This window comes from Limnothrix sp. CMB-01 (genome assembly GCF_055193175.1).
Genome location: NZ_CM143720.1, coordinates 2317569 through 2375239, shown reverse-complemented (window position 1 = coordinate 2375239; position 57671 = coordinate 2317569). Strand labels below are relative to the sequence as shown.

Below are 57671 nucleotides of genomic sequence, written 5' to 3'. Positions count from 1 at the left end.
CTTGGGTCGGGATTGGGGCCCGAAGCTGGCAGAACCTTCTTGAAGGTTTTTCAAAAATTCTTCAAGAAGACGCTTTCTGAAAAGCGGCGCAAAATCCTGCCGTACAAAATTCTGCGGGGCAAATCTGCTGGGCAAAATTCTGTGGAATGCTGTGCCGAATTTTCTAGGCTCAACACATTCACCAAACTCATGGATTGCATCAAGGAGTAACCATCTGGGAAAAAACTTGCTTCAAGATCAGTCGGTGGATCCGTTCGATCGATCCAATTCACCACCGCCAATCAATCTAAATTCAACACAATGGTTGCTCTCAAAATTAGGATTCCAAATGGGGATTCCAAATGAGGATGATTTAGAGCGTTCAAAAGATTGTTCAAAAAATCGAACCCCTCAACCGGCCTAAGAGCAATCAAATGCGAGGACTCCCATTTTTATTAAACAAGCCACTGTTGGATATTCCGGATTCATGATTAGCTTGCAGCTCCCTGCTCGCGATGAGCCGTTGAAAATTTTGCGGATTTCACAGGTTGTCGAAAAAGCGATGATTGAGTCATGCTGAGCGATCGGGCGTTTTTTAACATGGTTAACGGCAATGGGCTTGTTTAATGGGTTAATTGGGTTTTTCAATTGGTTTTGAGCGAGATTTTAGTGGAGCCGCTTAGGGGATTTTTTTAATGGGACTGTTTCATGAACCGGCTGAACTGACTTGCTTAAGCAAACGGCTGATTCAAAATTTTTAGTCAGAACTTTTAGTTAATCCGGAATCTAGTTCTTTAATTGTAAGCTGCCTTCAAGTGTTGCAGGGCTGGGCAGTGCCAATTTGCTCTCAGTCTAATCCAAGTTCTGGAATTTGGATGACTTAATTTGGATGATTTAATCCTATGCCACTCGATCGGGATGATGGTGAGTGAATGACTGGAGCGATCGGGCAGTTTATTTTGTCCAAGAGTCCGTGACTCAACTATCAGCAATCTGAAACTAACTCAAAAATTCATCCAAAATTCATCAAAGCAACCAATTTGCAATTTTTCGGATTGGTGTTGCTGATTTTGAGCCAAGTTGAAAGTCGTTGATCAACACTCTACTCAGTACTTTCTACCTGGTATTTTGCTCAATCTTTGACCCAATAGCTTGTGCCGTCATCGCCCTAGGGTTGTCCTTCGCCTGTTGGCTTGGGGCGATCGGGAAAGGGTCGATCGCGCATTGGGTTCATCGCCCGCTAATTGTCCATCAGTGACCCAATAATCACCGATCGATCGCCCGTTGGTTGTCAGCGACTGTTGCTAGTTCACTGTGGCAGCAGGTCTAACTCCGCCATTGCCTGTTTCAAGGCTTGGCGAACGGGATCCGGGCAAGGGATCAACGGCAGTCGCGGTTCCCCCACTTCCCAGCCTAACAGTTCTAGCGCTGCTTTGACGGGAATTGGATTCGTGGTCAAGAACAAGGCTTTAAACAAGGGTAACAAAGCCAAATGTTCTGTCAATGCGTCGTTGACCTGACCCGCTTCAAAGGCGCGAATCATGCTTTGAATTCGATCGCCCACGAGATGGCTGGCCACGCTGACCACCCCCGAGGCCCCCACCGCCAACATCGGCAAGGTCAGGGAATCGTCTCCAGAATAGATCTTGAAGGTGGGCGGAGTCAGACGGCGGACGGCGCTCACTTGGTCAAGGTTACCGCTGGCTTCTTTGATCGCCACAATATTTGGCAATTCCGCCAGTTGGGCCACCGTTTCCGGCAGCAGGTTTTGGCCCGTGCGTCCCGGAATGTTGTACAGCATGAGGGGGAACTCGGGCACGGCGGCGGCGATCGCCCGGAAATGGGCGGCGAGTCCCTCTTGGGGCGGTTTGTTGTAGTAGGGAACCACTTGCAACGAACCATCCAGACCGAGCTTAGCGGCCTTTTCGGTGGCGGCGATCGCCTCGCGGGTTGAGTTGGATCCCGTGCCGGCCACCACCTTGGCACGGCCCGCCGCTTGCTTAACGACGCGAAACAGTTCGTATTCTTCGTCCCAGGTTAAGGTTGGCGATTCACCGGTCGTGCCGCACACCACCAGCGTGTCGGTTCCGTGCGCCACGAGATTGCGCGTCAGTTGCTCGACGATCGTGTAGTTAACGCTGCCATCTTGGGCAAACGGCACGATCATCGCGGTCATGACTCGTCCGAAGTCAATCACCCAGTATTGTCCTTAAGTTAGAGCGACGTTACGTTTAGTTGATGCCATCTTAGCCGATTTGGGCGATCGCGCACGGCCCAATGGGCGATCGGGCGCTTGCGGGGTTGCCAGCGAGTTTTCTGAAGGGTTAATCAACCGGTTTTCGCCATTTTTCGGGGATCCCTCCCTGGGTCGATCGCATCAGAAAAACTTCGACCCTCGCGATCGGGCAGTGGCCTAATCCAAGCGCTGGAGGGGAGCCAGGTTGGGATCAAAGATTTTTTGACCCAAGCCGGGAAACCGCACCGAAATGGTGACTTTGCGCCCGGTTTCAAACACATGCATCACCTTCCCTTCGCCAAAGGTGTCGTGAATCACCCGATCGCCCACTTCCCAAGCTTGGGGCGGCGTGGTTTTGGTCGGGCGCGGATTGGGTTTGGGGGTGGGGCGGGCCGCGGCCGATCGCCGATTGGCCGATCCCGTTGCTGATCCCAAGGCCGCCGGCCCCGATCGGCGGTTGCTCCGCCCCTCAGTAATCAGGTGCTCCGGCGGCAGCTCGCCCAAAAACACCGACGGAACTGAAGGCTCGCGCATTCCTCCCCACAGCCGTCGCTCCTGGGCATGGGTTAAGAACAATTGCTCCTGGGCGCGGGTAATGCCCACATAACAAAGGCGGCGTTCTTCTTCGAGCGATCGGGGATCGTCCATGGAACGGAAGTTGGGAAACAGCCCCTGTTCCAGCCCCACCAAAAACACCACCGGAAATTCCAGCCCCTTGGCCGCATGGAGCGTCATCAGAGAAACAGCGTTTTTGCCCTCCTTCAAGTCATCCAAATCCGAAGCTAGCGCCGCATTTTCCAGAAAGTTCGTCAAGGAGCCGTCGCTGGTGTCTTCCGCATATTGGGTCATGGCGTTGGCCAATTCCGCCAAATTCGCCAGGCGATCGCTCGCTTCGTCCGTGCCCTCCGCTTGCAATTCCCGCACATAGCCCGATCCCTGAAGAATGCCATCCAAAATTGTGGCGGCGGGTTGTTGATCCACCTGGGCTTGCCAGGTCTGAATCATTTGCACAAACTCCAACAAGGGCTTCGCCGTGCGTCCGGCCAGGGTTTTCACCGAAGTTTCATCGCTCAAAATTTCCCAGAGCGGCACGCCCAACTGATCGGCCGCATTCTCTAGGCGATCGAGCGTTGTCTTGCCCACCCCACGCTTGGGCACATTAATCACCCGCTTCAGGCTAATACTATCGTTGGGATTGGTGAGCAGGCGCAAATAGGCCAACGTGTCCTTAATTTCCTTGCGGTCATAGAACCGTAATCCTCCCACCATGGTGTAAGGAATTCCCAACCGCAGCAGCACATCTTCAAAGGGACGAGATTGGGCATTGGTGCGATACAAAATGGCAAAGCTGCCCCAATTTAATTCGGGATTTTGTTGCTCCAGCTTGCGGATTTTCTGAACCACATACTCCGCTTCATCCATTTCGTGGTCGGATTCATAGACCGCGATCGGGTCGCCGGCCCCGCGCGTGGGCCGCAATACTTTATCAATGCGTTCTGTGTTGCGTTCAATGAGTTCGTTGGCCACCTGCAAGATGTTTTCGCGCGATCGATAGTTTTCCTCCAGCTTCACCATCGTCCGCGTGTCGTCATCGGGCAGTCGATCGCCAAAATCATCCTGAAAATCTAGCAGAATCGTGAAGTCCGCCGCCCGAAACGAATAAATGGACTGATCCGCATCGCCCACCACAAAGATCGATCGATGGTTCCACTGGTCAAAGCTTTCGGAAGATTCCCCATTGGTCACCAACAGCCGAATCAAGTCGTATTGGGTGCGGTTGGTATCCTGATATTCATCCACAAGAATGTGGCGGAATCGGCTGTGCCAGTAACCCAAAACCGATTCATTTTGCTGAAAAAGCTGCACCGGCAACCCAATTAAATCATCAAAATCTAAGGCATTGTTCGCCGCCAAAGCCGCTTGGTAGCGATCATAAACCGTGGCGATTGTGCGCCCGCGAAAAGTGGGATCATTGCGCTCCACCTCTTCCGGCGACAGGCCCTGATTTTTGGCATTGCTAATGGCAAAACGCACCTGTCTCGGCTGGAATTTTTTATCGTCGAGATTCAGGTCTTTCGTCACAATTTGCTTAATCAGGCTTTGGACATCGGATTCATCAAAAATCGTGAAATTTTTTGTCCAACGATAGCCTTTGGGATGCTGAAATTTTTCCAGATCAAACCGCAGAATTCGAGCACAGAGGGCGTGAAAAGTCCCGATCCACAGGTGCTTGATGGTGTCTTTATAGACCTGGGATTTCAGGCGCGTTTGTTCCTCGGGCCGCAGCAGGTCAAAGGGTTTGCCAAAGCGCGATCGTGCCTCCTGTTGGGCAAAGAGGGTTTCAATCCGCTCTTTCATTTCCCGCGCGGCCTTGTTGGTGAAGGTCACGGCCAAAATCTGATCCGGATCCACGCGGTGGTGTTGAATCAGGTGGGCAATGCGGAAGGTGAGGGCGCGGGTTTTGCCCGACCCAGCCCCTGCCACCACCAATAGGGGCCCCTGGTAATGTTCAACGGCGCGGCGCTGGGCGGGGTTCAGTTGGGCAAGAAACGCAGACATGCGGGCAAAAACGAGGATAGGCGATGGAAAACTAAAAACGGGCAACACTCAAAACCGGCAACCCCCAACACAGGCACAACGCAAAAGGGGCAATCGGGCTGGACAGTTTCAGGGCGATCGGGCACAAATCAAGCGGCAGTTTTGGCCTTCACCACCAACACCGAGCAGGGCGCTTGTTCCAGCACGTCGCTGCTGACGGAACCTTGCAGAATGCGATCAATGCCGCTGAGGCCCCGGCTGCCAATGATGATTAAATCGGTGCGATGGATATTGGCCAAGCGAACAATTTCCGCAGCGGGTTCGCCACTGATGATTTCAATGGTGCTGGGGCAGGGTAGGCGCTTTTGGTAGGCCGCCAGTTGGGTTTCAATCTCGCGATACAAATCCGGTGCAGTGCCTTGGGGGCGATCGAGCGGCTGATCTAGATCGGTGCTGGTGGGCGGAATCACATGCACCAAAATTACTTTGCACTGATCGTTCAAATTGAGCGATCGCAGCATGGCAATTTCTGACTCGGATAATGCCGATCGATCCAGGGCCACCAAAACTGATTTCAACACTGCACCAAGTTAGCTAACGATTTTGCGGATAAAGGCAGCATACACCGCCCATTCTGGAATCTGGCTCCAGCCCCCACCAGACTTAACATTGTAAGCACTTGCGGTTGGGCGGTGGCCTGGAAACGCCGCCCTCCGAGGGATGCCAGTTCCGGGGCAATTCAGAACAGGGCAGTTGAAACTGATCCAGCACCACGCATCCCCCACCCTTGGTTGGGCAGGGTCTTCCGCAAAACGACCAAGCATTTCGAGCGATCGCCCTTCAGTCCGCCCAGATCCTTAGCCCGCCAGCGATCGCTGTGGTTGTCCCCAAATCACCCGCTCATGCTTGTAAATCACTAGCCCCGGTTTAGCGCCTTTGGGTTTGTACAGATGCCGAGATTCCGTGTAAATCACGGGAACCTGTTCTGCTTGCCGGGCCCGGCTGTAGCGAGCGGCCAGGTCGGCGGTGAATTGCAAATCGGCGCGATCGGGCTGGGATCCCGCTGGCATCCGCAACAGCACATGGCTGCCGGGAATTTCCTGGGCATGGAACCACAAGTCATAGGCCGTGGCCAACCGAAAGGAGAGTCGATCGTTCTGGGCATTGTTGCGGCCAATCCAGACTTCATAGCCGCTGGGGGTGGTGAATTTGCGGAACCCTTCACCGGGGTCAGGCAAGGCCCGGCGATAGCCCGGATCCTCCAAATAACCTTCCTGCACCAGTTCATCACGAATTTCTTCGAGGGCGCTCAGATCTTCAGGGCCGCCGTAGTCCTCAAATTCACTGAGGCTTTCTTCCACCTCTTCCAGGTAGGCCAATTCGCTGCGGGCGGCGAGCAGTAGCGGTTCGATCGCGCTGCGGGAGCGATCGAGCTTTTGATATTTTTTGTAGAGCTGTTGGGCGTTCTGGACACCGGTTTTCGCCGGATCCAGGGCGATGGTCACGGGTGCGCCAGTCTCGAAATCTGGGAGGCTGATTCGATCCAGCCCCGGTTCCCAATGGTGCAAATGGGCCATCAACAGGTCAGCCCGCGATCGAAACTGGTCGGCTTCGGCGGATTGGGCCAGGCGATCGGTAAATTCTTCAACTTTTTTGCGCAGCTTGCTGGCGAGGTTGCTCACCTTTTGCCGCAATTGTTGCCAAAGCCGTTGGAAGGCTTCCCGATCGAGCCGATCGCCATAGTAGCGATCGAGCAGGTCTTGCACCGATGGGGCCGATCGCTGTTCCTGCCACCCGAGCACGTCGTAGCCCGCTTCCGTCCAACCGGGCGCAAAGTCTCCCATTTCCAGCCGTTTCAGCCAGCCTTGCCAAACCTCAAACAGCCGCCGCTGACCTGCCGGTTCCAGGGTTTCCACCGGCTGCTGGGGGTCAATTTCGGCCGCGGTCAGCAGGCTTTTGACCAAGGGCGAGCTGAGGCCACGATAGGTTTTCAGCAGTTGGCGACTGATGGGGCCAGGAATCAGGGAAACCCGTTCCCACCAGCGGTCAAAGGATTCGGTTGGTTGCGGTGTGGCCTCCGTCAGTTTGGGCGGCGCACTGTAGCGATCGCCCGTTTGGATCGGCCGCACCCGCGACTGCTGGGCGCTCACTTGGTGGGCTGCGGTGACGATCGTGCCGTCCGCCGTGGTCAAAATGGCATTGCTGTACTTGCCCATAATTTCCACGTACAGATGCCACAGGGGCGGATCGCCCGGCCGTCGGGCAAATTGCAAATCCACCACCCGCTCCCAAGGGGCCACCTCCGCAAAAGACACCAGGGCCAAGCCTTTCAGTTGATGCAACAACTGTTGGCTAAAGGTAAAGGTGTCCGGTTCCTTGGGCGGCGCGGCCCCAACGCAGAGCCGCGCCGCCTGAGGATGCCAGGAAATGCCCAACCAACCGCGCCGATCGATCGTTCGCAGGCAAAGGTAGACCGTGAAGCGATCGCGCTGAAAAACCTGTTCCAAGCGGGCCGGTAACCAGTCGCGCCGCAGTTCCCACAAACTCGCTATCAGGGTGGTGTAATCAACGGGTTGCATGGGACACTCTCGGGCGGGCAACGGATCAGGCGGCGGGTCAGGGCGATCGGGGCGATCGGGGTGATCGGGCCAATCTGCAAACCACTAGGGTTTGGGACGGCGGTAGAAGGGACGATTGACCACCTCAGCGGTGATGAATTTATTCCGAATTTGCACCTCCAAGGCTTGCCCCACTTCCGCCAGGGCCGTGGGCACGTAGGCCAAGGCGATCGGGCGGTTGAGGGTGGGTGAAAATGTCCCGCTGGTGACAATGCCCACCGGCTCTCCCTGGTGCAACACCGGGTAATCATGGCGGGCGATGTGGCGATCGGGCAAGCTCAACCCCACCAGCCGGCGGGGAATGCCGGCCGCCTGTTGAGCCTCCAAGGCCGCCCGCCCCAGGAAGTCTCCCTTGCGATCGAGATGCACCAGCCAATCTAAGCTGCCTTCAAAGGGCGTGGTTTCCTCGGTGATGTCCTGACCATAGAGGGCCATGGCCGCCTCCAAGCGCAGGGTATCGCGGGATCCCAGCCCACAAGGAGCCACGCCCGCTGCAATTAACCGCTGCCAAAGCCGTTGCCCCGCCTCCAGATCCAGCATGATTTCAAAGCCATCTTCGCCCGTGTAGCCGGTGCGGGCCATGAAAACGGCATCCGTTCCCAGGTGCGTGCGAATCGATCGATAGAACTTGAGTTGTCCCAAATCCGCCGTGATCCAGGGTTGCAAGGTGGCGGCGGCGGTTGGCCCCTGCACCGCAATCAAGATTTGCTCGGGCGATCGATCCATGACCGTCACCGCCGGATCCAAGTGAGCCGCCAGCCAAACCAGATCCTTAGCGGTGGTGGCGGCATTAATAATCACCGTGGCGCGATCGGCCCCTTCGCTATAGACAATCAAGTCGTCCACAATGCCGCCCTGCTCGTTCAGCAGCACCGTATATTTCCCTTGCCCCGGCTGGAGCGGGCTGAGATCGCTGGGCACTAACTGCCCCAAGGCCGTTTGCCAGGGGCCTTGCAGTTCCAGCTTGCCCATGTGAGAAATGTCAAAACAGCCCACGCCCGATCGCACGGTTCGGTGCTCTTCCATCAGGCCAGCAAACTGCACTGGCATTTCCCAACCGCCAAAGCCGGTCATTTTTGCGCCCAGCTCAACACAGGCGGCAAACAAGGGGGTACGGCGTAGCTCGATCGCGCTCAAGGGATTGTCCTCAAGGGTAGAAATTGGGGCCTTTCTCATTATGCCGGGTTGGTCACGCCGCCATCAAAAAGGAGCGATCCCATGATCTCAATGATCTGGATCGCTCCTCGGAATAACGCTTAATCAGGATGCATCCAGTGGCTGCATCAAGTTGCTGAGGTTGGGCCCTGCCCCCATCACCCGCCACCCGATCGAGCCGGGCGATCGGGTCACAGGGTTGAGCACTTAGTCTTCATCGTCGAAATCTTCGCCGCCGTCGGTGTAGCTCTCTTCCTCTTCCTCATCGCCGCTGCTGGTGTAGCGGCTGCCGTAGCTGCCGCCGATGTCCTCATCATCGATGATCGCCGGATTGCGACTCAGTCCATAGGCCGCCTCAGCACCCAGGTCGATCGTCCCTTCCAGCTCATAGGCCCGCGCCGTGCGATCGTCCAGCACCACATCGGCCAGCTCTCCATCGTCGCCGTAGAGCGGATCGGTCAGGGTGTAGCCCGTGGTTTCGTAGGGGCTAATTTCATCCACCAGGCCTTCTTCGTAGGCATTGAAGCCCGTACCCGCCGGAATCAGACGACCGATGATCACGTTTTCCTTCAGGCCGCGCAGCCAGTCGGATTTGCCCTCGATCGCCGCTTCCGTCAGTACCCGCGTGGTTTCTTGGAAACTGGCCGCCGAAATGAAACTGTCCGTGTTCAACGAAGCCTTGGTGATCCCCAACAGCACGGGCGTGTAGAGGGCCGGAGCCGCGCCGGTAATCGACATGGCTTCATTTACCCGCTCCACCTGTTGCAGTTCCACCAACTCACCCGGCAGCATCGTCGTATCGCCACCGTCATCGATCCGCACCTTGGAGGTCATCTGCCGCACAATCACTTCAATGTGCTTGTCGGAGATTTCAATCCCCTGGGACTGGTACACGGACTGCACTTCATCCACCAGGAATTTTTGCACCCGTTGCAAGCTGTCGAGGGCCGCTTCGTAGGGCGACATCAACTCCGCATAGTAGTTGTAGAAGATTTCCAGGGTTTCGTGGGGGTTAGCCGGGCCGTCGGTCAGCGGTTCCGCCACGTTCGCCGTTTGGCCATCGACCACCTGCACGTTTTGACCGGCTCGAATTGGGTATTCCGCCAAGGTGCCATCGTTCTCGATGATCTTGACTTCCACCGTGTCATCTTCCCCATAGACCACTTGGGCCGTACCGGGACGACGGGCCAACACGCAAGCTTCCTTGGGCTTCCGGGCTTCCAGCAGTTCCTCAATCCGGGGCAAACCTTGGATGATGTCTCCGGTTTTGGTGCGCTCAAACACCAACAACACCAGATTGTCACCCCGCTGCACCAAGTCGCCATCGTCAATGTGCAACACGGCTTGGGAGGACACGCGGTAGGGGCGTGCCACCCGCAACACCAGGTGATCTTCCCCGATCGACAGCACTTGGCCCGATTCGGCGCTGACCTGGCCGGGCGCAATTTCGCTCTTGCCCGCCACCACCAAGTCATCCACTTTGACGGTCGGAGTTGCCTGGGTCGCCACGGTCACCTGATCGGTGGGGCGCATGATCAGCAAACGCCGCAGGCTTTCCCCGTCGCCGCGAATGCCGCGCACTTCCCCACCGTCTTTGGCTTGGATTTCGGTGCGGGCCACCACGGCTCCCGGATCCACCCGATCGCCATCCTTCACCAGCAGGCGCGTGTGGGTGCTGCCCTGGGTCGGATCCGCAGACACATCCCGCCGCACCACCAGGGATTCCAAAATCACCAGTTGCAGGCGCTTGATGTCTTCGTCCGTTGGATCATCCACCAGTTCAATATCGGCGGCCAACTGCGGCGTGCCCTTATCCATTTCCAGGATCAGTTGGGTGCGCAGCAGGTCAATCCCTTCCACGGACTTAACCCGCTCACCGTCCTTGAACGGAATCCGCTGAACGGCCCGCAGTTTGATCGATCGCCCGGCTTCTTCGGCGGAATCTTGGCTCGGCACGGCCGGCTCATCGGGCACAGTGAACTCAATCACCGGCCGCAGCAACAAGCCCGACCCTTCCGGCGTTTCCACATATTCCACGCAAACCAGCTCTTCGGCCGGCAGCCCCGGAATAATGTCTTGACCGGGGGTGATGATTTGCCCATCGACGGTGGCCACCAAGTCCGGATCATCGACCATCCGCAGATCACCGGGCTTGATCGAAATTTCCCGCAGAATGTCGTTCTTTTGGATCACTTCCACGATCCCGGCGCTCTGGCAGAAGATGTCTTTGACGATCTCGGTGCCCGCTTCCACATACTGGCCGTCTTCCACCATCAACAGGGAGATGTCCTTGTTGATTTCGTGGGTTTCTTCGGGAATCCAAAGCAGCGTGCCCCCTTGGAGCACTTCATAGCCCTGTTTGCCCTTGGCTTTTTTGGCCACTTCCACACCGGAGTAGCGCAGAATCCCGCCGGTGCTGGTGCGGTAGTGGTCGTCAATCAGCTCGGCCACCACTTGGTTGTGCAACACCTTGGTGCCGGGGGTGGCAATCAGGGAGAACAGTTGTCCCCGATCGGTCTCAATCAGGTAGTGATCGCGACCTTGGGCGCTTTCGGTGCGGATCCGAGCTTCGTTCAGCAACACCGAGGCGGTGATAATTTCAATTTCCCGGCTGCCGGCCTTACCGTCGGCTTCGGCCACCTCGATCGGGAGGCGCACCACCCCGCCATGCTCCGTCACCAATCGGGTTTCCGCCAGGATGCTGTTGGCCTCTACCACGCTGCCATTTTTGACCGTGGGTTCAGCCCCCGGCGGTAGGTTGTAGACTTCCCCAGACAGCACCCAAATCAGCCCACTCCGCTGAGCAATTCGGGTGGTGTTGCCTTGGCGGTCTTTTTTCTCTTCGGGATAGACTCCATCGAACAGCACCTCACCGGCCATGTCCGAAGGCACGTCCTTGGTGGCTTTTTCGGTGGATTTCCGGGTGGTGCGCCCTTGGGCCTGCACCTCCACCAGCATTTGACCCAGCTTCACTTCTTCACCGCTGCGGGCAATCAGGATCGAACCTTGGCTAGCTTCGAAGGTTTCCTTTTTGCCACCGGCTTCCACGGTGAGTTTGGTGGGCGCTTCCAGCAACAGGGCATCTTCCCCGTGGCGAGTGCGGAAGGAGCGGGCCCGCAGGTTCTTGGGATATTTGACCACCCCATCAAAGGGCGCACGAATCTGACCGGCCACTTCCCCGGTGAAGACACCCCCCGTGTGGAATGTCCGCATGGTGAGCTGTGTCCCGGGTTCCCCGATCGACTGGGCCGCGATAATCCCCACCGCTTCACCCATGTCCACCATGCTGCCGTGGGCCAAGCTCCAGCCATAGCACTTTTGGCAGACCGATCGGGCCGCTTCACAGGTCAGGGGCGATCGCACGATCACCTCTTCCACACCCGCCGCTTCGATTTCCTTGGCCAACTCATCGGAAATATCTTGGTTGCGGGCCGCCAGCACCTCACCGGTTTGCGGATGAACCACATCCACCGCCACCACCCGACCCAACAGTCGGGAGCTAATCGGAATCAGGATTTTTTCATCGTCGGTCATGGCCCGAACCGGAATCCCCCGTTCCGTGCCGCAATCGGTTTCCCGAATGATCGTGTCCTGGGACACGTCCACCAACCGGCGCGTTAGGTAACCGGAGTCCGCCGTGCGCAACGCCGTATCCACCAACCCCTTACGCGCCCCGTAGGAGGAAATGATGTATTCGGTGACGGTCAGCCCTTCGCGGAAGTTGGTTTTAATCGGCAAGTCGATGATTTCCCCTTGGGGGTTCGCCATCAAGCCGCGCATCCCCACCAACTGGCGCACCTGGGACAGGTTCCCCCGCGCTCCCGAGAAGGCCATCATGTAGACGGAGTTCAGGGGATCGTTGGATTCAAAGTTGCGCACCACCTCATCTTTCAGGTTTTCGCTGGTGCCGTTCCAGGTGTCGATTACCTTTTGGAAGCGCTCCACTTCCGTAATTTCCCCGCGCACATATTTGGTTTCCGTGCGGCGGATTTCCTCTTCAGCGGCTTCCAGCAGTTGGCGCTTAATCGGCGGAATTTGCAGGTCATCGACGCTAATCGAGACCCCGGCACGGGTGGCGAATTTAAAGCCCAGATCCTTCAGGGCATCGGCAAGCTGGGAGGTGCGGGCCGTTCCGTAGTGGGTAAAGGCCCAGGCGATCAGGTTCCGCAGTTGACCCTTACGGATCACGCGGTTGTAAAAGATGGGTTGGGTCGGTTGGTCAGCCATGATCGGTTCGATCTTGTTGCGGTGATGGGGCCAAGCAGGGAAAAGCGATCGCCCCGATCGGGGCCAGGGCCAACGGGGCGATCGCGCAGGCTGGATTAGCCGATGCTGAGGACAGCCTGTTGAATCGTTTGGTTCAGCAAAATGCGCCCCGGCGTGGTGCGGATATATTGGGCCAGCAGTTCACCATCGCACTCGCGCCGGAGGCTGAGGGGGCGGCGGGTCTTTTTGCCCAGGGTGATGGTGGTGGCGGTGCTGCCTGCGGGAATCGTCACCGACTCGGCCGGCTGGGCCACGCGAATCGTCACCTGCTCCGGCGTAATCCGAATCACTTGCCCCGTGGCGGGCGCACTCACACCGGCCGCCAAAGCCGTGCCTTCTACCACCACATGGCCGTTGTTAATCACGGGGGTTTCACCATTCAGGGACACATCGATGGTGTCTTCACCCACCATCACCCACTGCTCCCCAACGCCCTCGTCATGCTCCACGGGGCCGTTGTACTGCACCCAAACATAGGTATGGAGGCCCACCTTGCCCCGATCGTAGGCGATCGTCGCATCATCCAGGCTGGCAAAGTAGCGCAGCACATCGGCCTTCTGGTTCGGGTTTTCGGCCGTTAGGTAGTAACAGCCCAACACCATGTCTTGGCTAGGGGTAATAATCGGGCGACCCGTAGCCGGGGACAGCACATTATTAGAAGCCAGCATCAGCAGGCGCGCTTCCGCTTGCGCCTCCAAGGACAGGGGCACGTGTACTGCCATTTGGTCACCGTCAAAGTCCGCGTTAAAGGCCGGACAAACCAACGGGTGCAACTGAATGGCACGCCCATCCACCAAGATCGGTTCAAAGGCCTGAATCCCCAACCGGTGCAGGGTCGGAGCGCGGTTCAGCATCACCGGGTGGCCGTCAATCACCTCTTCCAGCACATCCCAAACGGCGGGGTCGTTGCGCTGGATCATCTTCTTGGCGGCCTTGATGTTGTTGACCAGGCCTTGCTTGATCAGCCGGTGAATCACAAAGGGCTGAAACAGCTCGATCGCCATTTCCCGGGGCAGACCGCATTGGTGAATCTTCAGATTCGGCCCGACCACGATTACGGAACGGCCGGAGTAGTCCACCCGTTTACCCAGCAGGTTTTGGCGGAAGCGGCCCTGTTTCCCTTCAATGATGTCCGACAGGGACTTCAGGGGGCGGTTGTTGGCTCCCACCACCGTCCGACCGCGCCGACCGTTATCAATCAGCGCATCAACGGCTTCTTGCAACATCCGCTTTTCGTTGCGGACAATGATTTCCGGAGCCAGGATCTCTTGCAAGCGAGCCAACCGGTTGTTGCGGTTAATCACCCGACGATAGAGATCGTTCAAGTCCGAGGTGGCAAACCGCCCCCCATCCAACTGCACCATCGGTCGCAGGTCGGGCGGGATCACCGGAATCACATCCAGCACCATCCACTCGGCCTTGGCCCCGGTGGCCACAAAGTTGTCAATCACCCGCAGGCGCTTGATCAACTTGGCCCGCTTTTGCCCCTTGGCCGTGGCAATTTCTTCCCGCAGGCGCTCGGCTTCCTGCTCCAGGGGAATATCCTGCAACAGGCGCTGAATCGCTTCGGCCCCGATGCCCACTTCCACGCCTTCGAGATCCGAGTCATCGGCGTAGAGGCGATCTTCAATTTCAATCCACTGCTCTTCGCTCAGCAGTTGCTTGTAGCTGAGATCCGCCGCATTGCCCGGATCGAGCACCACGTAGGAGTTGAAGTACACCACCTGCTCCACATCGCGCAGGGGCATATCCAACAGGATCGCCATGTAACTGGGGATCCCCTTCAGATACCAAACGTGGGTGACGGGGGCCGCCAGTTTGATGAAGCCCATCCGGTGACGACGCACCCGCGATTCGGTCACTTCCACGCCGCAACGTTCGCAGACAATACCGCGGTGGCGCACCCGCTTGTATTTGCCACAGTGGCATTCCCAATCCTTGGCGGGGCCAAAAATCCGCTCGCAGAATAGCCCGTCCATTTCGGGCTTCAGGGTGCGGTAGTTGATCGTTTCGGGCTTGGTCACTTCACCGACGATTTGACCGTTGGGCAAGGTACGCTCGCCCCATTGGCGAATCCGCTCGGGCGAGGCGATGCCGATCTTTACGTAGTCAAAGCGCTGCTTGAGTTTCGACATGGTTGTTCGGTGACGGTGGGCAATCAGCAGGCAAACGGGATTGGGTCGATCGCCCCAGACAGAGGATTCAGGGGGCGATCGATCCGCAGAACTCACACCTTACTCGTCGTCAAACCCTTCACGGGCAAACACTTCGTAAGTGGGACGGGTGGGCGCACGGCGAACGCCGGGGATATCGATCATCAGGTCTACCTCCACATCGCGGCTGGTGCCGTCGTCTTGGATTTCGCTCTTGTGGACGGCAATATCCAAGCAGAGGGATTGCAATTCGCGCATCAGCACCTTGAAGGATTCCGGCGTGCCAGGGCGCGGGATCGCTTTGCCCTTGACGATCGCGTTGAGGGCTTCGTTACGGCCCTGCATGTCGTCGGACTTGACCGTCAGCAGCTCTTGCAGGATGTAGGCGGCCCCAAAGGCTTCCAAGGCCCACACTTCCATTTCCCCGAACCGCTGACCGCCCTGTTGAGCCTTACCGCCGAGGGGCTGTTGGGTCACCAGCGAGTAGGGGCCGGTGCTGCGGGCGTGGATCTTGTCATCGACCAAGTGGACGAGCTTCAGCATGTAGCCCTTGCCGACTGTGACGGGGCGATCGAACGGTTCCCCTGTTCGGCCGTCATAGACCGTGATTTTGCCGGGATTCGTCGGCTCAAACAGCCAGTCCTTGCCGGTTTCGTCACGGGCTTCCTGCAACTTGCCATGCACCGCCAGACGGGAGGCTTCTGCCCCGTACATTTCGTCAAAGGGCGTGACCTTGAAGCGCATCCCCAACTGCTCACCGGCCCAACCCAGCAAGCACTCGAACACCTGACCCACGTTCATCCGGGAGGGCACCCCCAGCGGGTTCAGCACCACATCCACCGGGCTACCGTCGGGCAAGAAGGGCATATCTTCCACGGGCAGGATCTTGGAGATAATCCCCTTGTTGCCGTGGCGACCGGCCATCTTGTCGCCCACTTGGATTTTGCGCTTTTGGGCCACGTAGACGCGCACGACCATGTTCGCGCCGGGGGGCAGCTCATCGCCCTGTTCCCGGGTAAACACGCGCACATCGACGACACGACCCTTTTCGCCGTTGGGCACGCGCAGGGAGTTGTCGCGCACGTCCCGGGCCTTTTCACCGAAGATCGCCCGCAGCAGCTTCTCTTCCGGCGGTTGATCCGATTCACCCTTGGGCGTGACTTTCCCGACCAGGATGTCGCCCGATTCGACCCAAGCGCCGATCCGGATGATCCCGTGCTCATCCAGTTGGCGCAGGGCATCTTCGCCCACGTTGGGAATTTCGCGGGTGATTTCTTCGGGGCCGAGCTTGGTTTGGCGGGCTTCAATCTCGAATTTTTCGACGTGGATCGAGGTATAGACATCCTCGGCCACCAGGCGCTCACTGATTAGGATTGCGTCTTCGTAGTTGTAGCCTTCCCAGGGCATGTAGACGACGGTGACGTTTTGGCCCAGGGCCAGTTCGCCGCCTTCGGTGGAGGATCCATCAGCCAGCACTTGCCCAGCCACCACGCGCTCGCCGCTGTAGACGAGGGGGCGTTGGTTAAGGCAGGTGTCCTGGTTCGATCGCTGGTATTTTTGCAGCTCGTATTCCAGGATGTTGCCGTCTGGATCCTTGACGCGGATTTCCTTGGCGGACACGTAGACCACTTCCCCGGCGGTGCGGGAAACGATCACCATCCCTGAGTCACGGGCGGCCTGGGCTTCCAAGCCAGTACCCACCAAGGGGCGCTCGGGCCGCAACAGGGGCACGGCCTGCCGTTGCATGTTCGATCCCATCAGGGCCCGGTTTGCGTCGTCATGCTCCAGGAACGGAATCAGGGAGGTTGCCACCGAGATAATCTGCACCGGGGAAACGGCGATGTAGTCCACCTGGTCGGGACTGGTGGTGGTGAATTCCTGGCGGTAGCGCACGGGCACCGATTCCCCGAGGATGTAGCCGTTTTCGTCCATGGGCACATCCCCAGGAGCTACGCGCACATCGTCCTCTTCGTCGGCGGTCATATAGATCGGTGAGCGATCGAGCCGGACGCGGCCATTTTCCACCGGGAAGACCGGGGTGGTGATGAAGCCGTAGGGATTGACGCGGGCATGGGTGGCCAGGGAGCCGATCAGACCAGCGTTGGGGCCTTCCGGCGTTTCGATCGGGCAAATCCGGCCATGGTGGCTGGGGTGAATGTCGCGCACCGCGAAGCCCGCCCGCTCCCGGGTCAGACCGCCGGGGCCGAGGGCACTCAGACGGCGCTTGTGGGTCAGCTCTGCCAAGGGGTTGGTCTGATCCATGAACTGGGACAGTTGGCTGGAGCCGAAGAACTCCTTAATCGCCGCCACCAGGGGTTTCGGGTTGACCAAAGAAGCGGGCGTTAGGGAATCCGCATCAGATACGGTCATCCGCTCGCGAATGATCCGCTCCAGCCGGTTCAAGCCCACGCGCACTTGGTTTTGCAGCAGTTCACCCACGGAACGCACCCGGCGGTTGCCCAGGTGGTCGATATCGTCGGTGCTGCCCAGGTCAAATTCCAGATTGATTAGGTAATCGATCGCCGACAGAATATCCTGCGGGGTCAGCACGCGCACCGTGTCAGGAATATTCAGGTGCAGCTTGCGGTTGATCTTGTAGCGGCCCACCTTGCCCAGGTCGTAGCGCTTGGGATCAAAGAAGCGCGAATCCAACAGTTGCTGACCACCCGAAACCGTCGGCGGTTCGCCCGGTCGCAGCTTGCGGTACAGCTCCATCAGCGCTTCTTCTTCGGAGAAGTCGCCTTCTTTTTCGATCGTCCGTTGGAAATATTCCGGGTGGCGCAGCCCATCGAGAATTTCTGCCGTCGTCCAGCCCAAGGCCTTCAGCAGCACTTGGGCCGACAGTTTGCGGGTCTTGTCGATCCGCACCCAAACCATGTCGTTTTTGTCGGTCTCAAACTTCAGCCAAGCGCCCCGATTGGGAATCAAGCTGGCGGAGTAGGTGCGGCGACCGCTCTTGTCAATTTCAAACTTATAGTAAACACCGGGGCTACGGACGATCTGATTCACGATCACCCGTTCCGCGCCGTTGATGATGAAGGTTCCCCGTTCCGTCATCAGGGGCAGATCGCCAATGAAGACTTCTTGCTCCTTGATTTCGCCGGTTTCTTTGTTGATCAACCGGGTCGGCACATACATTTGCACCGAATAGGTGGCATCCCGCCGCTTGGCTTCATCAACGTCGTATTTGGGCCGCTTCAGCTTGTAGTTTTTGCCGATGAAGTGCAGCTCCAACTTGCCGGTATAGTCCGTGATCGGGGAGAAGCTATCAAGTTCTTCGATCAGGCCTTCTTCGAGAAACCAACGGAAGCTGGCCCGTTGAATTTCAATCAGGTCGGGCAGCAGAAACGAAGGGGTCGTGGTCGCGAGTTTGTCGGTCATGCGTCTCCTGGGGGCGGTGATGCCAAGTGCAAACCCGTTGGCAGATGGAACGCGGGCAGCAAAACAGCAGCAAAACAACGGTGACCGGGCTTGGCAAGGGGCAAATCGCAGGGGCGATCGCCCGGCCCGGCTGCGGGGCCCTAGGCGAGGGCCAGGGCGGGAACGGTGGGTTCGATCGACTGGGGCAGTCGGAACAACTGGCGAGCATTGGCGCTGGCCTGCTCACCCAGGGCGATCGGGTCAAGATTCCGCAGGGCGGCTACCTGGTTGAGCACCGAAACCACGTAGGCCGGTTCATTGCGACGACCGCGATGGGGCACGGGAGCCAAAAATGGGCAATCCGTTTCCACCAACAGGCGATCGAGCGGCACCACCTTGGCGGATTCCTGAATGTCTGGGGCATTCTTGAAGGTGACCGTGCCGCTGAAGCTGATGTGAAACCCAAGCTCCACAAACTGCAATGCCTGCTGAGGGGTACCTCCCCAGCAGTGCAAAACTCCCGCCGGACAACCCGGGCGATCGCGCAGAAACGCAAGCATTTCCTCAGCAGCGTCGCGGCAATGGATGATCACCGGCAGACCCAAATCGCTGGCCAAATCAAGCTGGGCCCCAAAGGCCGCCAACTGCACTTGATGGGCCGTTGATTTATAGAAGTCGAGACCGGTTTCACCAATGGCCACCACCTTCGGATCCGATTGAGCCAAGGTGCGAATTTGCTCGCCCAACGCCTCTTGCCACTGATGTTCCGCCTCCAGTGGGTGTAGCCCAACGGCGAAAAACACTTCAGGGCAAGCCTGAGCGATCGCCTGAATCGCCCCAAACTCGCCCGGATGCACACAAGCGTGAACCAACGCGTCAACGCCGGCCGCCAACCAACGCTGGCGAACGGCGCTGAAATCATCACTAAAGTTGGGAAAATTAACGTGAACGTGCGTGTCGATCGCTTTCACGGCGCGTTTACCCACCTCGACTACGGCTAAGGGTTAATGCTTGGGATCTCAGCCCAGCAGTCTCAGTCAGCGATGGACAACGCACCAAGGGTGGCGAGGCCCCATCGCCCAACCAACCCTTAAGCAGCGACAGCCTTCTTCAGGTAGCTGGCCAACTGCGACTTTTTGCGCGCGGCGTTGTTGCGGTGATAAACACCCCGCTTCACGGCCTTGTCAATTTTGCTGGCGGCGTTAGACAGATTGGCTTGGACAGCTTCCAGGGCTTCCGGCGAAGGGTTAGCCGCGTAAGCATCCACCGACGACAGATATTTCTTGGTCAGGGTTCGCACCGCCGACTTATAAGCTTTATTACGCAGTCGATTACGCTCTGCGATCTGAACGCGCTTGATTGCAGACTTAATATTAGCCACGGTCGATCTCTTAGGATTTCGATTGCAACGTTGACACTAGATTCCCATGCCGGGGCAAGGGGGACACCCAAACCAGAGGATTTGGGTTCTTGCTTGTTTCTCGTGGTCGAGTCTTCCGCGCCTTCGTTCTAGGATGAGACCAGGAAAAGTCTCAGGGTCGCTCCGCAGGCTGACACCGCTACAATGAGCGGTCAAGAAGCATCGGCACTGTTCCTTGGGCCTGGTGAGTCGTGACGCTGGTGAGCAAGAAAGAATTTCGGCTCTGGCGGTCACCCTTTGGCAAGGCTGGACAAGGAGAGATTGGACGGTTTTGGAACTGCCCGGCGATCCATAATAACACCCACTGCCGGAACTCGTGCAAAGAACTCCGGAATTTTGTTAAAAAATGTTTTAATACTCACCGCATTAGCCCGGCGATCGCGCCAGAATCCCGATCGCTTTTTAAGCCTTGCTCTCAGGAGCCAAGGTTTTCAGGCTGCCGAGTGTTTCTATAATGATGACTACGCCGATCTCGTCGGTAGCCACGGGGCGCTGCGAGGTCGCCGAATTGGACGACCAGGACGCGAAGACTCCATGTTGCGAATTATTACCGAATTGGCCGAGGCCCGGTCGGAGCTACGGCGGATTTGCGATCGCACCCACGATGAGCAGGTGACGCATAAGGAAGCCACCGTGCGTCAGATCCTCCAAACCGTGAAGCGCCAAGGCGATCGGGCCTTGCTAGCCTACACGGAAGAGTTTGACAAGCAGATTTTAACTGCCGAGCAACTTCGCGTCACGGGGTCGGAACTGGATGCGGCCTACCAACAGGTTTCTAAGGAACTCCTGTCGGCGATCCAACTGGCGAGCCGACAAATTGAGGAGTTTCACCGGCTGCGCGTTCCCAAAAGCTGGGTGCAATTTGGCGATCGAGATGTGGTCTTGGGCAAGCGCTACACGCCGGTCGATCGCGCCGGTCTCTACGTTCCCGGTGGGCGGGCTGCCTATCCCAGTACCGTGCTGATGAATGCGATTCCGGCCAAGGTGGCCGGGGTGGAGCGAATTGTGATGGTGACCCCGCCGGGGCCCGGGGGTGCTTTGAACCCGGCCGTGCTAGTGGCAGCCCAAGAGGCGGGCGTGACGGAAATTTACCGGGTGGGCGGGGCCCAGGCGATCGCCGCCCTCGCCTACGGTACGGAAACGATTCCGAAAGTGGACGTGATCACCGGCCCGGGCAATGTTTACGTGATGTTGGCCAAGGGGCAAGTCTACGGCACGGTGGGCATTGACTCCCTCGCTGGGCCCTCAGAAGTGCTCGTGATTGCCGATCGCACCGCTGACCCCACCCACCTGGCCGCCGACCTGCTAGCCCAGGCTGAGCATGACCCCATGGCCGCCGCAATCCTGATCACCACCGATGGCGACCTGGCCGGAAAGGTGGTGAACGAGGTCAAGGATCAACTGGCGGATCACCCTCGGCGGATTGACACGGAAAAGGCGATCGCCCATTTCGGCCTGGTCGTCGTGGTGGAAACGCTGGAGCTGGCGGCGGAATTGTCCAACGAATTTGCACCGGAACACTTGGAATTGGAAGTGGCGGAACCCTGGGATCTGCTGGAGCGGATTAAACATGCCGGAGCCATCTTCCTGGGCCACTCCACGCCGGAAGCAGTGGGCGACTACCTCGCAGGCCCCAACCACACCCTGCCCACCTCCGGCGCAGCCCGCTATGCCTCGCCCCTGAGCACGGAAACCTTCATGAAGCACTCCAGCATCATTTCCTATTCCGCCGGGGCCCTGTCGTCCGTGTCTTCGGCGGTGCAGGCATTGGCGGAAGCGGAGGGTCTGCCGTCCCATGGCTATTCCGTGAAGGTGCGCACCGATCGCCCCAGTCCCGAACGATAGGGGGGATCAGCAGGGCATTAGAAGTTAAGATTTGTTGCAGATTGTTACCTGTTGTTGTAACTCTTCATATCCCATCCCCCATCCCCCCAAAGGAGATTGATAGACTAAACAACAGTTTTTTTAAGGCTTTTGATCTTTAGTGATCTTTGGCAAGCCGTTTTTAAAATCCCAACGCAGCCTTTGATCCCACACAACCGCTGTGCAGTTGTCAGGAAAAAATCGCTGCTGATCATCCCGTTGACGACCCTTCCCTAGCACGCTGATAGATCCTTTCAGATTGCGCCAGTCAGATCGATCCAGATCCTGTCTGGCTCAGTCATCCGCCCAACCCGTACCTCGATCGCACTAAGCAATTCATGGTTAGCACTCCCCAAAAACCGCAAGCCGTCCAGCCGGGAGTCAAAGTTCCCGCCAAGGACACGATCCTCACGCCGCGCTTTTACACCACCAACTTCGAAGAAATGGCGGCGATGGACATCTCCGCCAACGAAGAGGAACTCCAAGCGATCATTGAAGAATTTCGGGTGGACTATAACCGCCACCACTTCGTGCGCGATGAGGAGTTCAACCAAAGCTGGGATCACATTGACGGCAAAACCCGCGAGCTGTTCATTGAGTTTCTGGAGCGCTCCTGCACCGCTGAGTTTTCGGGCTTCTTGCTTTACAAGGAACTGTCGCGGAAACTGAAGGGCAAAAACCCGGTGCTGGCCGAAGGGTTTGAGCTGATGTCGCGGGATGAAGCACGCCATGCGGGCTTCCTAAACAAGGCGATGACGGACTTCAACCTGTCGCTAGATTTGGGCTTCCTGACCCAAAGCAAGAGCTACACCTACTTCGCACCGAAGTTCATCTTCTACGCGACCTACCTGTCGGAAAAGATCGGCTACTGGCGCTACATCACGATCTATCGCCACCTGGAAAAGAACCCCGAAGACCGGATTTATCCGATCTTCCGCTTCTTTGAAAACTGGTGCCAAGACGAGAACCGCCACGGCGACTTTTTCGATGCGGTGCTGCGGGCCAATCCCCAATTCCTGAACGATTGGAAAGCCCGTCTCTGGTGCCGGTTCTTCCTGCTGTCGGTGTTTGCGACGATGTTCTTGAACGATCTGCAACGGAGCGGGTTCTACGCGGCGATCGGGCTGAACGCTCGCGACTATGACATCGAAGTGATTAAGAAGACCAACGAAACGGCGGGTCGGGTGTTCCCGATCGTCCTGGATGTGGAGAACCCTGAGTTCTATGAGCGGCTTGATCGCTGTGCCGCCAACAACATCAAGTTGGGTGAAATCGCTGCCTCGAACGAACCGAGCTTCGTGAAGACCCTGCAAAAGTTGCCGTTGATTTTGAACACGGCTTGGCAGCTCATTGCCCTGTTCCTGATGCCGCCCATCCGGGTTGACCAAAATTGGTCGGTGGCTCGCTAGAACTCGGGAATTAGCCCTGATTTGACTGTCATTTCGAGCTGATTGGGTGGCCAGTGCTGAGCATTGGCCATCTTTTTTGTCTCTTCTTCTTTTGTCTCTTTTCTGCGTTTTGATCGCTTTTTCTGGCCCATTCGGCCGGTCATTTGCGCACTATCAAGCAATGATTCGTTGACCTTCCTAGACAGCGGTAAGGCCGTTCGCTACCCTGAAGTCTGTAGTGACGGCTCTGCCGTATCCCGATCGAGATGGTTCTCTGTGCCTTGCCATGACTGCTTCTAGCACAAAACGCCGCCGCCAACTGCCTTGGCTCCATCGCCACGGTCGCACCGTAATTGCGGGCATCGCCGGAACCGGTTTGGTGCTCACCAGCTATCTAACCGTGGTGAAGTTAACGGGCGCAAAGGCGGCTTGCCCCACAGAAGGGTGCGATCGCGTCCTGAACAGTCCCTATGCCGAGGTGTTGGGGATACCGCTGCCGCTGATTGGAATGTTGGGCTATGGCGCGATGTTGTTGTTGGCGCTGGCTCCCCTGGTAACCCAACAGGCCCGTAAGGATCTGCAAGTGCAGATTGAAGAATGGAGCGGCTTGCTGTTGGTGGCGGGCGGCGCAGCGATGGCCACGTTCAGCGGCTATTTGATGTATGTGATGGTCTCGGAAATTCGCGAGACTTGTCTCTATTGCTTGGGGTCGGCGTTCTTTTCCCTGTCGCTGTTTGGCCTGGCCCTCAGCAGTCGCCGTTGGGATGATTTAGGGAAACCCATTTTTACGGCGATCGGGCTGGCCATCATCACACTGGTGGGAACCTTGGGGGTCTATGCCACTCCCAGCGGATCCAGTTCCAACGGCTCGGAAATGTTCACCATCAAGACCACTTCTGGCCCAGCGGAAATTGCTTTAGCCGAGCACCTGACCAAAGCAGGGGCGCAGGAATTTGGAGCCTATTGGTGTCCCCACTGCCACGAGCAGAAAGAACTGTTTGGCAAGGAGGCGGCCGCAAAGCTGCCCTATGTGGAGTGTGATCCCAACGGCAAGAACGCCAAACCGGATCTGTGTCGGGCGGCGGGAATTCGCAGTTTCCCCTCCTGGAAAATTGGCGGCAAGCTCTATGAAGGGGTGACTCCGCTCGATCGCCTGGCGGATTTGTCGGGTTATCAGGGCGATCGCACCTTCCGCCAAGGAAGCCTTCAGGAACTGCCAAACCGCGCCACCCCGATCCCAGAACCCGCCCCTAGTCCTTAAACCCCAATGCCTTTCAGCCCAACACCTGAGTTCAGGAGGTTGGGCGTTGTCGATTTTGGGGCCATGATGGGGAGTTGGGCCGAAAATCTTGAAAAATTTGCAAATGCTTCGCCGGATCAGGCAACTTTTCGCTAGAAAAGCTAAAACAGACGGAATTTGCGTCAGCAGCGGCTGATTAAGCCCCCCTGAGCACCACGGAGATGGACACTAGCTCAGCGGGGCCGGATACGGAACGCGGTGAACTCCAAAACTGGGTTCAGGTGCTGGGTGCAGATGCCATTCGATCGCAATCGCGCGTATGAGACCGGAGCTGCCCTAAATTGGCTGGGATTTCCATATTCAAGGCTCGCCCCCCAAAACCGTTAATTACGCCGTAACGAAGCCAATTCAAGAGAGTGAGGTATCTACACACGATCCTTAATCTCTGAAGCGTTACGATTGAGACCAGGAGCAGTCAGCTAGAATCCAGAAAAGATCGTCAAACATCTTGCCGGGGGCGGCCACTTTTGACCTGGCCCATTTGGCTTGACTCGATCCAGTATTTCCGATCAGGGTGGCGTGCCAACGGCTATTCGCGATGTTCTGTTTAGGCATTCTGTTTAGGCGTTCTGTTTAGGCGTTTCGTTTAGATGCTCCGTTTAATAGTCCTCGTGATTTGATTACTCGATTTAATCACCCAAGCTTGATCACCCATCGATCAACCAACCCTGATCACTCTTGAGACCTCTGACAGTGGCTGCTATGCAGATTTGTCCCCAGTGCCAATGTGAAAACCCTGATGACAACAAGTACTGTCAGCAGTGTGGTGCCTCGCTCGATCGACTGCTCTGTCCGGAATGCGGCACTGAGAATCCCGTCGGTCAGCTCACCTGTAGTGACTGTGGCGAGGCGATCGGGACAGTTCTGCAAGCTCTTTTGGTGCCGCCGGAGCCGGATGCCGCTTGGCCAAATCCCCCCGAGACCAATGATCCCGACCAGCCTTTTCTGCGCTACAAGCCCTTGACTCCGATTCGGGCAATTGATGCCAGCGCCCAATATCAAACCCAAGTGCTGGATCAACAGCCCTATCGACTGCGATTTTTCGATCGCTGGTTGCACCAGCCGATCGAGGGCGACGCGGAACCCACCTTGCCCCCCAGCTCTCAACCCGCCACTTACGAACTCTCGATCGAGTCCCAGATTCCCTCCATTGCCCAACCCTATCTGCTGCTCGATTCACAACTGGGCCAACGCTTGCCCCAGGTCTACGACACCTGGCAAGGAGAAGGCTGGCAAGTTCTGTTGATTGAGGATCGATCGGACTGGAAATCCCTGAGCGATCTGTGGCGAGATCCCGACACACCCACCCTGCAAGTCCTGCACGATCTCTACGAAATGCTCGACCTTTGGGAAGAGCTAATTCCCGTGCAATGTACCGCCAGTCTGCTGGTGCTCGACAACCTGTGTGTTGACGAAGACAGCGTTCTGAGCCTCAAGCGTCTGCATGACCCCACCGCGCATCCGGAGCAGCCCACCGCCGCCAGCAGCCTCACGCACTTGGGCGAAGCCTGGCTACAGTTGCTGACCCAAGCGGAACACCCAGGAGCTGACTCCCTGATTAACCTGGCTCAACTGATTGCTCGGGGTCAGTTCACCAGCCCCGACGTGGTGCGCCAGCACCTGCGGCTCATTGCCGACAACTTGGAGCAAAAATCCCCCGTAGCGGCGATCGCCGCCACCAGCCTGAGCGAAAGCGTGGCCATGCCTTCTAGCTCGGTTGTTCCTAACGGTGGCAATCCGCTCGCTAATCTTCCCCTCAGCAGCCTGCGGGATGACGATGAGGACGATACACCCACGATCGTCCTGCCCATGAAATTGTCGAGTCTGGATGAGGCGGGGCGCACCGATATTGGTCGCCAGCGCGATCACAATGAGGACTACTTCGGCATTTACACCAACTTCCAGCGCCTGGAAACCCCCAACGGCAGGACGGTTCGGGCCCACAATCTCTATATTCTCTGTGACGGGATGGGGGGCCATGCCAGCGGGGAAGTGGCCAGCCACTTGGCGGTCAAGACCCTTCAGGACTATTTCCAAACCAATTGGCAAACTGAAATGCCCCCGATCGAGGCCATTCGAGAGGGCATCTTCATGGCCAATCAGGCCATTTACGACGAAAACCAAAGCGAGCAGCGATCGGGCAGTGGACGAATGGGAACCACCCTGGTTTTAGTGCTTGTCCACAACTCCAAGGTGGCCGTGGCCCACGTGGGAGACAGCCGGCTTTATCGGCTCACCCGCCGTCGGGGTCTTGAGCAAATCACCACCGACCACGAAGTCGGACAGCGGGAAATTCAGCGCGGCATTGACCCCGATGCCGCCTACAGCCGCCCCGATGCCTATCAACTCACCCAAGCTCTGGGGCCCCGCGATAACACCGGAGTGGATCCAGAAATCCAGTTTTTGGATCTGGATGAAGATGCTCTGTTGTTGCTCTGTTCCGATGGATTGAGCGACAACGACTTGATTGAAACCCACTGGCAAACCCACTTAGCCCCACTGATTAGCTCTCGCGCCAACCTTGACCAAGGGGTTTCGCAACTGGTGGAGCTGGCAAATCAGCACAATGGCCATGACAACATCACGGCTCTGCTGATTCGAGCAAAGGTGCAGCCCAACATGGACAGCATGTTGATGTAGAGCTGGGCGCTGATTGACGTAGAACTGAGTACTGAACTGGGCCAGTCGGCCAGGCTTCCTCAATGGCTTAACCAATATCCAGGAAGCCACGGTCGATCAAGCGGGGAGCGGGCTGAGTTCCTAGAGGCTAAATTCCTAGAACAGAGTGATCTTGGGATTTTCATCGATGCGAACGGTGAGCGATCGCTCGATTTGCCCTAGGTATTGGAGTTTCGAGATCCCATCCTCAGGATGAGTGACCGATCGCGCACGGATGGTCAACGAAGGCTTACCCCCCACTCGTCCAGGGGAGTAGAGGTCGATCGCGGCTTGCTTGAGGGTGGCCACCAACGCCTCCGATGGCAAGTCTGGCGAAACGGCGATCGTGGCGAGGGTTGCTCCCGTGTCATAAACCAGTTGGTAGGGGGCGGCTCCCTCAATGCGCGGCCGTTCCCGGAGGCTGAGGCCAAAACCAAACAACCCCGCCGCCACCACGATCGTGAACGCGGTGACTCCCACCAGTCGAAAGCGCCAGGCCCAGCCCAACACAAACGCCAAAATGGTCAAGAGCAAAAACAGACCATCGGCCGCCAAAGTCCACTTGGCCCCCTCGATCGCCAGTTCCGTCAGCCCTTTGCCATTCAAAAGTTGACTGAAATCCATCGCTTGCATTCCCCTTGTCTTCGCTATTTTTTGTCTTCGTTGTTTTTTAGATTGGCTATCTTTCAGATTTAGCTGTCTTGCAGATATTGATCTTTCAACATTCTTTTGGCTATTACGAGAGTGCCCGAAAAGTAGCCTGAGGGGCGAACCAAGCGCCAACAGTTGCGGGGGCAAGGAGCTTCAGCCCCTTGTCTGGGCCGGTTGATGAAACCCACAAAGCAGTAGTTTTGGCTTTCCAGACATCCTCTGATGGGATCTTTGAAAAGTTGGGAATGCCCAAAAGTTGGGAATACCCAAAAAAAGGGGTGGCTCACTGTCCACCCCTCAGACTCTATCGGTTTTGCTTCCACCGATGCAAGCGCACCATATGAGCACAGCCGAATCAGCGCAACCGATTAGCTCCTCTGCATCTTGGCGATCGGGAACCGTTCTGCGATTTGGCCCCGATCCCCAATGGCTCAGGTTTTAATCGTCATCACCCTTGCCGAAGCGCTTACCAATACCGGGGGGCAGGGTGTCAAACGTCCGCTTGCCACCAACGATTTGTTTCGCCAATCCGGGCGGCAGACCCAACAAACCACCGCCCAAGCTGATGTTGGTGATGTTCGTAATATTGGTGATGTTCGTAATATTGGTGATGTTCGTCACGTTGGTGGTGGAACCGCTGAGACTACCACCCGTAGTGCCGCCGCCCGTGGTGCCGCCTGTGCTGCTACCGCCGCCCGTGCTACCACCCGTGTTGGTGTCCGGCAGGCCAAAGATGCGGAAGTTGCTGGCAACCAATTCTGCTTCGGAGTAGATCTTCAGCGAGAAGCCCGAGGAAACCTTGACGATCGAGAAGAAGTTGCCATCTTCGTCGCGGCCCTTTTGGGTCACGGCTTTCAGCACATCGCCACCGGACTTGAAGCCCAAATTCGCCGCCAGGGCAATTCGATCGTCCTTCGTAGAGAAGTCATAAATCGTCGCTTCGCCGGTCAAGGGGTCGATCGAGCTGCTGCCCGTCGTGGAACCGGTTGTGCCCGTGCCCGTCGTACCCGTACCAGTTGTACCTGTGCCCGTGCCCGTCGTGCCCGTCGTGCCCGTGCCAGTTGTACCCGTGCTCGTCGTCCCGGTGGTGGTTCCGAGCGTAGTCCCCGTGGTGGAAGTCGAACCCGTCGTGCCGCCCGTGGTCGATCCGCTCGTGCCGCCCGTCAACGAATCGGAACCCGTAGTGGCCGTCACATCCAACTTGCCAAACAGGAACACATCCTTACCAGCGCCACCCCACAGGGCATCCTTACCGTAGCCACCCTCGATCGAGTCGTCACCTTCGCCACCCAGGATCGAATCATCGCCCTGATCGCCCACCAGGATATCTTTGCCAGCGCCACCGACAATAAAGTCATTGCCATCGCCGCCAAAGATCAGGTCATCCCCAGCATTGCCCGTCAGGATGTCATCGCCACCGAAGCCAAAGATCTTGTCATCGCCACCCAGGCCATTGAAGACATCTTTGTTGGAACCACCCCGGAAGAAATCATCTCCCTCGCTGGGCCGGTCAGACAAAGGCGAATTCGTGAAATCTGCATCCCGTTTTTCCTTGATGCCAAATTCTAGGAAGTGCTTGAACAGGTTCTTGACCTGTCCGCCCTTGAAGGCCTTGGAAAGGTCTTCGTTGAAGTCCAGGTAGAGATCTTGGTTGAACTTGGGTGAAGGGCTGAGACCCTTGGCAAAACCAACCGCTTGGAAGTGGGCAAAAGCGCTGCTGAATTGGCCGCTGGCAACCGCCGCTGCGGCATCCGGATTGGCTTCCAGATAATACTTGCCATCAAAGAATGTGCCGCTGTTGCGTCCTTCCTTGACCCCAACAGTCAGGAAGTGCTTGTAGCTGTAGGAAAACGACAGATTGTTGAACAGAATGAACCCGTCAACATCACCGTTGGTCTTCAGGTATTCATTGGGGTTGAAGAAGTAGCTGCCCACCCGCCGTTCTTGAACACCGGCTTTGATGAAGTGTTCAAAGGCGCTGCGGAAGCCGCTAGCTTTCAGCGAAATCTTCAGGTCAACGTTTAGCTCCAGATATGCCTTCGGATCGAAGACCAACGAAGGGGCCCGATCTTCAAACTGCCCAACCGTTAGGAAGTGCTGATAGGCGCTCTTGATGGAGCCACTCTGCACAGCGGCGACCACATCAGGATTTTGCTCCAGATAGAACTTTTCGTCGAAGCAAAGGGACGGGTCGATCGCGGCTCCCGTTGTGGTTCCGGTGGGGTCGGGGGTTGTACCCGTGGTTCCAGTCGTGCCCGTGGTACTCGTGGTTCCGGTCGTGCCGGTCGTGTCTGTGGTTCCGGTCGTTGTCCCGGTGGTTCCCGTTGCGCCCGTAGTTGTCCCGGTGGTTCCGGTTGTTGTCCCGGTGGTTCCCGTAGTTGTCCCGGTGGTTCCCGTTGTGCCCGTAGTTGTCCCGGTGGTTCCCGTTGTGCCCGTAGTTGTCCCGGTGGTTCCGGTCGTGCCCGTGGTTCCGGTCGTGCCTGTGGTTCCAGTTGTGCCCGTGGTCGTCCCGGTGGTTCCCGTCGTACCGGTCGTGCCCGTGGTGCTCGTGGTTCCGGTGGTTCCCGTCGTGCCCGTGGTTCCGGATGTGGTGGTTGGGGTGGTGGAAGTTGGAATAACTACAGTGTCCGTGGTGGGTGTTGTAGCCATGGTTGTTGATGTCCTCAGATATTGCTGATTAAGTCCCTAGATCTCGACTGGATGAGACAGATGAACGGGCTTGTTCACCTGCCATTTCGATCGCAGTCCATGGGCTGGGCAATCGTATTTCGAGCGATCGGGAAACAATGATTTGCTGATGGTGCGTTATTTCACAGCCCACAGCCTGCATCGAAATAATTGCGATACACCCAAATGCTTAGGATTGAAATTTCCTATAGCCGATCGATTCAGGTCAGTTACTGAGTCGATCGGTTTGCTGTTACGAGCTTTTGGCATCTCTGCCTTGTCAGACGAAGGGTTCCCAAATTGGTTCCCGTTCAATTTCTAAAATTCTGGATATTTTTTTGCATGGGTCTGTGACCATAATTTTTTTGAATTACTGTGAAATGCATGATAGTTCCCGCAGAAAGTTGGGTAATCTAAGAAAATTTGCAAGATTATTTTTAGCGGAATTTTTTAGGATCACAACCGCAAGACTCTGCTGCAAGAGAGCGATTCAAGCCTGGCAATAACTCCCAACTTCTACAGGATGATTGACTGCGAAATCGGACGCTTATGCCAGGTTGAAAACCGGCTAATGGCCCCGTGACTGTTGACCCTAATTTGCTGATCCCTCTCTTTGCCCAACCTGATGTTCTGAAGGGATGCTTGGGGTAGGGTGGAATGGGCAGTTAACCGGATGCGCCGGGCTTGTGGAGTTGCACTGTGGATCGGTTGGACTATCGTGGAGCGCTGGTGGTTTTGGCGGATGGGATGGGGGGACAGTTGGGCGCGTTTTATCGATCGCTCCTGGGAGATCCGGTGCGATCAATCGGTTCGGGCTATTGGGAATTTGGGCTAACGGGCGGTCTGCGCTTAGGAATTTTTCGGCCCCAACCCGAACAGATGGAACGCTTTCAGGGCACAACGGGGGGCTTTTGTCTCTGCTTGGAAGTGGTGAATTTGGATCAAGCGATCGCCCTGGTGAGCGATCGGGGGGCCACCTTGGCGGGGCCGGTGCGCATTGCGAGCCACGGCCGGGAAATTGACGCGATCGACCCGGCGGGGAACCGTTTGATTCTCTATGAGCCAAATGAATTGGCGAATTCTGGAATTAAGAATTCTTGAACTCAAGGACTTGAACTCAAGGACTTGAACTCAAGGACTTGATCGACAGCTATTGATCAACAACTTGATCAACAACTAAAGAACTGAGCCACTGGCGGCCAAAACTTGCTCGATCGCCCGAGCGGCCCCATCCTCCTCCACAGACGGCGCAACCCATTGGGCGATCGCCTTGACCGGTTCCGGCGCATCCCCCATGGCCACCCCCAAACCGGCATAGGCGATCGCTTCCAAATCATTGAAGTTATCGCCCACAAACATCACCTGCTCCGGCCGTAAACCCAACTGTTGCTCCGCCAAGTGCCGCAGTGCATTGCCCTTGTTCACATCCGGGTGCGCCACTTCCAAAAAGGTGGACACGGACGTGGTGAGGTAAGCTTCCTGGGCACAGTAGCGCTGGCGCAGTTTTTCCAAAAGATCGCGGGTTAAGTGGCGATCGGGACTAAGGGCCAACACCTTCGTGGGTTCGGGGCCCTGAGCCAGCACTTGCCGCAAATCTCCCACTTCGATCGGGGTCACGCCCGTGCGATCGGCATAATCTTGGCTGGCCGGTGTTAGTTGACGAATCAGCAAGCGATCATTCACATACAAATGCACCGACAGGCGATCGCCCCAGGCCGGCTCCTCCAAAAAGTCAACCACCTCCCGCGCCACAGTCCGATCCAGCGGACGGTGAAACAGTGGCTTGGGCTTAGGGCGATCGGCCGGTTGACTGTGGTCGGGTTGATCCATCCAAGCCCCCTGATAGGCAATCAGCGGTAGGGGGGTTTGAATCTCCCGATGAAACCGCAACGCCGAGCAATACATGCGCCCTGTGGCAATGGTGACAGCCAAACCCCGGGCCTGAGCCGCTTGGATCGCGGCCAGAACCGGGGGATTAATTTGGTTATTTCGACCCGCGATTGTGCCGTCAATGTCCAACACAATCAACCGAATTGCACGGGCCAAATGATGGGGAAATGGCTGCTGTCCGCCACTGCCCGATTGCCAAGCTTCTGTAAACACCATCGGAAGGCCCCTCGCCCTGAAGTCACGGCTTGAACGCTCCAAAGTCTAACGCTCTCCCCAGGGCCAAACCTAGCTAAGAAGGGTCTCTGGCCGGGGGAGGGCGATCGAACCATGGAGCATTCAGCAACTACGCGCAGCCGTGGGGCTAGGCCGCAATGGCGAACCGGGAATACATCGATGGTGAGTCTGCGAGTCCAAACAGTGGATCCGCCAAAAACCCAAACTTGGGTCGCCGCGCCACTCGTAACCATCCAAAGCCTTCGCTAAAGTGGTTGGTCGCGAGCATGGCCACTATTGCGGATTGGATCCAAAAGGTTCTTGGCCAACGCCAAGGTTTTCATAACTCCCTTCCAGGGAAGCCCACAGGGATTGCAGTTCATGAAAAGCTTCCTCGGGTGAGAGCTTGCCATTGGTCTCCAAGTTGCAAATGAAGCCAACTCGTTGGGCAAACTCTTGGAGGTTCGCGTTAAAGACCAAATTCTCGGGGCGAACTACGCCGCGATAGGTGGAGCAAGGAGCGATAAAGGTCGCATGGTCTTTCATGGGATAACCTCCAGGTCATACACGATTTGTGAATGGACGAAGAGGCGATCGCGAGCTTCCGGAAGATGTTAGAGCAGAGGGTTAAGGTCTGATTGCACCTGGTTGGAGGATAACGCTGGGCGATCGCGGTAACGGCGTGAGTTGGGCGCGAACGAAGCTCCCTTAAGGGCTTCTTAACCTAAGTTTAACCTAGTTTTGGAATTTTGGGCCTGAATTTGGAAAATTTGTCAAGCACCTGACCTGAACTGGACTGGGTTAAGGTTTTGCACCCGATCAAGACATCAATATTCCAGGGAGAGACTAGATTCCAGGGAGAGATTAGGGACTGATCGGAAAAAGATCCGATCGCTGGAGAAATTGATTAGTTTCAGCATCCCTGAAGTTGCGGAGAAACACTGCGATCGCGATCGTCCTCCAGCCCGATCGACATCATCACGCCCCCCTTGGATTTTGATTTTGCACTCTGGGCTTTTCGCCCTTGGCTTTTTCTCCCCTCAGTTCAGCCAATCAGGATCGTTCAAAGCCTGATTCACCAACGTTTCAAGCGACGTTTCCGTTAGGGTTGCAGGGCGCGAAAAGCCGAGAACAATTAACCATCATGGAGGAAACCGGGGCTTTTCGATGGGCCAAGGCCCAGTTCCTTAAGGATTCGAGACGATTCGTCAAAAAGATCGGAAAGCTCGGGAATGGTTCTGATTATTTCGGTTAACCGTGAACCATCGCGGAGAGCCTTACGGGCCGTGGCGATCCACTGAACTCAGCTCCCCGTTTGCCCTCTAAGGCTGTCCCGTTGTCAATCGATTCCTATCAATCGCCATCGAAATCCAACGATTGATGGCGACAGTATTTACAATTGGTTACTAAGTAACTGGTTCAGGCAACGTTCGCCATGACTTCAGCGATGACTCCTGTGTTTGATGCGACGGATCCCAAACGGGCCACGATCGAGGCACGGGCAGTGGCAGAGGATGTTTCCGCGCCGGTCTCGCCAAATCAGGGGCCCACCGACGACGAAGACATCGAAACCTATCGATCGCCCCACTACGACCCAGACGCGATCGACGCGGCCTATCGAGGACGCTGGTGGGCAGTGCTGCAACGGGCGATCGCCGTTTTGTGGCCCTGCTTCATGTTTGCCTTTGCGATTTGGCGCGATCGCCAGAGCACCCAAGTCAAGCGCAACGAAGCCCGCCGCGCTCGCCAGTTACGAGAATTGCTGACCCAGTTGGGGCCCGCCTTCATCAAAGTGGGCCAAGCCCTTTCCACCCGACCCGACCTCGTGCCGCCGGTTTATTTGGAAGAGTTGACCCAACTGCAAGATCAATTGCCAGCTTTTCCAAATGAAATTGCCTACCGATTCATCGAGGAAGAATTGGGCGATCGCCCCGAAAATTGCTTTGCCGAACTCAGCGAAAAACCCGTTGCCGCCGCCAGCCTGGGGCAAGTCTATCGCGGCAAATTGAAAACTGGGGAAGCCGTTGCCGTGAAAGTGCAACGCCCCGGACTCACGGAGCAAATCACACTTGACGTTTACATCATGCGTGGCCTTGCCAAATGGGCCATGAAAAATGTCAAGCGACTGCGGAGCAACCTAGTTGCCATTACCGATGAATTTGCGGCCCGCATTTTTGAGGAAATGGACTATTCCCAAGAAGGGCGAAACGCAGAACAATTTGCCAAGCTCTATGGCTCCATGGCAGAAATTTACGTGCCCAAAATCTATTGGCAATACACCGGCAAACGGGTGTTAACCATGGAGTGGATTTCGGGAACCAAGCTCACCAATTTGAAAGAAGTGGCCGCACAAGGCATTGATGCCACCCACTTGGTAAATGTGGGGGTGCAGTGTTCTCTGCGGCAATTGCTGGAACATGGTTTTTTCCATGCGGATCCCCACCCGGGCAACCTGTTGGCTATGCCCAATGGTCAATTGGCTTATCTCGATTTTGGGATGATGAGCCGGGTTAAAAAATATCAGCGCTACGGACTGATCGAAGCGGTGGTTCACATGGTGAATCGCGATTTTGCTCGATTGGCGGAAGACTATGTGAAGCTGGAGTTTTTGACCCCTGACACCAATTTGGAGCCAATTTCCCAAGCCCTATCCGGCGTGTTTAGCAATGCGTTGGGATCGAGTGTTTCGGAGCTGAATTTCAAAAATATCACCGATCAATTGTCAGGGGTGATGTATGAATATCCGTTTCGAGTTCCGGCTTACTATGCCCTGATTATTCGATCGCTGGTGACCCTCGAAGGGATTGCGATCAATGTGGATCCGGAATTCAAAGTGCTCAGCAAAGCCTATCCTTACATTGCCAAACGATTGCTCACGGATCCGGCTCCAGAACTACGGGCTTCGTTGCAAGATTTGCTGTTTCGGGAAGGAGATTTTCGTTGGAATCGGTTAGAAAATCTGTTGCGAAATGCCAAGGACAGTACTGATTATGATCTCAATGAAGGGATTGATCGGGCAGCAGAGTTTCTGTTTTCGGAGCGTGGGGAATTTATTCGCCAGCAGGTCGCCAATCGGTTAGTGGAAGCGATCGACGCGGCGGGCCAAAGTGCTTGGCGATCGCTCTTGGACAATTGGGGCAAGTTCCTGAACCGCAACCCGGGCAGTCCGGCAAGTTCCAACCCGGGAACCAACCCCAGCAACCCGCGCGAAACCCTGGAGCGGTTGCAACGCATTTGGCAGTTGCTTCAGGAAACGCCTGGGTTTGATTCCATGAAGCTGTTGCAGTTGGCGGCGCGGATCCTGGTGCGGCCGGAAACCCAGCAGTTGGGTCAACAAATCGCCGGAGAGTTAGCCCAACGCGCGATCGCCCGGTTGATTCGGGAGGTGTTGGTGGCGCGATCGCCCCAGCCAATGACCGATTCCAAGGCGGCCGTCCCGATCGCAGCTCTGCGTTAGGCAATCATCGGGAAAATTTGGATCCCTTGGGACTGGTGCTCAGGGTTGCTTGAGGCTTACTTGAGGGGAAGGCGATTGCTCGATCGGGCGATCGCCTTCTACGTTCAGAGCGCGATCCTCAGTTACCCGGCAGCCCCGCATTAGCTCGCCCAGCATTGGCTCACTCAGCATTCCTTGAGGGTCATTATTGATTTTTTATAACCCAATAACGATAAAAAGATAAAAGACCATCAACGGTTAAATTAAGAAGCGGTTGGCTGGCCGATCGCCCCTCCTCCCGAGACCCGATCGCCCCAGCCCCAAAAACCGCACAATTAAATCAATTCACTCGATCGATCCCACATCGCTTGAAATCGCATCGAGATCGCATCGACTGAAATCAACCGCGAGCGCCTGCGAATAACTGCAAGCACCTGGAATCACCCGTCCTTCAAGCGATTGATTGAACTCAGGGAAGCCAGGGCAACTAGTGCAATTAACGCAACTAGCGCAACTAGCCCCATTCGTGGGCTGGCGTTTGAATTTGAAATTGTTTTGAGAAAACTTGAAAAAAGGAGATCAAGCCGTGGTGGTTGCTGCACCGATTGGGGTTGAAGGGACAACGGATCGATCGACGACGATCGATGTGTTGATTGTCGGCGCGGGTTTAACGGGCTTGAGCGCTGCCCACCGCTTGGTGAATCACTCGGGCAACCGAGGGCGATCGACCCTGGTGGTGGAAGCGCAAAACCGTGTGGGCGGCAACATCACCACCCGATCGGCCGATGGGTTCCTGTGGGAAGAGGGGCCCAACAGCTTCGCCCCCACGCCAGAGCTGCTGAAACTCGCCGTGGAAGTGGGGTTGAAGGATGAGCTGGTGTTTGCGGATGGCAAGCTGCCTCGATTTGTCTACTGGGACGGTCGGTTACAAGCCATTCCCATGAGTCCCGGCGCATTTTGGAATTCCACCTTGCTGAGCGATCGGGGCAAAGCCAGACTGCTGTTAGGTGCGGCGGGTTTTGTGCCCCCGATCGTGGGTGCAGCCATTTCGGCAAGGGGCGGCGAAGAAACCGTCCGTGAATTCTTCACTCGCCACCTGGGTCAAGAAGCCATGGAGCGCCTCGTGGATCCCTTTATCTCGGGGGTTTATGCCGGAGATCCCAATGCCCTCAGTGCTTCGGCAGCCTTCCGCAAAATGGCCGCCATGCAAGCGGCCGGTGGTGGCTTGGGAGCCGGGGCAGCGCGGATTCTCTGGGCCAAACGCCAAGCGGCCAAACAAGCGCCCCCAGCCGATCCCCGCTTACCCAAGCCCAAGTCTGGGGAGTTGGGATCCTTCCGCGAGGGACTGCAAGCTTTGCCGGAAGCGGTGGCACGCGGTTTGGGCAATCGGGTCAAGCTGGGTTGGCAAGTGGAAGCGATCGCCCGTGATCCCCAAGGCACTTACCAGGTTGCGATCGCCAGCCCCGATGGCCCCCAACAGATCACGGCTCGATCGATCATTCTGGCTACCCCAGCTCCGGTCACGGCTCAACTGCTAGAACCCCTCGCCCCCCGAGCCAGCACCGCCCTCAACGCCATTCCCTACCCCGCCGTTGCCTGCGTAATTTTGGCCTATCCCGAAACCGCCTTTGCCCAGTCCCTGCGCGGCTTTGGCAACCTGATTCCCCGCAGCCTGGGCCTGCAAACCCTAGGAACCATTTGGGCATCCAGCCTGTTTGCAGGACGCGCTCCCCAAGGTTGGGCCCACCTAATCAACTTCATTGGCGGCGCACAAAACCCCACCCTGATCCACAAAACCGAAGACGAAATCGCCCAAATGGTTCATGCGGACGTGCGGCGGATTTTGCTGAAACAGGACGTGCCGCCCAAGGTGCTGTCGGTCAAACTCTGGCGACGGGCAATCCCGCAATACACAATCGGGCATGGGTCTCGCCTGGCCACCTTGCACCAGGAGCTTCAGCATTGGCCTGGCCTCTTTGCTTGCAGCAACTATGAAGGCGGCGTAGCGCTGGGTGATTGCGTGCGCCATGGTTGGGAACAGGCCGACGCGATCGAGCAGTTCCTCGGCAGTCGAGTCTAGGCAGTCGGGTCTAGACACTCAGCCCCCACCCACCCGATCGGGGATCTATTTTTGGATTTTGGATCGCGTTGAATTGTTTTGAATTACGTTCAACCATTTCTCAAAGGGCGCACAGTTCTCCTTTCGCTGTGCGCTCTTTGTTCAAATACCTGCGTTCTAATAGCTGCTGGTTGATCCCTAATTTGTGGATGATTAGTTGATTATTGGTTGTTGATCCCTGTTTGTTGATTGTTGTGCTTTTGACGATTGTTCTGGCTATGTTGCTGATTTTTCTAGTTTTCATGTCTAGATCTGCCCTTAAATTCATTTTTTAATTCGTTTATTGATTGATATTGTTCATTTTCTTATCTTTTTCACAGATTTTTACGATTTTTCTAGCTCCCAGATGCCTGTTGACCAACTCGCCAACTAGTTCACGGCCATTTCACTGATCGGCCCTTGGCACTCCCGTTTTTAGGCGACTGCATTGGAACTGCTATTTGTTTAGTCATTGCCGTTTATTGCGTTCTGATCGACGAAAATTTGGCTGATTTGTGAATTTTTATCGCGAAATTTCAAGAATTCTCAAGCTTATTAAAGGTTAATTGCAAAGCCGGGACTTTCCCAAACACCCAGCTAAATCGGGATGGTAATTTGGGACAGCACAGCCGCTCATTAGCGGTTCTTATTAGTGCCTTTTGTTTAAGAAATCATCAAGGGAAAAACCATGCAACCCGAGCAAAAAGATTTGGTCACTGGTGTTATTTCCGCTGCCGTTGGAGCCGGTGTGGCGGTGTCCTTCGCGGTGGCGTTCGGCCAAAGCCCCTGGATCGCGATGGGCATTACGGCTTTTTCGGCAGGTGTGGCCCTGTTGGTTGATCGCACCGGTTTGATGTAGTCGCCTCGCTGCGGTCTCTTTTCCTAAAATACGGCTCCCTAAAACAGGGAAAGCTGATCGTTTTGGGAATCGTTTTGGGATCCGAGGCGATCGCCCCCAGTCCGATCCCTGGCCATTGCTGCCGCACCTTCGGTGATTGATAACTGATTCCAAGGCAACGGGGCGATCGCGGCCACGGCCGGAACCGTCGCCGCCTCTAGTAAAGCCTGAAACTGGCGGGCCGTGTGGGGCGAATGCTCCTCGATCGGGCAATGGACAAAAAAATACAGTTGCACTCCTCGCTCCAGCCAGCGCAACACTCGATCGCGCCATTCCAACAAATAAGCCTCATTGCGCCAGGCTTCCGGGTGGGAAATGAACCGGACGATCGCGAACTCCGCCGTTACACAGGCTTGCAGCGGCAAATCCGGTTTGCGGCGCTGGGATTGCCGTTGGGGATCGTCCCGGGCCAAATCCAAGCCCCGATAAATGGGCCGCGTGTCCAACACCACCCGACCAATCCCCAGCTCTCGTAACCAACCATTGAGGCGATCACGCCAATGGGGCAAAAACCAATCCCGGTGGCGCACCTCCAAAGCCAAAGGAACATCGGTTGACTGTCGCCATTGGCTCAAAAACTGTCGCAGATCTGCGCTCTGGCTGGGGCCGTAGCTAGGAGGAAGCTGGGCAAACAAAGGCCCGCACCGATCGCCCAAGGCCGACGCTCGCTCCGCAAAGGCCAACGCTGCCGGCCCGCGATCGAGCAAGGGCCCCAGATGGGTCACATCCCGAGGCAACTTCAGGCAAAAGCGAAATCCATCGGGAACCAACGATCCCCAGCGCTGCACCGTGGCTGCCGTGGGCACACCATAAAACGTCGTGTTGCCCTCAACGGCCCAAAACCGCTCGCCATAACAACGCAGGGCTTTTTGCCCCGAAGTTCCCGGCGGATACACCGAACCCACCCAACCGGGATAAGACCACACGGCACAGCCGAGCCGAAATTGCCAGTCGATCGCCATACCCTATTGCTATACCCTATAGATCCTTCTAGATCCTTCAAAATAGATCCTTCAGAGTATCTTGCAATCATTGCTTCTCCAAAATGTCCCACAATCCTCCAGGGGGCATGACCCGTCACGGGTAAAGCTGCATCCAAATTCCGTAGCCCTCGCCAATAGATCAACTCCCTATTAGTCGCAAGCCTCATGATTCGGGCAAAATTACGCTCAAAGACTGACTGTGATTGATTTGTGTTCGTTTGGGTTTATAGGGTCTGAGTCGCATGGATTGTTCTGAAGTTTAGGAAACCGTCGTTCAGAAAATTCTTGGCGATCATTGTCGAGAAAAGTCAAATTTTTCAGGATTTTGAGCTTATTTTGGGCAATTTTTGGGAATTTTAGAACTTAGCCCCTATTTGCGCCTCTTCCATCAACCACAAGCGCAAAACCGTTTGGCGATAGTTGATTCACAGTTTCATCCACTACTCAAATCAGTGCATCTTATTCCGTAAAAACCCTGAGATCAGGCTGCGGATATTAATCTCAAGACAACTCTATCCCTCAGGACAAGCCACCATCAGTAACAAGCCTTAAACGCAGGGGCCAGAAAAACTAAGAAGTCAGAAAAACAACAAGGATCGGAAGTATAAATTGTTGTTGATGGCAACACCAACTGGGTCACTGACCCAGCAAACTTGCAAAGTAGTTCAGGCAGTTTCAAGGAGTTGAAAAATGAAGCAGGCCTCGCGATCGAGGCCGCGTGCTGGGAGGAAAGCGGGGATGGATCAATGCAATAGTGACTCTGGAGTTAACCGATGTTTGGACGTAGCAAAAAACTAATGCCGTCAGTGACCTATTTGGCTGAGGGAAGTGATTTTCAAGGAAACTTAAGAGTCCAGGGCGGTTTACGGGTTGATGGTGCGGTGCGGGGCACGGTGGAAGTGAATGGGGATTTGGAGATTTCGGCGACTGGCTCGATCGAAGGGCCCGAGGTCAAAGCCGGCAACATCATCATTCACGGCACAGTGAAGGCCAGTATTGTGGCCGAAGGGAGTCTGACCCTAACGCGCACCTCGCGCTTGGAGGGGGATGTGGTGGTTAGCGCCTTGAATATTGAAGCGGGGGCTTTCTACGTGGGCCACATTGTCACCAAGGATGCCAACCTGTTGCCCGTCGCTCCGCCGATTCCCAAATTGGTGGGCCGCAGCGAGTAGGGATTTCCAGGGATTTCCTAGGACACTAGGCAAGGTGAGAGGGGGCACCATGCCGTGAACAATCCATCAACCATTCAAAAACAACCGACCAACGACCGGGCCCCAATCGCCGTCGGGACTACAAATCCTACTGACCATTGAGATCATCGAGATTGGGTCTATCTCCTGGGGTTAGCGGTTCAGCCTCAACGACTGCGGCTTAACCCTAGGAGATAGATCCAGTTCTCTTGAGGGGGGTGTGGGCTTGGCAGGGCAACAGACAGGTGGGCCAAACCCGATCGAACCCAAATCAACTGGGACCCAAATCAACCAAAACGCTGATTTACGGCCTCAGTTTCACGATCTCAGTCACCGATCTCAGTTGCCCGATCGCCCGGGATATTCGGGATACATGTCACGGGGGCGATCGCGCCCGTCAATGCATTGGCCCATGGCGGTGGTGAGGTCACTGGTCACCTGGCGATTCAGGGTGGTGACGCAACGGGCAAACCGTTCGGGCAGCAAACTGCGGCGACAATGATCCAAAACGGCGCTGCCGTCAACGGCTCCGGCCCGCGAGATGCTGACCACACAGTTGGCGGTGTCGATCGGGCGGCGAGCTTGCCGACAGGTTCTGAGGGCCGCCTCCGCTGAGATGGTGGTTTTTTCGTCAATTCGCTCCACGCAGTCGCCCAAGTCCTCGGGGTGGAGCACATAGGCACAGGAGCTAGCAATCAGGTCGGGGCTGATGTTGGAGTCGCGCAGGTCGCGCACACAGCGATCGTATTCGTTAGCTTGGGCAGCGGTGGGGGTCAGCAGCAGCGGCAAACCCAGGGCGATCGCTGCGATTGTGGATTGAAGTTTCATCGCAAAGTTCAAGCGGTACTTGTGATGGGGACTTGATGGGAACTAGATGAGGAACTGTTGAGCCGTTGGACGATCGAGGACGGGGCGATGGGCAAACGAGGCCCATCCTCGATCGGGAACAGGGGCACGGTCGGCCGTTTCCACCTCCCTAGGCTAGAGCTTTTCTGGGCTGGCGCTGCCCTGAACTCTAAAAATTGGTGCGATCGCGGTTGGCGGCCGTGGCCCGTTCGATCGTGGTGGCCACCGTCACCGATCCCAAATCACCGTCGGCCCGGGTGCGGAGGCTGAGGCTGTTGGTTTCCAGCTCTTTTTCGCCGACCACGGCCATCACGGGAATTTTTTCCTTTTCGGCGTTGCGGACGATTTTGCCCAGCCGATCGCCCGAACCATCCACCGTGGCCCGAATGCCCGCCAGTTGCAGTTGCGTCACCACTTGATCGGCGTAGTCGCGGAAGTTGTCGCCCACGGGCAACAGCCGAATTTGCTCGGGAGCCAGCCAGAAGGGGAAGTCCCCGGCATATTCCTCAATCAGGATGCCCACTAGCCGCTCGATCGAACCGAACGGGGCCCGGTGGATCATCACCGGCCGCTGACGGCTGCCATCGGCGGCGACGTATTCCAGATCAAACCGCTCCGGCAGGTTGTAATCCACCTGCACCGTGCCCAATTGCCATTCCCGCTCTAGGGCATCCTGGAAAATGAAGTCCAGCTTGGGCCCATAGAAGGCCGCTTCACCGGGGGCCTCAAAGGAATCCATGCCCAGGGTTTGCACGGCCGATCGAATCGCGTTTTCGGCCTTATTCCAGGCCTCATCGGAGCCGATGTACTTGTCGGAGTCGGGATCGCGGAAGCTGAGACGCGCTTTGAAATTCTTCAGTTGCAGCGCCCTGAACACCGTCAGGATCAGATCCACCACCTTCAGGAATTCCGCATCCAACTGCTCGGGCGCAACAAACAGGTGGGAGTCATCCACCGTGAAGCCGCGCACCCGTGTTAGACCGCCCAACTCGCCGGACTGCTCGTAGCGATAGACCGTGCCGAATTCCGCCAGGCGCATCGGCAGCTCCCGATACGATCGCAACTGGCTCTTAAAGATTTGGATGTGGAAGGGGCAGTTCATCGGCTTCAGCACAAAGCCCAACTCGGCGGCCGCCTCTTCCGGCGACTCGGCCATCATCGGGAACATGTCTTCCTTGTACTTTTGCCAGTGGCCGGAGGTTTTGAACAAATCCACCCGGGCAATGTGGGGCGTGACCACGGGCAAATAGCCGCGCTTCACCTGTTCGCCTTTGAGGAAGTCCTCGAGGATCGATCGCAGCATCGTGCCCTTGGGAGTCCAGAGGGGCAAGCCGGGGCCCACGGGATCCGCAAAGATAAACAAGCCCAAGTCTTTACCCAGTTTGCGGTGATCGCGCTTCAGGGCTTCTTCCTTGCGGCGTTTATATTCGGTTAGTTGCTCGGGGGTTTCCCAGGCCGTGCCATAGATCCGCTGGAGCTGGGCCTTGGTGGCATCGCCGCGCCAATAGGCTCCGGCCACGGTTTCCAGTTCGATCGCCTTGGGGTTAATTTCTGAGGTGTTTTCCAGGTGGGGCCCGGCGCAGAGATCCCACCACTGATCGCCCAGGTGATAGAGGGTGATCGGTTCGGTTTTGATGTCGTCGAGAATTTCCAGCTTGTAGGGTTCCCCGATCGCCTCAATCCGGCGCTTGGCTTCCTCGCGGGATACCTCTTCGCGAATCACCGGCAGCTTTTTGTTGATGATTTTGATCATCTCTTTTTTGATCGCCTTCAACGCCTCTTCACTGAAGGGTTCGGGGCTATCAAAATCGTAGTAAAAGCCGTTTTCGATCCAGGGGCCGATCGTCACTTGAGCCTTGGGAAACAAGCGCTGCACCGCCATGGCCATCACGTGGGAAGTGGTGTGGCGAATTTTTTTCAGCGTTTCCGATTCGCTAGTTTTCGGCAGGGTGATTTTATCAACCTGGTCGGCGGCGGGCAGGGGACGATCGGGCAATTGCTGAACCATACCAACGAAACTCAACAACAGTAGAAAGCGGCGGTCGATCGCGCATCGTGGCTACTCTAACGCTAATTGACGACATGGCCCGACTTTTGGTTCGCGAACCGCCGCTTGGGGCCTTCTATCTTAGCGAGGCCCGCGATCGGGTAGCGTTTCGGGACAGGACGCTCAGGGGCACAATCAGAGCGAATGGACGAAAATAGGCAGAAATGGGCAGTTTAGGCACGATCGCTGTCGGGCAAGCTATAGGGCACAATCCCGTTACCCTTGCCCGATCGGGCCCGATAAAGGGCCACGTCTGCCCGGTGCAATAACTCAGCCGCCGTGCGGCCATGGTCTGGGAAACTGGCAATCCCGATCGCCACGCCAATTCCTTGGGGCGCAAACTCCAGCAGGGACGCATCCAGCGACGACAACAGTTGACGCAACCGCTCCGCTCGGCGACAGGCTTCCTCAATTTCCGTGTTGGGCAACAACAGCACCAAGTCATATTTGCCGTAGCGCCCCAGGGCTTCCAACTCAGAAATATGGTTGCGCAACCGCATCACCACCCGTTGCAACAGATATCGGCTGGTATCTTGGCCCGAAAGGCGCTCCGCCACAGCCAACCCATCCAGGGCGATCGCCAACAAACTCAAGGGTTGCTGGGCACGAGCCATACTTAACAAGTCGCGCTGCAGCCGCTGCTCCAAATATTGCCGATTAAACAGTTGCGCATCCTCATCTTGAAGCGTCACCAGGTTATGTTTTTGGCGCGATTGCATATCAGACAAGGCCAAGCCCAAGTGCTCCGCCACGGCCGTGGCCATGGGTTGGTATTCGGAAATCAGACGCTGATTGGGCTGGGTGCAAAGGTGTAACAGGCCCAAGGTTTGCCCCCGCCCCACCAAAGGCATACAGAGAGATTCGCCAATGAACCCCTCAAAGGCGTGCTGACAGCGCAGGTTTTGCGGCCCCGATTCCACTCGGTGCGATCGCCCACGCCGCAGGGCCCAGCAATGGCGAAAGGCAAAGGTCGATTGGCTGGAGAAACTATCGCCCCACTGGCTGATCAGGGAAAATACGCCCTTGCTGTCGTCGTATAAAAACACCCCTCCACTACAGCGGGGAAACAAAGCCATCAACACACTGGGCAAGGCGCGGCCCGCCTCAGCGATGCTCAGGCAAGTTTGCAGCAGACCGCTGAGATCGCCCAGCAGTTTCAACTCCTGGTTACGGCGCTCTAGGGTATCAATCCAAGCCTTGAGCTGAACATTGGCTTCGGCCAGGGCCCGCTCGGCCCGTTTGCGATCGCTGATATCACGCGCCACCCAAATCACGCTGCTGTGGGAGGTGGGGGCAATGTTGGCAATAAACCAAGCCTCCTGTTCTCCCAGCCGCAGGGAATATTCCAAAGACAGGGAACGTTGTTGCCGAATGGCTTCCCGCGCAGCGGCCAACCAAGGGCCCGATCGGGTGGAATCCGTCAGAATTTCCACCATCTGATTAATTAGCTCACCCCCATGATTCGACACCTGGGCCAACTGGGTGGGCATCACCCGCACATGGGCCTGCTCCGTTGACAGTTCCAGCACCAGATCCGGCAGGGCTTCCAACATGCCCCGCATTTCGGCATAGGCAGTCATTAACTGCTGCTCGGCCAGGTCACGGTGATCGGCCTGTTGTTGCAGGCGCAAAATCAATTCTTGGGAAACGACCATCAGCGGCAATACCCCGAGGGGCCGCAGTCCTCCATCCACCACGGGCAAAATATCGAGGCCTTGGCGGGTGAACAGATCCAACAGGGTTCGGAGGCCCTCAATGGTGCCAATCCATTGCCCCAAGTCCTTGAGCAAGATTGGTTGGACGGCCTGGGCAATGGTTCCCAGCAACCGCGTGGGCTGAGTGGCCAGGGCCCGCAAGAGATCCCGAGGCAAGACCACGCCCTTAAGCTGATTGCTTTCGAGAACCAGCAAACAACTCGATCGGGCAGCACTATCGGGCAGAGCCATCCAGCGCCGTGCCGCTTCCGCCACCGATCCAGACGCTGAGCCTGTGGCAAAGGTTCGTTGAACAGCCGCTTCAATTTCCATGCATCCTGGCCACCGACAGGCTCAGACAGTAGATTGCGCAAGATATTTGAGCATTGGGGTTGCGGATTTCATTGCGGATCTCCATTAATGTCATCGATCGCCTGATCTCCATGCAGATGGCTCTAGGTCAATCGATTTCATTAATTTGATCGCCTTGATCGCCGTCGATTTGATCACCCTTCGATCACCTTGACCACCCTCGATCGCCCCAATTTTCCCGATCGCCCTCACCCAATCACTGGATTTAATGGATTGGCGCAGTAGCGATCAGTTAACGTGATCGGTCTGATCAGTCTCATCAATGGGTACTGATCAAGAGGACTGTGAATCTCAAGTTGATTGTGATCGATGATGGGTCAATCAGTCGTTGATCTGAGTCCCGATCGATTCCCCCAGTGCATCACGCATGATCGGTCATGAAATCACTCATGCAGTTGATGGCGAGCCATCTTCCCTTGATCGATCACAGGGGATCACCGGAGGTGCAACCAGTTTCATCAAGGGAGATCGCCCCATTACCCCTCGGCTGTGGCTCGATCGGCATTGATTAAACGGATGGATGAAGACAATCGATCTTAGAACCGCAAATCGTAGACCGCAAATCTAGGCCGCAAGCGCCGGCAGCCGATCCCGAACCACAAGCAACCAGCCACAGGGCTGTGCTCATCTAACCTTGCTGTGTTCAGTGCTGTGCTCAATGTTTGGCGGCCAACAACCCCAAGTCAACCCAAACCAACCCAAGCTCAATCGATGATCGGCCCCGAACTTAACTCTAACTTAGGGCCGGAGTCTCGGTTGCATCGGCTCACGGGGTTCACCATTCCCCAGCAGCCACCGGCCGCTCTCCCCAAAAGCCGCCAAACCCAATTGCCAAGCCCAGCGATTCGGCCTAATTGCCAAACCCAATTGCCAAACGACAGCCATTTGCACCCTGTCTGGTAAAATTTGGGAGACTTCTACCGTGTTCGGCTTCTATGGGGTCAACTGGGGATCGAATCGCAATTGACGCAATGGGCGGCGACTATGCCCCCGAAGAAATCGTCGCCGGAGCCGTGCGCGCCAGCGAAGAACTGGGGGTTAAGGTTCTGCTAGTCGGTGATCCCCACAAAATCGAGGCTTGCCTGAAAGAGCACAATGCTGGTTCAAATCTCGAAATTGTGCCCGCCGATGGTGTGGTGGAGATGGACGAAGAGCCATTAACCGCCCTGCGCCGCAAACCCAATTCTTCCATCAATGTGGCCACGAATCTGGTCAAGGAAGGCCGAGCCGATGCTGTGGTTTCGGCGGGGCACTCGGGCGCGTCCATGGCGGCGGCACTGCTACGGTTGGGACGAATTCCGGGCATTGAACGCCCCGCGATCGGGGCCGTGTTGCCAACCCAGGTCAACGGCAAGCAAGTTTTGATCTTGGATGTGGGGGCCAATGTGGACTGTCGCCCCAAATTCCTAGAGCAATTTGCCGTGATGGGTTCCATCTACAGCCAACATGTTTTGGGGGTGGAACGGCCCAACGTGGGCCTGGTCAACATTGGCGAAGAGGAATGTAAGGGCAATGAACTGGCCCTGCGGGCCCATCAGTTGCTGTCGGAAAATCCCGTCATTCACTTTGCGGGCAATGCCGAGGGGCGCGATATCCTCTCAGGGCAGTTCGATGTGGCTGTTTGTGATGGCTTTGTGGGCAATGTGCTGCTGAAGTTCGCGGAAGCGGTGGGCAGCGCGATGCTTCAGGTGGTGAAGGAAGAACTACCCAAGGGCACACGCGGCAAAATTGGGGTCACGGTGTTGAAGCACAACCTGAAGCGCATTAAGCAACGGGTCGATCATGCGGAGCATGGGGGCGGTTTGTTGCTGGGCGTGAACGGGGTTTGCATTATTGGCCATGGCAGCTCGCGGGCCCCCTCAGCCTTTGGGGCCATCCGCCTCGCCAAGGCGGCTGTGGAATCTCGTGTGATTGAGCGAATCCAAGCCCAGTATCAACAAAGCGTGCAGCAGGCTGTTGCTTCGGAGAATTAATGCAAACGCGATCGCCCTTTGGAATCGCCCTCATTGGCAGCGGTTCAGCTTTGCCGGATGGAATTTTAGACAACCTCGCCCTAGAGCAGTTGGTTGAAACCTCCGACGAGTGGATTGCCACGCGGACGGGAATCCGTCAACGGCGTTTGGCGCAACCGCAGGAGTCCCTCACGCCGTTGGCTGCAAAGGCTGCTCAGCGGGCGTTGGCGATGGCGGATCTCCAGGCGGCTGATTTGGATTTGATTCTGCTGGCCACCTCCACGCCCGATGATTTGTTCGGGAGTGCTGGGGCGATCCAAGGGGAGATCGGGGCGAGCCACGCGGTGGCGATGGATTTGACGGCGGCTTGCTCGGGGTTTGCGTTTGGCTTGGTGACGGCGGCTCAGTTTTTGCGATCGGGTGTTTATCGCAATGTGCTGCTGATTGGGGCCGATGTGCTCTCGCGCTGGGTGAACTGGAACGATCGGGGCACTTGCATCCTGTTTGGCGACGGGGCAGGGGCTGTGGTGTTACAGGCGATCGATTTGCAGGAGCAACCCGCCGCTAGCGATGCTCTGCTGGGGTTTGAGCTACGCAGCGATGGCTCCATGAACCATGTCTTGAACCTGGCGGGGGAGACGATCGAGCAGCCCCTCAAAAACGGAACCGTGGTGGGTCAAGGCAATTTTCAGCCGATCACCATGAACGGTCAGGAAGTCTATCGTTTTGCCGTTAAGCGGGTTCCCGAGGCGATCGAGAAGGCCTTGCATCGGGCGGAACGGTCGATCGAGCAAGTAGATTGGCTGCTGTTGCACCAAGCGAATCAACGAATCATCGATGCAGTGGCCGATCGCCTTGGGTTGCCCCACGAAAAAACCATCAGCAACTTAGAGCGCTACGGCAACACATCCGCCGCCTCCATCCCGATCGCCCTTGATGAAGCGGTTCGTGACGGACGGATTCAGCCCGGCCAAACCTTGGCCCTGGCTGGGTTTGGGGCTGGTCTGTCCTGGGGCGCGGTCATTGTCCGTTGGGGCCGCTGACCGCCACAGCCCAACCGACTCACAGCCTTAATCTCACAGCCTTAATCTCCACGAATTGGCAAGCTGATCAGAAATTCTGCACCTTGACCAATCTCGGATCGCACCTCCAAGCTCCCCCCGTGTTTATCCACAACAATTTGGCGGGCGATCGCTAATCCCAACCCCGTTCCCTTGCCCACGGCTTTTGTCGTGAAGGCATGGTCAAAAATATTCGATCGCACCGCTTCGCTCATCCCTTTCCCATTATCCCGAATAGCAATTTGCACCTGTTGATCCACAACTTGGGTACAGATTGTAATTTGTTGCGGATGGGCAACCCAATACTCAAAGGGTGACCCCTGGGCCAACTCATCAAACATATCGATCGCGTTGGCCAGCAAATTCATAAACACCTGGTTCAGTTGCCCCGGAAAGCAATCGATCGGGGGCACATTGCCATAGTCTTGAATCACCTGAATTGCTGGGCGATACTCATTCGCCTTCAGTCGATATTTCAAAATTAGCAGCGTACTATCAATCCCTTCGTGAAGATGAGCCTGAATCTTATATTGGGTGTCCGCCCTCGAGAAAGTCCGCAAGCTATTACTAATTCCCTTGATGCGATCGGTTGCTAACTGCATAGACTTCAAGAGCGTCGGCAAATCTTCACTTAAGAAGTCCAGTTCGATCGCTTCCGCATGGCTTTCAATGGCCGATTCAGGATCAGGGTAATATCGCCGATAAAGCGATAGATGGCTTAGCAAATCTCCAATGGAATCCTGAAGATTTTGGATACTGCCATTTAAAAAGCCGATCGGGTTATTAATTTCATGGGCCACACCAGCTACCAAATTGCCCAACGAGGCCATTTTTTCGCTTTGCACCACCTGTAATTGGGACTGCTCAAGCTGGTGGGCATAGGTTTGGGCTTGCTGATATAGGCGTGAATTTTCCAGAGAAATCGCAGCCTGGGCACAGAGAAAGTTCAAGACCAGTAGGCGATCGTTCGTAAAAACATTGGCCACCGCGCTATTTTCTAAATATAAAATCGCCACCAACTGCGATTGGTTCAAAATTGGCAAGCACAACACGCTTTTAGGGGCAGCCTGAATCAAATATTGATCTGTGATGGGCAGGCTGGTTTGGCCCTGGTCAATCACCACTGTTGTCTCAGTGTTTTTCACGTACTGCACCAACTGCACTGGCAAAACAGGGCAAGTTTCCAAAGATTCTGTGCAGACTTTCACTGATTCTGGCTGGGCGATCGCCCGCACCTGCCAATCACCTTCGCCACCGGCAACCACCAGCGCACAGCGATCGCCACCCGAACATTGCAAAACAATTTGTGTTAGTTGCCGCAACAAATCATCTAACTGAATCGTACCGGCCAAGGTCTGAGAAGCACGAATGACCGCCGCCAAATCCAACATTTCATTCACGTCGGAAGCAGAAGAACTGGGCGTACCACTAACCTGGCCTGAAGAATTGTGAATTGCAGATGTGCGGAGTGCCGGCGGAATTGTAGCCGCTGCCAGCGTTTCTAAGGGATTAAAAACTGGCGCAGGCGCTCGCAAAATTGGACTCAACAACTGTGGATAGCGTCGCTCCAAATCCGCAGTTTTGGCCTTCGCACCCCAACGCGCATAGCCATAGTAAGCCTCTTGCATATAACCGGCGGCCACCTTTTCTTTACCCCATTGGAGGTAGAACTTGGCTGCCAGCTCATTGGCCAGAGCTTCCTCATGGGAAAACCCACTTTTTTTAGCATCAGCGATCGCACAGTCATAGGTCTCGATCGCCTCAGTTTTTTGACCCAACACTCGATTAACCTCAGCCGCCACCAATTGCCAACGATGGGCTTGATTTTCTGGCGCATAAACTGCCCATTGATGAAGGCGATCTTGGGCCCCTTGCACTGATTCCCAAATTTTGGTCTGTTCTGATGATGTTGCCAAGGAGTACTGCTGAAGTTCGATTAACGCTTGGTAAAACACCCAAGTAGACATCAAAAAGAAGCCAATTCCTGCATCCTGATACTCTTGAACCATTGGAATTAACGCTATAGCTGCTTCATGTTCTTCAAATAGGTAGTAAAGAAAGATTTGATGCAAATAGCCACTGAACAGAGAGGCTCGATCATTCCCCACCTTGAGGGAGGGAGCCAATTGCTCCAGATCAAAAACATCGCCCTGCAAACGATAGGGAACAGTCGATCTACCCAGGAGATTCAGCACCGCTTGTAGATAAGACTGATGGGCACGCAAGGCTGCTTGCTGCTTCACTTGCTCAATCACAACTTCATGGCTCAGCAGTTCTTCCGCTAAGCCCAGCAGCTCTCGCCCACTCCAGTATTGATGATTAGCATAGGTAAATAAATTCAGCGCTACACATTCCCAATCGCCACTTTCCAAGCCACTGCGGCAGCCTTCCAACAAAGCTGGAGTTACCTCTTGTAGCGGCTCGCACCAGTGACGAGCAAAGGTATTCACAACCAGATAAACTCGGCTTTTAAACGCATTAGCTTGCAATTTTTCCAGAAGTGCCAGCGAAAGCTGCGCAAATTGATATCCTGCCGGAATATCATTCATGATTCCGCAAAGAACCATTCCGTAATCTGCATAGGAAACCACAGAAACCGCACAGTTTCCGTGATGAATTGAAAGGCTGATTTGTTTAAAAATCAGGAGTGGCAATAGAACCGGAGCTGCCATACATGCAGAGTGCGACAAGTTTGTCAAAATCTGCATAGCGGCTAAGAGTTTTGGATCTTCCATTGGTGGCAAATCCAGCAAACTCAACGGATCTTGCGCTTCCCAGGCCTGGCGCGATCGCTCATAAGCTGCATTAATTTCTGCGGGTGTTGGCTGCAAGGGGAATTCAATTCCCAGTTGTTGCAAAACCTGTAACCCTAAATCAATCACTTGCGCAAATTCACTCTGTGCCTGCAAAACCAGCATTCGGGTTTCATAGACTTTAATTTGATCCAACACCGAAGTGCTGTGCTGCAAAATCACTTCGCCCCAAGTTTTTAGCTGTTCAAACTCCGTGTTGAAGTAGGCCGCTTCTAGGCGTTGTTGGTGTAGCTCAAGAGTCAGATCATACTCTTGCTGCCAAGCATCATTCGGTAACAAATCAATGCCCTGATTCAAATAATCCAAGGCGGCCCCATAGGCTGCCGAAGCAATTGCTTTGCGACCTGCTTGTAAATTCAAACCGACCAACTCACGCCGCTCAAAATCATCAGTAATTAAATGACGACCCAAATTGAGGTGATTAACGATTTCAAAAATTCGATCCTCTTGATCACTGTGGGTAAAGTGCTGAACCAACAGCCGACCAATTCGGTAATGGAGGGCAGGTCGCTCCGTCTCCGCAATTAATGAATAGGCCGCTTGCTGAATGCGATCGTGTAGAAATCGATAGGTTGGGTTCAAGTCATAGGGGCGATCGCTCTGGGCAGTCGCTGCCGCTTGAAAGAGCTTATAAGCCTGATTCACGGGCACAATCATCCCTTCCTGAAGCGATCGCCACAGTGCGGCGGCCGCTTCCATCAAAGACTGCTCTGCAATCACTGCCAATGTTTCTAGATCAAACTGATTACCAATACAAGCCGCCAACTGCAAGCCTTGCTGAGTTGCAGGGGGTAGTTTTTGCAGTTGCGCCGCCATAAACTCCACCACATCATCAGCCAAAGCGAGGACATTAATTTGTGCTAGGTCACATTCCCAATAACAGTGGTTGGCATTAAAGGTGATGTAACCCTCTTCATGCAGTGTCTTCAAGAATTGTGTTGTAAAAAAGGGATTTCCCTGTGTTTTTTGATGGATCAGTTTTGTCAGTGGCAGTGCCAAATCAGGCAAACAATGAAAGGTGTCAGCAATTAAATGGTTTAAATTTTGAATAGTCAGCGGTTGGAGCGTAATTGTATTAACTGTTGCTTGAGATTTTTGTAACTCTTGCAGAGTCAAGATTAATGGATGAGCCACTGAAACTTCATTGTCTCGATAGGCTCCCAGTATCAATAAATATCCTTGATCTTCCATCAAGACTTTTAGCACTTGCAAGGAGGCTGGATCTGCCCATTGCAAGTCATCGAGAAAAATCACGAGTGGATGTTCAGTGGTCGTAAAAACCTGGATAAATTTTTGAAATAGCAACTTGAAGCGATTTTGAGCAGCCGTTCCCGACAACTCTGGTGCAGGTGGCTGTGAGCCAATGATGCGTTCTAGTCCTGGAATCACTTCCAGCAAAACCTGCGCTTGGTTACCCAATGCTTCCAGAATTCTTGATTTCCAAGCTTGCAATTTTTGGTCAGATTCCGAGAGCAACTGCCCGATCAGACTTTGAAACGCTTGGACAAAGGCTGACAGGGGAATATTGCGATTGAATTGATCAAATTTCCCTTTAATAAAGTATCCCTTTTGGCGCGTAATGGGTTTGTGAATTTCATTGATGACGGCTGTTTTGCCAATTCCAGAAAACCCTGCAACCAGCATCAACTCAGTTTTTCCTGATTGAACTCGCTCAAACGCATCGAGCAGAGTTTTCACTTCTGATTCGCGACCATAGAGCTTTTCAGGAATTAAGAAGTGATCACTGAGATCCCTAGTACCCAACTCAAAATCTGAAATCGCCTCTTGCGCTTGTAATTGATCTAGGCAAATTTGCAAATCGTGGCCCAGTCCGCGAGCACTTTGGTAGCGATCTTCAGCATTTTTAGCCATCAGTTTCAGCACAATCGCAGAAACCACGGGCGGAATTTCTGAATTCAGAGCTGAAGGGGCGATCGGCTGTCTTGCCAAGTGGCAATGCACCAACTCCATGGGATCAGTAGTGGGGAATGGAAGTTGGCCGGTCAGCAGCTCATACAAACTCACACCCAAAGCATAAAAATCGCTGCGGTAGTCAATCCCGCGATTCATCCGCCCCGTTTGTTCAGGAGCCAAATAAGCCAACGTGCCTTCCAAGCTAGTGGGACTCTGAAGGTATTGGGCTTCCCGGGGCAACAGGGAAGCAATACTAAAGTCAGTTAATTTAATTTTTCCCGAGGCGGGATGAATCAAAATATTGGCCGGCTTAATATCTTTGTGAATGACTTTTTGTTGATGCAAGTAATCCAAAATCACGGACAATTGCAGAGCGATAGACAGAACTTCATGCAAAGATAATGGCTGATTTTGAGCATATTCACGAAGAGAAATTCCTCCGAAGTCTTCCATGATTAATGCATAACTATTTTCATAGGCGGCCAGAGCATAGGAGCGGACGAGTCCTGGCATGTCCAAGGCTTGGGAAATCGTGTATTGATTTCGGAACTGCAATAATTCCTCAAAACTGGGATAAGTTGATCGCAGAATTTTAATCACAACAGGCTGTTGTGACGGTAACTGCATTCCGCGATAAACAGCAGTTCGAGAACCTTGGTAAATTTCTTCAATGAATTGATAACCCGATAGTTGACAATTTACCAGCATTAGAGTAGACCCAGAAAAAGACGCAGAAATAGACAAGGAAGCACTTTGAGATTTTTTCAACTATTTTTAAAATTTCAGTATATTAGTCATACATTTTGGTCTAATAAGATACAGAGACTTCTATAGCAAAATAGTTTTTCGCGTATTTTACTATTTTATAATCTTAAGGGACGCAATAGTTTTGGTGCGGCGATCTCCGTCAAAATTGGTGACCGTCCTAGATCTGGTCAGTCAGGCAGCTATGCTTTGATGCTCCATGATGATACCCAGGGTTATCCCAGCTCAAAACTGGTAATGCCAAATATCTGACCCAAAGGCAGCTCCGGCGAGCACCCTCGGTACATTCGGGCAGTTTCAAAAGCTGGTTTCATTTTGTATTTCTGGGCCAGTTCGATCGCCTGCGGATTAGGTTCAGGTACATCTAAATAGAAGGTTGATCCTAATGGAAGGGTGGCCATCAAGGCTTGGATAAGTGCATCAGCCAGATCAGGGGTTTCAGCATTGAGTGGGCCGATTTTGTAGCCGGTGTGGCACGCACGAATTACGCCATAGGCACAGAGCCGATCGCCCTGCAAAATTCCCATAGACTGAGCGTCAGGCTGATCAATCCAAGCCCGTAAAAATTGCTCGCGTTGCTCAGGAAAAAAGCGACGATCGCACTGTTTCAGTTGCTCAAAGGGGATGGCGGATAGCGGCACAAGGTCGGGGTGGAGTTGGTCAGCGCGATCGCTGATGCCCGCAAAGCGAATATTGCGATGGGCAAAGGTAAATCCTGATTTTTGATAATTCTCTTGTTGGGCAACCACGCCATCTAAGCCGATTGTTCGGCCTTCAAGGATCTCGATGGCACGCTGCCAAATTTGGATGCCATAGCCTTGATGCCGAGCGTCTGGGTGGACGATGTAAAACCCGATGAAGCCAAAGGAATGGCCGTATTTGACAGCGGAAATGGTGGCAATTGGTTGGCGATCCAGCTTGCCCACCAAAAATCCCTGGGGATCTGCTGCATAGAAACAGTCCGCGTCCTGTAGCCCAGGATTCCAACCCTCTGCCCTCGCCCAATCGATCGCGATTGATAGTTCCTCGCGAGCCATGACAGCAATTTGGTAGTCCTGGGATGGAAACGACATGGGGTAATTCCTCAAGAACGGCCAAGCAAGCGGACACTGCCCTCCGTTCTAGCAAGCGACGTTACCCGATCGCCTCAAAACGGCCAGCTAACTGACTGGGATCGGTGTTGTTGACAAATCCCAACACAACGCCTGCACCACGAATAAATGTCCCTGGCGTGTTGCGCAAATTGCCCACTTCCAAGGCGATCGCACTGGCCGTTAAGCCTCCCGCGAGGCCAATCACATCTTCCGCGCTGAAGTCGGTGATGATGTCGGCCAGGGCGGGGTTACTGTCGGCGGTGGTGGGATTGAGAATGAATCGATCGACCCCAGCTCCACCCGTCAGCAAATCCACTCCCCGATCGCCACTCAGCCAATCATTCCCATCGCCGCCAATCAGCGTGTCATCGCCTTGACCACCGAAGAGGCTGTCGTTGCCCGCTTCCCCAAACAACAGGTCATTGCCCAGGTTGCCATACAGATCATCATCCCCATCACCGCCTTCAAGGCGATCGTCATCGCGACCACCGGAGAGAAAATCATTCCCACCACGACCGGAAAGGGTGTCGTTGCCTTGGTTTCCGGACAGGGTGTCGGGGCGATTGGTGCCGATCAACAGATCGCTGCTGGAAAGAGTCCGCGCGATCGTGCTGTCAATCCAACTGGCAAAGGCCGAAAGCCGGGTCGCCGCAAAAATTTCGCCGTAGCTGGTGTCGTTTGCGCCGGTCACGTCGGCTCCTGTGGCCCGGGGCACAGCACCATAGGACACCACCCCGGCCACGCGGTTGCCAAGAAACAAAGGCCCCCCGGAGTCGCCACTGCTGGATCCCACTTCAGTGCTGCCAGTGCCCCGATCGCGCAGGCCAAAATCACGCCCTAGGCCATCATTGCGATCGGTTCCATTGTCAAAGTCATAGATCAATTGGGTTCCAGGCAACACGGCCACATTTGACTGGCGGTTTAAAACATCCCCTAGCCCATCAATGCGGTTGGTTCCTAACCGGCGAATGGCGGGAAAATCACCCACTAGTTCCCCAACACTGCCCGTGCCCGGCTGACCATAGCCCACCAGGGTCGCCACCTGCCCCACTTCATCGCCGTTGCGGTAAATATCGTAGCGATCGGCCCCATCGGGAGCCGAAGAAGCAAGCCACAGAATCGCCACATCATTGTTGGAATCTGGATCGGAACTGTCCCAGTTGGGGTGGACAAAAATTTGCTGCACCCGCACTGACTGTCGCCCCTCGGGCACATCGAAATACACCTGATAGCTGTTGTCGCTCACCAGGCGATCGGCCACACAGTGAGCCGCCGTCACCACATGCTGGCCCGACAACAGCAGCGAACCGGTGCAGTCCACTTGGCCACCCGTGCCATAGCCCACGACCCCATCAAATCCCTGACCCGTGGAGGACAAAAACCGCACATCGTTCGCCTCATTGGAAGCAACGGCAATGCGCGAACGGCGATCGAGCGATTCAAGGGTCATAACTATCCGTTAACCGAATTCATCAACAGGCCACTGCGGGATTCGACTCCGATCGGCTCGATCGGGTTTCCCAAACCAGCAATCTGCCCCCGCTGGCTGCAAAATTCTCCAGCGCTTGACTAATCGCCTGATGGTTTCGCTGGGTTGATTCGATTCGGTGAACTCGGTTAAGGCAGTGAATTGGGCTGTTGAATCATCAACGGGCGGCTTAACTCTCTTCGCTGGCCAAGTTTGGGCGATCGGGGGTTGCCGCTGAAGCGATGGTCGGTGGTTGATAGAACCCCGCCACCAGGGCCAACATTAACCAGAAAAGCGTGCTGACCTGGGGGCGATACCAAACCGTATCCACCAAACCATGGGCCAACATACCGGCCATGGTGGCCAAGGCCGCCAGCAACCAGTAGCCCTGACTGGCTTGCAGTTGTCGCAGTCGATTGAGGGCCCTTCCCCCTTGATAAGCCGTCATGCCCAACAGCCAAACAAAGCAGGTGAAACCAATCACACCCGTTTCCACCAACACTTCCAAAACCACGGAATAGGCACTGAGGGCACTGAACTTCGGCTTTTGGTAACGCGGATAGACGCGGTTGAAGGCCACATTACCGGGGCCAATACCTAACCAAGGGCGGTCTTGGATCATCTGCAAAACTGCTTGCCAAACGTTAATGCGGAAGTTGTTGCTGCTGTCGCCCCGGCCCGCAAA

General features: G+C 55.6%; 35 protein-coding genes (1 of these 35 only partly in view). 12 read left to right on the top strand and 23 right to left on the bottom strand.

Annotated elements, in window-relative coordinates:
* Positions 1-1288: 1288 nt before the first annotated feature.
* From dapA to rpsT, 10 genes are all read right to left on the bottom strand, one after another.
* Positions 1289-2176, bottom strand: a complete 888-nt coding sequence (dapA, locus tag ACZA91_RS09985; protein ID WP_463182201.1) for a 4-hydroxy-tetrahydrodipicolinate synthase — start codon at positions 2174-2176, stop codon at positions 1289-1291.
* Positions 2177-2392: 216 nt separating this feature from the next.
* On the bottom strand, positions 2393-4774 hold the full coding sequence (gene pcrA / locus ACZA91_RS09980) for a DNA helicase PcrA (RefSeq protein WP_463182200.1): 2382 nt from the start codon (positions 4772-4774) through the stop codon (positions 2393-2395).
* Between the two features lie 128 nt (positions 4775-4902).
* On the bottom strand, positions 4903-5334 hold the full coding sequence (locus ACZA91_RS09975) for a universal stress protein (protein ID WP_099531907.1): 432 nt from the start codon (positions 5332-5334) through the stop codon (positions 4903-4905).
* Between the two features lie 276 nt (positions 5335-5610).
* Positions 5611-7332: an Rqc2 family fibronectin-binding protein gene (locus ACZA91_RS09970; RefSeq protein ID WP_463182197.1), complete on the bottom strand. Its 1722-nt coding sequence runs from the start codon at positions 7330-7332 to the stop codon at positions 5611-5613.
* A gap of 84 nt (positions 7333-7416) precedes the next feature.
* Positions 7417-8547 carry a glycine cleavage system aminomethyltransferase GcvT gene (gene gcvT, locus ACZA91_RS09965; RefSeq protein WP_463182195.1) on the bottom strand — a complete coding sequence of 377 codons (1131 nt, stop codon included), beginning with the start codon at positions 8545-8547 and terminating at the stop codon, positions 7417-7419.
* Positions 8548-8733: 186 nt separating this feature from the next.
* Positions 8734-12753 carry a DNA-directed RNA polymerase subunit beta' gene (locus tag ACZA91_RS09960; protein ID WP_190526745.1) on the bottom strand — a complete coding sequence of 1340 codons (4020 nt, stop codon included), beginning with the start codon at positions 12751-12753 and terminating at the stop codon, positions 8734-8736.
* Between the two features lie 95 nt (positions 12754-12848).
* Positions 12849-14927, bottom strand: a complete 2079-nt coding sequence (locus ACZA91_RS09955) for a DNA-directed RNA polymerase subunit gamma (protein ID WP_099534591.1) — start codon at positions 14925-14927, stop codon at positions 12849-12851.
* A gap of 99 nt (positions 14928-15026) precedes the next feature.
* Positions 15027-18326 carry a DNA-directed RNA polymerase subunit beta gene (rpoB, locus tag ACZA91_RS09950; protein WP_099534590.1) on the bottom strand — a complete coding sequence of 1100 codons (3300 nt, stop codon included), beginning with the start codon at positions 18324-18326 and terminating at the stop codon, positions 15027-15029.
* Positions 18327-18466: 140 nt separating this feature from the next.
* Positions 18467-19276, bottom strand: coding sequence for a TatD family hydrolase (locus ACZA91_RS09945; protein WP_463186421.1), 810 nt, complete (start codon positions 19274-19276; stop codon positions 18467-18469).
* A 119-nt stretch (positions 19277-19395) separates the two neighbouring features.
* The gene (gene rpsT / locus ACZA91_RS09940; protein WP_190526748.1) at positions 19396-19686 is read right to left on the bottom strand and encodes a 30S ribosomal protein S20; all 291 of its coding nucleotides are present in this window, start codon (positions 19684-19686) and stop codon (positions 19396-19398) included.
* A gap of 573 nt (positions 19687-20259) precedes the next feature.
* Here rpsT and hisD point away from each other — a divergent pair.
* The 4 genes from hisD to ACZA91_RS09920 all read left to right on the top strand — a co-directional run bounded on the left by hisD (position 20260) and on the right by ACZA91_RS09920 (position 26916).
* Entirely contained in the window at positions 20260-21570 is a 1311-nt protein-coding gene (gene hisD / locus ACZA91_RS09935) for a histidinol dehydrogenase (protein ID WP_099534588.1), read from the top strand.
* Between the two features lie 356 nt (positions 21571-21926).
* Positions 21927-22997: a magnesium-protoporphyrin IX monomethyl ester (oxidative) cyclase gene (gene acsF, locus ACZA91_RS09930; protein ID WP_463182191.1), complete on the top strand. Its 1071-nt coding sequence runs from the start codon at positions 21927-21929 to the stop codon at positions 22995-22997.
* A 265-nt stretch (positions 22998-23262) separates the two neighbouring features.
* Positions 23263-24237, top strand: coding sequence for a vitamin K epoxide reductase family protein (locus tag ACZA91_RS09925; RefSeq protein WP_463182189.1), 975 nt, complete (start codon positions 23263-23265; stop codon positions 24235-24237).
* 741 nt (positions 24238-24978) lie between these two features.
* Complete coding sequence (locus ACZA91_RS09920; protein WP_190533321.1) at positions 24979-26916, top strand: serine/threonine phosphatase; 1938 nt, start codon at positions 24979-24981, stop codon at positions 26914-26916.
* 135 nt (positions 26917-27051) lie between these two features.
* Here ACZA91_RS09920 and ACZA91_RS09915 read toward each other — a convergent pair whose 3' ends face one another.
* Complete coding sequence (locus ACZA91_RS09915; RefSeq protein WP_463182186.1) at positions 27052-27558, bottom strand: DUF2518 family protein; 507 nt, start codon at positions 27556-27558, stop codon at positions 27052-27054.
* A 465-nt stretch (positions 27559-28023) separates the two neighbouring features.
* The gene (locus ACZA91_RS09910; protein WP_463182183.1) at positions 28024-30234 is read right to left on the bottom strand and encodes a calcium-binding protein; all 2211 of its coding nucleotides are present in this window, start codon (positions 30232-30234) and stop codon (positions 28024-28026) included.
* Between the two features lie 717 nt (positions 30235-30951).
* Between ACZA91_RS09910 and ACZA91_RS09905 the strand changes: the two genes are divergently transcribed.
* A complete protein-coding gene (locus ACZA91_RS09905) occupies positions 30952-31353 on the top strand; it encodes a VOC family protein (RefSeq protein WP_463182180.1) in 402 nt (133 codons plus the stop codon).
* A gap of 75 nt (positions 31354-31428) precedes the next feature.
* Here ACZA91_RS09905 and ACZA91_RS09900 read toward each other — a convergent pair whose 3' ends face one another.
* The 3 genes from ACZA91_RS09900 to ACZA91_RS09890 all read right to left on the bottom strand — a co-directional run bounded on the left by ACZA91_RS09900 (position 31429) and on the right by ACZA91_RS09890 (position 32901).
* Positions 31429-32358, bottom strand: coding sequence for a Cof-type HAD-IIB family hydrolase (locus ACZA91_RS09900; protein ID WP_190526755.1), 930 nt, complete (start codon positions 32356-32358; stop codon positions 31429-31431).
* Between the two features lie 145 nt (positions 32359-32503).
* Positions 32504-32644 (bottom strand): hypothetical protein, encoded by a 141-nt coding sequence (locus tag ACZA91_RS09895; protein ID WP_463182178.1) that lies wholly within the window; start codon positions 32642-32644, stop codon positions 32504-32506.
* Between the two features lie 5 nt (positions 32645-32649).
* A complete protein-coding gene (locus ACZA91_RS09890) occupies positions 32650-32901 on the bottom strand; it encodes a DUF7219 family protein (RefSeq protein WP_099534583.1) in 252 nt (83 codons plus the stop codon).
* A 478-nt stretch (positions 32902-33379) separates the two neighbouring features.
* Here ACZA91_RS09890 and ACZA91_RS09885 point away from each other — a divergent pair, with 478 nt between their 5' ends.
* The 4 genes from ACZA91_RS09885 to ACZA91_RS09870 all read left to right on the top strand — a co-directional run bounded on the left by ACZA91_RS09885 (position 33380) and on the right by ACZA91_RS09870 (position 38748).
* Positions 33380-33610: a hypothetical protein gene (locus ACZA91_RS09885; RefSeq protein ID WP_463182175.1), complete on the top strand. Its 231-nt coding sequence runs from the start codon at positions 33380-33382 to the stop codon at positions 33608-33610.
* Positions 33611-33802: 192 nt separating this feature from the next.
* Positions 33803-35812 carry an ABC1 kinase family protein gene (locus ACZA91_RS09880; RefSeq protein ID WP_463182172.1) on the top strand — a complete coding sequence of 670 codons (2010 nt, stop codon included), beginning with the start codon at positions 33803-33805 and terminating at the stop codon, positions 35810-35812.
* Positions 35813-36380: 568 nt separating this feature from the next.
* Complete coding sequence (gene hemG / locus ACZA91_RS09875; RefSeq protein WP_347343139.1) at positions 36381-37871, top strand: protoporphyrinogen oxidase; 1491 nt, start codon at positions 36381-36383, stop codon at positions 37869-37871.
* A 706-nt stretch (positions 37872-38577) separates the two neighbouring features.
* A complete protein-coding gene (locus ACZA91_RS09870) occupies positions 38578-38748 on the top strand; it encodes a hypothetical protein (protein ID WP_190355568.1) in 171 nt (56 codons plus the stop codon).
* Positions 38749-38786: 38 nt separating this feature from the next.
* Here ACZA91_RS09870 and ACZA91_RS09865 read toward each other — a convergent pair whose 3' ends face one another.
* On the bottom strand, positions 38787-39749 hold the full coding sequence (locus tag ACZA91_RS09865; protein WP_463182168.1) for a DUF72 domain-containing protein: 963 nt from the start codon (positions 39747-39749) through the stop codon (positions 38787-38789).
* Between the two features lie 794 nt (positions 39750-40543).
* Here ACZA91_RS09865 and ACZA91_RS09860 point away from each other — a divergent pair.
* Positions 40544-40942, top strand: a complete 399-nt coding sequence (locus ACZA91_RS09860; RefSeq protein ID WP_099534580.1) for a bactofilin family protein — start codon at positions 40544-40546, stop codon at positions 40940-40942.
* A gap of 357 nt (positions 40943-41299) precedes the next feature.
* Here the strand turns inward: ACZA91_RS09860 and ACZA91_RS09855 are convergent, their stop codons facing one another.
* The 3 genes from ACZA91_RS09855 to ACZA91_RS09845 all read right to left on the bottom strand — a co-directional run bounded on the left by ACZA91_RS09855 (position 41300) and on the right by ACZA91_RS09845 (position 45880).
* Entirely contained in the window at positions 41300-41788 is a 489-nt protein-coding gene (locus tag ACZA91_RS09855; RefSeq protein WP_190355570.1) for a hypothetical protein, read from the bottom strand.
* A 187-nt stretch (positions 41789-41975) separates the two neighbouring features.
* Complete coding sequence (thrS, locus tag ACZA91_RS09850; protein ID WP_190526762.1) at positions 41976-43814, bottom strand: threonine--tRNA ligase; 1839 nt, start codon at positions 43812-43814, stop codon at positions 41976-41978.
* Positions 43815-44026: 212 nt separating this feature from the next.
* Positions 44027-45880 (bottom strand): diguanylate cyclase domain-containing protein, encoded by a 1854-nt coding sequence (locus ACZA91_RS09845; RefSeq protein WP_099534577.1) that lies wholly within the window; start codon positions 45878-45880, stop codon positions 44027-44029.
* Positions 45881-46854: 974 nt separating this feature from the next.
* Here ACZA91_RS09845 and plsX point away from each other — a divergent pair.
* The gene (gene plsX, locus ACZA91_RS09840; RefSeq protein WP_190355572.1) at positions 46855-47892 is read left to right on the top strand and encodes a phosphate acyltransferase PlsX; all 1038 of its coding nucleotides are present in this window, start codon (positions 46855-46857) and stop codon (positions 47890-47892) included.
* Positions 47892-48914 carry a beta-ketoacyl-ACP synthase III gene (locus tag ACZA91_RS09835; RefSeq protein WP_463182156.1) on the top strand — a complete coding sequence of 341 codons (1023 nt, stop codon included), beginning with the start codon at positions 47892-47894 and terminating at the stop codon, positions 48912-48914. The genes plsX and ACZA91_RS09835 overlap by 1 nt, the downstream gene beginning before the upstream one ends.
* Positions 48915-48955: 41 nt before the next feature.
* On the opposite strand, the gene ACZA91_RS09830 is transcribed toward ACZA91_RS09835, so the two are convergent.
* The 4 genes from ACZA91_RS09830 to ACZA91_RS09815 form a co-directional block, all read right to left on the bottom strand.
* Positions 48956-54367 (bottom strand): trifunctional serine/threonine-protein kinase/ATP-binding protein/sensor histidine kinase, encoded by a 5412-nt coding sequence (locus ACZA91_RS09830; RefSeq protein WP_463182153.1) that lies wholly within the window; start codon positions 54365-54367, stop codon positions 48956-48958.
* A gap of 272 nt (positions 54368-54639) precedes the next feature.
* Positions 54640-55497, bottom strand: coding sequence for a GNAT family N-acetyltransferase (locus ACZA91_RS09825; protein ID WP_463182151.1), 858 nt, complete (start codon positions 55495-55497; stop codon positions 54640-54642).
* Between the two features lie 61 nt (positions 55498-55558).
* Complete coding sequence (locus ACZA91_RS09820) at positions 55559-56968, bottom strand: trypsin-like serine protease (protein WP_463182149.1); 1410 nt, start codon at positions 56966-56968, stop codon at positions 55559-55561.
* Between the two features lie 208 nt (positions 56969-57176).
* Positions 57177-57671, bottom strand: partial view of an IctB family putative bicarbonate transporter gene (locus ACZA91_RS09815; RefSeq protein ID WP_190355609.1) — the final stretch only. It continues 954 nt past the right edge of the window; the window shows 495 of its 1449 coding nt (coding positions 955-1449); its start codon lies beyond the right edge, outside the window; its stop codon occupies positions 57177-57179.

Bases quoted from the DNA above. Each gene is read 5' to 3' on its own strand.
- pcrA (WP_463182200.1), bottom strand. From the start codon at position 4,774: ATGTCTGCGTTTCTTGCCCAACTGAACCCCGCCCAGCGCCGCGCCGTT.
- ACZA91_RS09970 (WP_463182197.1), bottom strand. From the start codon at position 7,332: ATGCAACCCGTTGATTACACCACCCTGATAGCGAGTTTGTGGGAACTG.
- gcvT (WP_463182195.1), bottom strand. From the start codon at position 8,547: ATGAGAAAGGCCCCAATTTCTACCCTTGAGGACAATCCCTTGAGCGCG.
- ACZA91_RS09960 (WP_190526745.1), bottom strand. From the start codon at position 12,753: ATGGCTGACCAACCGACCCAACCCATCTTTTACAACCGCGTGATCCGT.
- ACZA91_RS09955 (WP_099534591.1), bottom strand. From the start codon at position 14,927: ATGTCGAAACTCAAGCAGCGCTTTGACTACGTAAAGATCGGCATCGCC.
- rpoB (WP_099534590.1), bottom strand. From the start codon at position 18,326: ATGACCGACAAACTCGCGACCACGACCCCTTCGTTTCTGCTGCCCGAC.
- hisD (WP_099534588.1), top strand. From the start codon at position 20,260: ATGTTGCGAATTATTACCGAATTGGCCGAGGCCCGGTCGGAGCTACGG.
- acsF (WP_463182191.1), top strand. From the start codon at position 21,927: ATGGTTAGCACTCCCCAAAAACCGCAAGCCGTCCAGCCGGGAGTCAAA.
- ACZA91_RS09925 (WP_463182189.1), top strand. From the start codon at position 23,263: ATGACTGCTTCTAGCACAAAACGCCGCCGCCAACTGCCTTGGCTCCAT.
- ACZA91_RS09920 (WP_190533321.1), top strand. From the start codon at position 24,979: ATGCAGATTTGTCCCCAGTGCCAATGTGAAAACCCTGATGACAACAAG.
- ACZA91_RS09915 (WP_463182186.1), bottom strand. From the start codon at position 27,558: ATGGATTTCAGTCAACTTTTGAATGGCAAAGGGCTGACGGAACTGGCG.
- ACZA91_RS09910 (WP_463182183.1), bottom strand. From the start codon at position 30,234: ATGGCTACAACACCCACCACGGACACTGTAGTTATTCCAACTTCCACC.
- ACZA91_RS09900 (WP_190526755.1), bottom strand. From the start codon at position 32,358: ATGGTGTTTACAGAAGCTTGGCAATCGGGCAGTGGCGGACAGCAGCCA.
- ACZA91_RS09895 (WP_463182178.1), bottom strand. From the start codon at position 32,644: ATGCTCGCGACCAACCACTTTAGCGAAGGCTTTGGATGGTTACGAGTG.
- ACZA91_RS09890 (WP_099534583.1), bottom strand. From the start codon at position 32,901: ATGAAAGACCATGCGACCTTTATCGCTCCTTGCTCCACCTATCGCGGC.
- ACZA91_RS09880 (WP_463182172.1), top strand. From the start codon at position 33,803: ATGACTCCTGTGTTTGATGCGACGGATCCCAAACGGGCCACGATCGAG.
- ACZA91_RS09870 (WP_190355568.1), top strand. From the start codon at position 38,578: ATGCAACCCGAGCAAAAAGATTTGGTCACTGGTGTTATTTCCGCTGCC.
- ACZA91_RS09865 (WP_463182168.1), bottom strand. From the start codon at position 39,749: ATGGCGATCGACTGGCAATTTCGGCTCGGCTGTGCCGTGTGGTCTTAT.
- ACZA91_RS09860 (WP_099534580.1), top strand. From the start codon at position 40,544: ATGTTTGGACGTAGCAAAAAACTAATGCCGTCAGTGACCTATTTGGCT.
- ACZA91_RS09855 (WP_190355570.1), bottom strand. From the start codon at position 41,788: ATGAAACTTCAATCCACAATCGCAGCGATCGCCCTGGGTTTGCCGCTG.
- thrS (WP_190526762.1), bottom strand. From the start codon at position 43,814: ATGGTTCAGCAATTGCCCGATCGTCCCCTGCCCGCCGCCGACCAGGTT.
- ACZA91_RS09845 (WP_099534577.1), bottom strand. From the start codon at position 45,880: ATGGAAATTGAAGCGGCTGTTCAACGAACCTTTGCCACAGGCTCAGCG.
- plsX (WP_190355572.1), top strand. From the start codon at position 46,855: ATGGGGTCAACTGGGGATCGAATCGCAATTGACGCAATGGGCGGCGAC.
- ACZA91_RS09835 (WP_463182156.1), top strand. From the start codon at position 47,892: ATGCAAACGCGATCGCCCTTTGGAATCGCCCTCATTGGCAGCGGTTCA.
- ACZA91_RS09830 (WP_463182153.1), bottom strand. From the start codon at position 54,367: ATGCTGGTAAATTGTCAACTATCGGGTTATCAATTCATTGAAGAAATT.
- ACZA91_RS09825 (WP_463182151.1), bottom strand. From the start codon at position 55,497: ATGTCGTTTCCATCCCAGGACTACCAAATTGCTGTCATGGCTCGCGAG.
- ACZA91_RS09820 (WP_463182149.1), bottom strand. From the start codon at position 56,968: ATGACCCTTGAATCGCTCGATCGCCGTTCGCGCATTGCCGTTGCTTCC.